The organism is Yersinia sp. FDAARGOS_228 (genome assembly GCF_002073315.2).
In the GTDB taxonomy this organism is placed as follows: domain Bacteria; phylum Pseudomonadota; class Gammaproteobacteria; order Enterobacterales; family Enterobacteriaceae; genus Yersinia; species Yersinia intermedia.
The window spans coordinates 57,672-115,342 of record NZ_CP020409.2 but is presented as its reverse complement, the minus strand read 5'-3'; the positions used below and the strand labels follow the sequence as shown (position 1 = coordinate 115,342).

The following is a 57,671-nucleotide window of genomic DNA, read 5'->3' as shown; positions in this document are numbered from 1 at the left end:
TTATCCAGCGTGATGCGGTGGTCCATGCGAATCGAATTCGTTCCTATCTGATGGCGGCATTTAACTACGGTCTGAAAGCTGATAACGATCCGATGAATACCAGCGTGGGCATTACATTCGGTCTTGAGGTTAACCCAGTATCGGCCATACCGAAGCAGTCTTCGGCGGAAAAAGTGGGTGATACATGGTTAACGCTGGAAGAGCTTCGTTTTGTCATGGAACATTTCTCCGAGGCGACTGGAGTGGGTCCCTTGATGCAACACTTAATCCGTTTCTGTACTTACGTCGGCGGACAGCGTCCGTTTGAAATGATTGCCAGTCAGTGGAGTGCAATTGACTGGCAGCAAAAGACGCTTCTGGTCATTGCCGATGTATCGAAAAACAAGCGTGAGCACCTGATCCCGCTGACTGAATCGGCGCTACAGGAATTAGCTGCAGTGAAAGACCTGACTAAGGAAAGTAACAGTACCTATATTTTCCCGCTTTCGACCAACGGTGAACGACCGGTACGCACTGATAGCCTGGCGCGTTCCATTATGTATTTTCGGGCCTTTAATCCTGAGCTTAAAGTTTTCACGGCGCGAGATTTACGTCGCACCTGTAAAACGCTGATGGGAGAAGCGGGGATCAGCAAAGAGATCCGCGACCGTATCCAGAATCACGCGTTGAATGACGTCAGCTCGAAACACTATGATCGTTATGATTACCTGACTGAAAAGCGTAGGGCGCTTGAGATCTGGGAAGATCGGATCAACAACTATCAGCGACAGCAGGAAAACAACGTTGTGAACTTGTTTGGGCGGAGGTAAGGGCTTGTCAAAATATGAGCTTCATTCAGCGGAAGAGCGGTATCAGCCTGGCTCTGGTGATTTGGTGCTGTCTAATAAACTGGGGATCATTGATGAACAGGAAATGGAGGCGTTGGAGTCTGGCTTGCTGCTGATGCTGTATGAGCAGCTATTTATCGAAGGCCAGCCGCCCGCTGTATTGGTATTTGAGCATATCAGTGGGTGGCATCGTCAATGGCTGGGGAATGTGTATGACTGGGCAGGGAGACTGCGTAACGCTAACCTCACTAAGGATGGCTTCCAGTTTGCTGCTGCCGACAGGATCCCGCTGCTTCTTGATGGTTTCGAGAGGCTGTTTCTCTCCCGCTCTGGTGAACTGAAATTCCTGGCTCGCCCGGACCTGGTTAGTTATCTGGCTGAATGCCACGTTGAGTTTATTTTGATCCATCCATTCAGAGAAGGTAACGGGCGTCTGTCGCGGCTACTTTGCGATGTGTTGTCGGTTCTGGCGAGGAAGGGCTTACTGGACTACAGCCTGTGGGATGAGCATAAGGCATTTTACTTCAAGGCAATACAAGCAGGTGTATCAGGGAACTACAGTCCCATGATGCAACTGGTGGGTGACATCTTGCCAGATTAACGGGCGAGGCCAACGGCTTTCGCCTGTGCCTGATTTTGTTTGAGTTGCTGCTCAATCTTTTGTACAGAAACACCGGTTTCTATCGCGGTGGAGCTGGCGACGGCGCGATAGATTTGAGTTTTAGTGATCTGTGCGTGTACTGTTTTTTTTGTCATGTGGAAAGCCTCGTTTTGCTGCATTGATTCTAGTTCGGATAGGGGTGGCTAGCAAGGCTGATATCTGTTCTCCAAATGCATAATTCAGCCGTTGGTTATCTGAGGCGGTCGGAGAGGTGAATTTGGAGTTGTACTAATTTTTGACCAAGATCACATCCTCTTCATTATCATCAGTGATATTAAAGATGATTTAATTTATTATTCAATAAGTTAATGCATTCTTAATGGTGGGTTTGATGAACTCTAATTTTGTTTCTTTATCAAAAGTTTCAGATGAGACGGTTGTCGAGAAAATTCTTGATGAGTGGTTCGCTAAGAAAATAGATTTGTTTTTGTATTTTGGCGGTAATGGTAAAAAATGCCGGTTATCAAGATGCATTTCGCCATCCTTACACATAATGGGCGAGAAACTCATCAGCGATGGAGACGAGTTCTATATATCAGCAGACAGTCCAGCCCATTCATTTTTGAAATTTATCCCCGATTTACCATTAAGTCCTCACTTAACCGTTAGTGAAGGTTTCAAACTTTCAAGGTCTATTCAGGGTAAATATTTTAATTATGAATATTCTGGGATGGCATTGGGATATTGGAAAATTGTTCCTACTCAGCTATCCAGATTCAATAATGGAAAATATATCCTTAAAGATAAAGGATCATTCAATATTCAGGATGACAGTGTAGGAGTTGTATATGTTTATAGTTTATACGATGAAGACTATCTAGTCTTTAATGAGGACGTTTTTGCTGGAAATGATGATTTATATATAGAAATAAGTGTGCTTGAATTGTTCGAAGATTCTGTAAGTGCTAAGAGTCTAGATTTGACTTCAGATGATGAAGAGCCATTGAAAAGAAAGTACTCTACAGAGAAATATAATTTTGCACTCTGTTTAGCCATGCGAAAGGTTGTTGTAGAAAGTGATGGCATTCCAATTGTCAGTAAGCTTAAACCAGATTACGACGATATGTGGAAAGCGAATATTTCAGAAAGTACACTATGCGAATGGTTTGTAAAACCTGAACCATATACAGATAAAAGGCAAAGATTTACCTTAGAAAAAAGGAAGGGGATGTATTTATTTCTTTCACTCTTTTGTAGGGAAAATAAGATTAAAAATTCCAAAGGAAAGGCATCTGCCATCGCTACCGAACTCAACAAAATGGCTGCTCAGGAGCCTTTCTGTTTCGACGTTGAGTTCACTGCAGGTGATATTAAACCATGGCTGGAAGAGCCTAAGCTAACGTCTTAGTAAGAGCTTATCCAAAAGCGTGTTCCTTCCCAATTCATCCGCTCTGACACATGATTGTCTCCATCGAAACAACAGGAGGCAATCATGAACAAATCATATACTCAACCTACCGCTGAACAGCGTTTGCAGGCTCTGCAGAACTATGGCGAACCTTCAGAACGCTTGGTTCGGGAGCAAGAGCGTCAGTACATTACATCAGTATCCCGTTCTACAGCATGGAAACTTGAACAAGTAGGGCAGTTCCCTATACGCAAATCTATTGGACCAAAATCTTGCGCATGGTTGCTTAGCGATCTTCTTTGCTGGATTAATGCTCGTTAATGTAACCGAGTTTTCATTGCGTTACTAGTTAATTGCTAATGGAAGAATTTACGTATTAAATTTCCTTTTTTAATTGGCGCTATTTTTGCTATTCCTGCTATTTGGTAGCAGGGAATAGCAAAGTAGCAGGGAAATTTATTATTTTTCTACCAAGAGAGGACGCTATTTTGGAAGAGTGGAATGACAATGTTTTTTTTGAGCAACTGCCCGATGTAGCTAAAGAGGCTGCTAGAGAAGTGCAGTATATGACACAGGCTCCAATGCCTATGATCTGTGCTGCGATATTATCTTCGATTTCGCTTAGCTGCCAGGAGTCTGTTGATGTTTTTCGGAGTAAATATCTTCATGGTCCGGTGAATATCTTTAGCATCGTAATAGCCGATTCAGGAGAAAGAAAAAGTGCAGTTGATAAACTAATTATGAAGCCGATTTATCAGTTTGAGGAGAGTAAATTTGAGGAGTACCTTGTTAAAAAAGCTAAATATGATCATGAATTAATGATCATCGGTGAAGAGGAGAAAGCCCTTTTATCAAAATTGAGGAGAGCTGTAAAAAACCAAGAGGATACGGAAGGAATTAAAATTTGCTTAGCAAATTTAAAGTTGGCTTATCCTGTTTCGCCACCCAGATATAAGTATATTTTTAGTGATGCCACATCCGCAGCAATAAAGGAGTATCTATGTGGGACATGGCGGTCCATTGGCATTATGTCAGATGAAGGTGGTGTCGTTTTTGATGGATATGCGTTAAATGAACTGCCGTTTATCAACAAGCTTTGGGATGGTTCTGTTATATCAGTAGAAAGAAAAAATGGAACTGAGGTGCCAATAAAAGATGCCAGGCTTACTTTATCGTTAATGGTACAACTTACTATTCTCCAAAGGTTTATTGAGAGGAAGGGAAAAATGGCACATGACGTAGGTTTTTTCCCTCGATGTTTAATATGCAAACCTGAGTCAACTCAGGGCTACAGGGAGATTACTGGATCTAGTATGTCGACAGTTAATTTAACAAGGTTCCACAACCGATTGACGGAAATGCTAAATGAAAGTATTGAGAGAAATATTAGAGGAGAGCGCCTTTGTTTGAAGTTTTCTTCAGAAGCAGAGAAGAAATGGATTGAGTTTTACAATATAACAGAAAAGGAAATGCAGTCTTTTGGGATTCTATTTGAATTTAAAGGTTATGCTTCAAAAATGGCTGAAAACATGGCTCGGGTTGCTGCCCTTCTACACTGTTTTAGTAGTAAAGGAGATGAAATATCTATCGAATCTGTAAAATCTGCCCATAACATTTGCGTTTGGTACATGACTCAGTATAAGCAGATTTTCTCAAATGAATCTTCGCTTAGCTCTACAGTAAATGATGAGAACGAACTTTGGTCATGGATATATAATCAATCTATTAAGGAAAGTACTGAGAGTGGAGTTCCTTATATCATGAAAAATTTCATTCGCCAATTTGGCCCCGGTAAGTTCAGAGATAAAAATATACTTAACGATGTACTAACAGCACTTGCTCTTCAGGGGCGAGTTATTGTTAGGAAAGTTGGAAGAACTATTTTTGTTGAACCACTCCAGACCTTAGGAGGAGGTGGGATTTAAATATCCAAACCTTGTTGGAGTAATGGTTTTATAACCAACTTAATTCAGTAAGCTAATTGCAGAGTGATTTTTAAACAGTCATCACAGGCTGGGGCTAACTTCATCTCAAATTTAGATGCAGGAAATGGTATTATAATGGCTATATACCCTTACTACCAAGTATTGGATAACTAAGAGTACTATTACCAATCAGTTCACAATAGGATGTCCGTACTAAGATCTGATGCCAGTATATACCCCCAACCTTGGGTAAGTATAGCCCTGCCTGTGTGGTGATAACTAATACGGTCCCCTATAGACCGTAGGATCAATTACACAGGTATATATATTATGAAAACGTACAGAGGAACACACGGATTACACAACGAAGATAATCTGGATAAAATGATTGGGGTAATTGACAACGCGAATAACGAATTTAACAGCATCATGGCTTTACGTGTTGATTTTCATTACCCCCCTATCCTTGAGGATACAGTTTGTTGCTTCCCCAATCTCGAACCAGGAGCAATATCCCGGCTCATTAACTCGTTGAATGAGATACTGGAGGCCAGCGAGCGACGCAGGGAGCGTAACGGAGTTAGGGTTCATCCCAATACCTTACGTAGTATGTGGGCCAAAGAATTCAGTAAGTCCGGGAAATGCCATTTTCATATCTGTCTGGTATTCAACAAGCAGGCTTATTACTACTTAGGAGACGACAAAAGTGAAGACTCGTTGAAAGGGATGATCACCAAAGCCTGGTACAGCGCGCTTGATCTGGAACTGGATGATTGCCCAGCACTGGTTCATTTTCCTGAGAACTGCAAATATGTTCTGGACAAACATTCACCTGATTATCTCTATAACTATGGCATGCTGTTTGTGCGCCTAGATTACCTGACCAAACTTGAAAGTAAAATTTACGAAGAGGGTGAAAGGAACTTCGGTTGTAGCCGGAAATAGCAGTCTGAAAGGTTCTGTCGCATTAAGATGGCGTCAGGTAACATGCTGTTTTTTTTAACGATGTTGCCTGCTCATGCCTCTGATACGAAAAGCTTTCAAACGCCTGCACTATCCCATCGATGTTATTGCTCAATGCGTTCGCTGGTATCTGGCTTATGCCCTTAGCCTACGCAATCTCGAAGAAATGATGGCGGAGCGCGGCGTTATTGTTGACCATTCGACGCTTCACCGCTGGGTTATCCGCCTGGTGCCGTTGCTGGATAAGGCGTTTCGTCGACATAAGCGCACCGTGGGTCGGCGGTGGCGGATGGACGAAACCTACATCAAAATCAAAGGGCAGTGGAAATATCTGTACCGCGCGGTCGATACTGCAGGTCAAACCGTCGACTTCCTGCTGACCGCTAGGCGAGATGCCGCAGCTGCGCTGCGTTTCTTTCGCAAGGCCATTCGTCATCATGGTGAACCGGAGGTGGTCACTATCGATAAAAGTGGCGCCAACACGGGGGCCCTGACCATACTCAACGCCAACAAACCAGAAGAAGAAAGGATGACCATCAGGCAGAGCAAGTACCTGAACAATCTGGTTGAGCAAGTCAACCGGAATATCAAACGTCGAATACGGCCGATGTTGGGCTTCAGCTCATTTCGACGGGCACAGACACTGTTAGCAGGCATCGAGTTGGTACAGATGATACGTAAAGGGCAATATCAGCATTACGCCGGACCGCATTTATCCCCGGCGGAACAATTTTATTTGTTGGCTGCTTAAATAACCGGCAGCGCAACGTTTACTGACTTGCCCATGCTAATGCGACAGAACCCGGCGGGAAGTGGGAGCATTTGAGGCTTAAAAGCAAAGATCCCGGCCAACTGGCCGGGATCTTTCAGTTCATTTGTTTATATATATGCTTCAACCATTCCTCAGATGAAGACCATTCATTAGGGTAATAATAACTGCAATCAATTTTGTTAAGCAGGATATCCTGTAATTCATCATCTGGCAGAGAAAGTGCCAACAGATAATCTATTTCAGCTTTCATCTGCAACCGCTCTTCCACAGTCTCAGTTGCTTTATAAGCTGCCAATGTTTCATCTGCATTACCAAACAGCACCTCAAAATCCTGGTTAAAATAACACCTTAGCAGATATGACAAAGATGGATATTTTTCGTTAATACTCATGGCGTTGGGTATCCAGTAATTATTTTATACCCTGTTGGCATTGAAGGATCTCTCGCAATGATAATTCTAGCATTCGTCACTGAAGAGACATTTGTAGAACCACGAGAGACACTAATACCAATCGGTACATTGGATTGATAATCAATCTCTAAATATCCTTTCTGGCTACCAGAAAGATAACTATCGATTTTAGCCTGATTACTATCAATAGCCTTGCTTGTGACTGCTTCAGCAGTAGCCCTATCTGTGAATGAGGATGCTGATTTAACATTACCCGTTGACACTCTATTTAATAGCTCCGTTTCTGTTTTTCCAACATGCCTATCGATTAGGTGTCCACCTGCCGTTTCATGAGCAGCTAATCCCCCACCAGGAACTATTGAGCTACTCGGTCCGCTTGGTAACTTAGCAGCCTCAATATCAGGTAGTTTCTTGCCTGGCAGGAACAGCCCCGCCAGCATTCCGCCAGTGGCTTCAAGAGCAAGCTGGTTACCTTGAGCCGCTTCTTTCACCTGTCCTGCAACCGCTGACCAGGTTTCACTCTTCATCAGGGCTTTCAGCGTATCTGCCGCAGCCTGATTTTTACCCGCCAGATCGTTTAATGCCTGAGTGCAGTAACTGTCTACCATAGCACAAGAGGTGAGCGCCATCGCTGCATCAGCGCCGTAATCTGCTCCGCCTAATATCGCATCACCTGTGTCAGCCGTCGCATTAATTATACTGTTAACGATAGCGGAGAGTGTGCCTTCACCCAGTTTGTCTCTTACCTGATCTTTCAGATTGCTCGTAACCTGCTTAACAGACTCACGGGCTTGATCTCCACTCAGCGAGTTATTCTCCACCACCGTTTTACCGGTCTGCGCGCCTGCTACTGTATCTGCTGTACTATCGCCAATCAATCCACCCGCCAATCCTGCCGCCAACGTTGCCAGTGCGGAGACCTTTTGTTTTTCTGTTTCGCTCAGTTCGCTAACGGGCTTACCATAGGCATTTAAGGCGATCATGCCTATCAGTTCACCGGTGACCGCACCACCCGCACCCACCAGAGCGTTATTACCCTGCGCTGCGGCTAGCGCGGCATTGACTACCGCATGTGCCAGTGTGCGTGACACCGGATCGTCAGGTAAAGTATCGGCGATCAGTTTAGTGAGATACGGTGCCGCACCATTCGCCAGGGCTGCCGCCATATTCCCACCCGACAAGCCTTGTACCGCCGCCGTCGCTGCCTGCATCGCACGCTGTACTGCGCCGCCGGTGCCTAGCCCTGACTCATTAAATGCCTGATTGTAAGCCGTCTGGTAAATCTGGTTATTGATATCCTCAGCCGTGGGCACTTTGTCCGGGTTGGCCTTTTTCCATTGTTTTTCTGCTGCCGCAATATCTTCAGGAGTGACATTCTTCATCCTCTCGTTCGCCGCTTTGGTGGCGATAATATCCCCTTGCGTGCGCGCGATATCCATCGCCTGACCACCAATCTCGCCAATAAGCTGCGCTTCTCGCAGCCGGTTCTGCTCTTTCTCCTTATCAAAGATAGGGCCGATGCTGCCGTTGGCGTTGTCGGTATCACGGCTCAGGTCATCGACATTCTGCTGCTGTTTACCGGTATCGCGGATAGTGATAGTGCCATCGCTGACCGCCGATTGCGTAGTACCATCGGCATGACCATCATTGCCCAGCCCTGAAAGCACTACACTCCCCAGATTACTCAGCAGGTCAGACCCCACCGGACCACCGGTACTCAGGCTGCCGCCCTGATGCTCGGCTTTGAAATCAGCTTTGTTTTCGATGTTACTGAAGCCCAGCGTACCGGTATCCAGACTGTTTTTGCTCTTGTCTGCGGTGCTGGCAATCACTGCGCCATCGAGCTGGGTATGCTCGCCGACCTTAACATCAAAGCCGCCTTTGCCGGCAAAGATACCCGTCTGCTCCTGCACACTGTCATAATTGCTGTGCAGCTTGTCTTTACTCATGCTCAGGTTGGCAGACCCCCCCCCACCAATCACCGCGACACTGATACCGCCGCTGATACTGGTTTGCTTCGAATCATAGTTATCGCTGTCTTGCTGGCTTTGCAGCAACAGGTCACGCCCCACATCGGCCTTGACACTTTCACCGCTCGCCTGAGCGCCTATCAATGACGTATCACGACCACTGTGCAGTGATAACGTACCGCCTGTGTCAACCTGAGTTTCACTCCAGAAGGTGCCGTCGCCGTGTTCTTTCCCCTGGCTCTTATTGGCGTTGGCAAAGATACTCAGGCCGCCACCAGAGCTCCCCACGCCCAAACTGACACCAATATTGCCGCCACTGCTGTTGTTACTGCCGTCGGTTTTTTGCGTGTTGGCGGCACCGAGCAGCAGCAAATCACGCGCCGCATCCAGCGTGGTATCGCCACCCGCTTTAAGCTGGCTGCCTGCAATCAGGATATCGCCGCTGTTCGCCGAGCTGCCTTTTCCGGTCGCATTGATGGTCAGATTATTGCCCGCCGTCAGGGTCGAACCACTCACACGGGTCTGTTCCTGATGTTGTTGCGAGGACGATTTCTGTGACCCTAATGAAATACTGATACCCACCATGCTGGCGGCATCACCGCCTTGTGCCTGCGCCAGTTGACCGGCCTGCACCGCCTGAATACCCGATAGCGCCGCTTTGGTGCCCTGCAAGGCAGCCAGTCTCCCGTTGGTCTCTTTTTTGGCGTCCTGTGCGGTGGTGACCGCGGTATTGACCGCACTGCCGACCGCGCCAGACAGGGCAACGGTGATGCCACTCTGTTTACTCTCGGTGGTATGTTGTTGGGACAGGTTGTTTTCCGCAGCAGTTATCGCGACATCTGACCCTTGCAGGCTGATGTCTTTATTGGCGATCACTTCGCTGCCATGAATAGTTAACTGATTTCCCGCATCAAGAGTGACATTGCCCCCCAGACTGCCCACCGTGCTGCCCACGTTGGAGAGAGATTTGCCCGTGTCAGTCGTTTTCTGGCTATTACTCCCCACCGTGACACCTATCCCACCGGTGGTCATCAGGCCCGATTTTTTCTGCTCGAACAGGTGAGACTCGTTCTCGCTCTGTTGCGCGGTGCTGACGGTGAGGTTCTCTTTAGCCCGCAGGGTAATATCCTTGTCTGCCACCACATTACTGCCGGTGACCGCGATATTGTTGCCGCTGACATCGATAGAACCCGCTGACAGCATCGAGCCGATCGCCAGTGTCTGGCTAATACTGTCTTCGGTACGTGTGGTGGTCGTCGATGCCAGCCCTTTGCTGATGCCAGTATGATTGCGCTGCGCGTCATGCTGTTCAGTCTGGGTGGTGAGCGTGACATCCCCGCCCGCCGCCAGCTTCAGCACACCGTCGGTTTCCACTGTACTGGCACTGATATTGATGTCTTTTGCTGCCTGCAAATTGATGTCGCCAGTGGCATTCAACTGGCTACCACGCAGCGTTTCATCGTAGAGATCCACGGAACTGGTATGGCGCTTGCTCGAGGATTCACCGGTGACGTGCAGGCTGTCGGTCGCCGCACTCAGGTTAATGTTTTGTGCCTGCACATCCACCGTGCCGGCGTTAATGTTAGCCCCCACTGCAGTGAGGTTGTCTACTTTAGCGGTTAGCGCACCGCCGACATTCACCTCGCTGCCCAGGTGGCGGATATGCTCACTGGTCGAACTGCCATAACCATAATTCGCACTTATCTGGTCGCTGCTTTGTACGGTATTGAGGATCCAGTCGCCGCCGGTATTGACCTGAAGATCCTTGCCAACCGTCAGGCCAGCACCTTGCAGGATAAAATCACGACCGGTATTGATAGCGGCGTTATTACTGACATTGATGCTCGCCAGCGGCCCCAAAATCGTTTGATTACGCAGCACAGCGCCATTACCGCTACTGAGTTGCTCACTGCTGGTGCGCAGGATCACATCGCGCCCGCTATCCAGTTGCAGGTTAGTGGCATTTAACCGCGCGCCGGTCAGGTCAATATCGCTGTTGAGCGTACTGAGCTGCATGTTGCCACCGGCCTGAAGTAAGCCGCCATTGCTGGTCAGGGTGATATCTTTTGCCATGTTAATGCGCAGGTCATTGCTGGCTTTAATCGCCCCCTGATTGGTGAAACCCTTCACCTCGGTGAGTTCGATATTCTCGGCAGCAATCAAGGCCCCGTTGGCCTGTAGGTCACCCGGTTTGACGCCAGCCAGATAGACCACCGGTACCAGCACGGTTTGCCCGGCAACGTCACGGCTTTCCATCAGCACGATATTGTGGGTCAATGCCGCCATCTGTTCCGCACTGAGGTGGGTGCCAAGGGCAAGATTGAACGTCTTGCTGTACTCGAGCCCCGCCGCAAAGAGCTGTTCGAACTGCTCCTGAGCGCTACGGTAATCACTGGCGACTGCCTGACCGGTCAGCGCCAACACCTGATCCCGCACCAGACGTTGTTCGTAGGCGTTATCCCCCAAACGTTTGAATATCACATCCGGGTCGTTATTCAACTGCTGAAGCACGTAATCTGACCCGCGCCAGTTGTTGAGATTGGCAAACGCCGGGTTAGTTTCCACCAGATAGCCGCCACTTACTGCACGATCTGGGGCGGCGAGGTCAGTGCGATCCACGTTGGCGGAGGGGGTATTGATACTGTCGAACGAAAGTTTGCCTTCCGGATCCGGCGCGTAGTGACCTTTATCTGTGTTGAGCTGATATAGCCCGCCATTGGGGAGTGTCAACGAAATACCGTTAAACTCGACGGCGAGATCTTTACCGGTATGGTCGCGACCACTCGGCGGCGCAATAGCACCGGGGTTGGCCCCATTGTTGATCGTTGTGCCGCTGCCACTCAGGGTTTTCGCCGTAAGACTGGAGGCATATTGGTTGGTGGTGTGCTCTCTGACCTCCGGCCCCCACGCCGTGCCCCACAAATTGCCTTTGTAGGTACGGTAGCGCCACTCACCGCTGGATGTCGTCCGTTCAATCAGGCGTTGTGCATTCCCCCAACCATCCTGGTTCAGGGTGACACCCGAAAGATCAATCTCTCCCTGCGCACTCACTTTACTCCAGAAATTTTCCAGCGTGCCCACCTGCGGGGTCAGGTTCCCCCCCGCTAACAGGTGTGCCTCAGGGCTAATGTGATCAATGCCGTTATAGGCGTAAGTCGACGTATAATTAGTGCCAATATAATCACTGTTCATCGAGCCGCCATGAGGTGGTTCAGCATAGCGACCACCCGGTACATCAGGATTGGTTGGCGACCAGTAAGCTGATCCGCTAACGGTATTGCCCGTCACAAATTGTGTATTGGCGGTGAGAATATGGCGGCGATTGGTCAGTGTCGTGGCGTAAATCAACATATCTTTGCCGGATTCGATCAGACCGGAAATGTTGAGGATCTGAGCCGCCGTCAGGTAATTTCCGCCCTTATCTTGCCCGCCCGCCAGAATGACCTTGCCCATCCCTAAAAGGGTGGTGGTCGGGGCAGTGTCAGTGCTCGTGACGAGATCACTGTTCTCAATCACCGGTGCCAGCAGGGCTAGCGTGCCGTTTTCATCGGTGGCACCCATCAGGGCGTTAGGGCCAGAGTTGGTGATACGCTCCCGCGCTTTCAGCGTGGCTTCTGCACTGATCAGGGAGCCGGTGTTGAACAGGGTGTTGGAGTCGGTATCGAGCCGACCACGGGTTAAGATCTCGCCACGGTTAGTCAATGCGCCCGTCGCGGTGAGGCTGGCTTGGGTCGCACTGATATTGCCGTTATTCAATAAACTGACCGAGTGGGTGCTGAGTTTGCCGCCCGCTAATAACTGCCCGTCATTGGTTAACGTGCCGTCAGTGCTCAAGGTTAAATCACGCCCGGCCTGAAGTGTCGAACCGGCCAGATTATTGAAATCACTCAGTAAACCAATAGTCAGATCCTGACTGGCACTGACTTTACCTGCGCTGCCATCAAACTGACCAAGATTCAACGAGATATTATTCGCCGCCAGCGCACCGCCCTGGTTATGGAGGGTTTGCCCGGCATTTGCCCCCGCATTAATGGTCAGCGTTCCAAGGGAGAGAATATTGGCGCGCTGCGTGCTGATGTCACCACTGTTGGCGGTGATGTTTATCTCGCGGGCTTGGGTCTTACTGCCGGTCAAATCAACCCGGCTACCGGTTAACGTTATGGCACCGGCAGCGATGTTTTGCCCTTGCGCATTCAAATCCTGACCGGTCGCCACCACCAAGTCACCGGTATCCGTCAGGCGGCCATTACTCTGCACACCTGCGCCCAAGAGACTGTCGCCGTCACTGTCAAGGCGCTCCGTCTGTACCGTCACGTTACCTTTGGAGAGCAGCGTGCCCGCGCGGTTATCCAGATAGCCAGCCAAATTGAGGGTGAAATCCATGATACCGGTTTGCGCTATCACCCCGCCGAGATTGGAGAGCGATTGGGCGCTAAGTGTGACCCTCTCCGCCATCAGGTTGGCCTTATCGGTGCGCAGCAGGGCGGTGGTGCTGGCCGACAGTTGCGTGGCCGCTTTTACCACGGCCTCCGTTAAGGTGATATCGCCAGATTTAGCCACAAAGTTGATGGTGTTGGCCTGAGTCTGGCTGCCAGTGAGATCAAGTTGGCTCCCCGATAGCGCCAATGCACCGGCGGCCATGTTTTGCCCTTGCGCTATCAAGGCGTGTTCAGTGCTGACCGTCAAATCACCGCTGCTGGCGCGGTTGCCGTCAGATTGCAATCCCGCCCCTATCAGGGATTGATGGGCGCTAAATAAGTCATTAGCGCGCAGTTGGAGATCCCTAAGTGCGGCGATTGAACCACTGTTGCCTACGCGCCCATCAGCCTGCCACTGCAGTGCGCCCTGAGTATAAATCGAGCCGCTGTTAACCGCGTCGCCGTGCGTAATGAGTTCGCTGTTGCCTGCGCTATACAGGCTGCCGCTGTTATCCAGATAACCTTCTGCCCGCAGGTGGACGTTACCATTGGCGGCGTACAGCTTGCCCTGATTGGTTAGATTACCGGTGGTTAACACCTGCATCTGGTCACCGCCACTGTACAGCGTGCCACTGTTATTGAGGTCGCCCTGCGTCGATAACCGCATATCACCGCGCGTTTGCATCACACCGCGGTTAGCCAGATTGCCGGTGGTGGTGAACGTCAGTTGCTGTTCGGTATAAATCTCACCGCGGTTCTCAACATTGCCGTTAACCGTAAATTGCCCGACACCGGTGGCATAGATAGCCCCCCGGTTAAACAGACTGTCGGTGCTCAAGGCCATGTCACGCCCCGCCAGCAGGGCGCTACTGTCATCAGCATTGGTGTTGCTGATACTGAGCGCGGTGAGCTGCATATCCCGCCCGGCTTCCAGTTTGTATTGGTTAATCAGGGAACCGGTAGAACTGAACACCAGATCACGCCCCGCCGTTAAACGTGCGCCAGCCTGATGAGTGAAATCACTTTGCAGGCGTATCCACAGGTCGGTCGCTGCCGCAATTTCCCCTTTGCTGTTATCCAATTTGGCCAGATTGAGCTGGATATTATCGGCATGCAATTTACCGCCACTGTTATTCAGGGTTTGTTTCGGATTTGCTGCGGCGGTGATCGCAAGGGTTCCGGGAGTGAGCACCGTCGCGTCTTGCGTAGAAACATCGCCGTCGCGGGCCGTTATAGTGATATTGCCAGCCTGAGTTTGGCTACCGGTGAGATCAACACGGCTGCCGGTTAGCGTCATGTCTTGTGCTGCGACGTTCTGCCCCTGAGCAATCAATGCTTGCCGCGTAGCGACATTCAGCGAGCCGCTTTGGGCCAGTTTGCCATCGCTTTGTACACCTGCACCCAACAGGCTGTTGCCGTTGCTGTTCAGGTTTTCAGCTTGCAGTGCGAGTTTCCCGCCAGAGAGCAAGGTGCCGCCCCGGTTATCGACATCACCCGGCAGAGTCAGGTTGAAGTCCGTAGTACCGGTTTGCGCTATCACCCCGCCGACATTGGCGAGCGATTGGGCGTTCAGCGTGACTTGATCTGCAATCAGGCGGGCGCTGTCGGTACGTAATTGCGCGGCGGTCGAAGCAGACAGATGTTGGCTGGCGGACAGGTTCGCGCCAGTGAGATCGATAGCGCCGCCTTGGGTGGTCAATGTGATATCACGGCTTTGAGTTTGGCTGCCACTGAGATTGATACTGTGCGCGTTGAGATTCTGCGCCGTACCACTGATATTTTTCCCTTGGGCGATTAACTGCCCGCTGGCATCAATGCTAAGAGTGCCGCTGGTAACACTGCTGTTGTCGGATTTGACGCCCGCACCCAAGAGAGAATTACGGCTACTGTTCACTTCTACCGCGCGCAGCGAAGTATCACCTGCCGCCGCGACAGTGCCGGTGTTATTCAACGTGCCTGCGGTGGTGAGCTGGGTATTGCCCTGCGCATAAAGCACTCCTGCGTTTGCTATACCGGCGGTGGTCTTCACCGCCAGATGCTGAGCACTGTTGATCTGGCCGCTGTTTACCAGCATGCCATCCGCCGTGATAGTGATATCGCCCGCTGATGCGCCTATTTCACCCGCATTACGCACCCCAACACCGCTTTCAGTGCCAATCAGGCGAATTTTACCGGCGTACATGCCACCCAAACTCGCCACATCCACCGCCACGGTAGGGCGGGCGCTGCCATCGGCGGCTTTGGCGGTAATATTCTGGTGCGCGGCGTCAACCTGATTGCGCCCGGCAGTGACTTTTAGATCATTGGCCCAGATACCGGCATTCACTTTAACCGAACGGGCAATCAGATCGGTATGGTCCTGACGGCTGCTGTCCAGACCTTTGCCCTGAATAACAATCTCACCCCGATCCACATCGTAGCCAGTGAGCTGGCCGTTATTGAGTTGTGCCTGACCGGTAGTTAAGGTCGCGCGGTTGGCATTAATAAAACCACAGCCTTCGCAGGTAATGCCCGCCGGGTTGGCGATAACCACCTGTGCTTTGCGGCCAGCGACCTCGATATAACCGTTGAGTCTGCTGGGATCGTGGCTGTTGACTTCATTGAGGATAATACTGGCTTCACCGCGCGCCAGCGACGGGTTTCCGCTGACAAAACCGCCAAGTTGGGTCTGGTTGACACCCTGACCGTTATTGAGGATCACCCCGCGATTATCGACATCAAACTGGCTGTAAACGTTACGGGAAACACCGCCACTGCTGGGCGTCTGGATATTGACCTGTGGCGTACCGTTGGCGCTGTTGATAATGGTCGGTTGCTGGTTCCCCGGCGCACTGGCATCGGCGACAATAGTGGCCTGCGCGGATAACGAGACGCAGCCCAAGGCCAGTAACAGACTAAAACTCAATGGCGATAAGGTACTGAAACGGCGGCGCTGAGTATGCCCAACACCGGACGACGGTGACGAGGTGGCCCGACCGGAGGCGGCGATATCGGCCACCACCATTAATAAGCCACGCGCTTTGTTGAAAACGATACGGTACAGGTTCTTATTCATAACTCATCCCAGAGTAAAGCGTTAAGCGGGTGCATCAGTATTGCCAGTTCAGGTTAAAGCCTACGGTCACCGAGTCGGCCTGGAAGCCATCGGGTTGAGACAGCGGTTTGCCGGCAAACAGGTCATAGCGGGTATTGAGCACCGTGCCGCGCACGCCGATGACACTGCCCGCCAGATGGTGGCCCAGCAGATAAGGCCCGCTGCGACCGCTCACTTCACCGTAGTCCACGCCGACATACAGCTCATGGCCTGGTAGCGGGGTATACCAGCCGAGATCATTGCGCACCGTCCAGCCGCGATCGGCATTCAGCGTGCGCTCGCCATCAAAACCGCGCACCGACCAGCGGCCGCCGATGGCGAACTGATCCTGTGGCGTCAGGGGGGTGTTGGTGCTTTGCCGCTGGTATTGCAAGTTGTAATGGAAATTTTGCGCCGCAACCGCAAAAGGAATATCCAGTTGCGCATTCAAACGCAGAATTTTGCTCAGGGCGGTGGCTTCACCGGCGTACTCTTCCTGTGCCGGCACCGCACCCAACCAGCGGGTGCCGCGCTGGTAGCTGACACCGGCATCCAGCGTGGCCTGCGAGATAAAGTGGCGGTGTTGCAGGCCAACGCGCCAGGCTGAGGTGCGGCGGCGCTGCACTTCAATTTCGGTGTCATTGATATAGTTTTTTGACGAACGGGTCAGCACATCGTAAGTAAAGGTGGTTTTCTGGCTGGCATTGCGGTGCAGCAGGCGGCTGAGTTGCAGCGTCACATTCTCACTGTCACCCCGGTATCGGATATCACCATTCAGGCCCGCCACCGTCTGGTGATAGTCATAGCTGCTGGCGGTGATGCCCGCTGTCCAGTAACCGAACGGCAGCGAGTAATGGCCGGTGAGGTTATTGGTGCCTTTCTCGCCGCGATTTTTTATTGAACCGCCAGCCGAGACATAAAACAGGTCACTCAGCGAAAGCGGGTTATCGAGAAACAGGGTCGCGCCACCTTGATAACGGCCGGTACTGCGGGTGCCGGAGTCATCCAGTGAGGCCGCCAGCCGCCACATTTTGCGCTGCTGCCAGCTCAGGGCGATATCGGTCTCACCGGGGGCTTCACCGGGGACCAACTCCATACTGGCTTGCACCGTGGGGACGCGCTGTAGATTCTCCAACCCTTGCTCGATATCACGCAAATCCAACAGGTTACCGGGGCGGGCGGGGAAGGCGCTGAACAGCGTGACATGGCGGTCACTGTCGGGCGTCAGCTCTACGCTGCGTATTTTGCCGGGCACTACGTGTAACGCCAGCGTGCCGCTGTTTAAGTCCTGCTGCGGGGCCAGCACCCGGGTAGTGACATAACCGTGGTCGATCAGGCGGTTTTGCAATTGGCTCATCAGCAGATTAATGCCCTGCCCGCCCAAACACTGGCCTTGCGCCTGATTGGCGAGGCGTTGCAGGGGTAACCAGCGGGGTAGAGGCTCGGTGCCGCTGAGGGTAACGCGGTCAATAACAAAGCAGGGTTTCTCAGCCGGAAAGACAATCCGGCCCCAAGAGGCCGCCGGTGCCGATAAGCGTACATCCGGTGTTGCGGGGGCCAGGCGCTCTTCCAATGCCCGTTGCCGTTCCTGTTGGTGAATACTCTGTTGAACAGGGGCTAATTCCGCACCAACACTGGATAACGGAATAATCAATGCGGGCAATAATATGCCAGCTATTAATATGAAATAACAAGGACGTGACACGAGGAGGCCCTTCCCCAATATTTTGGGTAGATAAATATAAAATAGATTGTGCGCATTATGCCTGTAAAAACGTTATTTTCAATGTGTTTCTTGTTGGTAAAATAAGCCAGTAAGAACATACTCGTTCAATAATAGGAAATAGCCTACAAGATAGTGGTTGGTGTGGGAAATATCTTATTTAATAACATTATTTTTAATGTGGCGTGAAAGAAAGTAAAGAGTAAATAGCACCGAAAATAGTCAGCCCCTCAACGGAGGGGCTGACTAACTTAGAACCACAGACGGAAACCAATATTAGCCGTTATCGGTGTTTCAATTTTTGAACCATTGAGATAATTCACTTCAGCAAAAATAGAAGTGTTACTGGCAACGGTGGTATCAACACCCACACCATATTTGCCGACATTACCGGAGAAATTATTATCGAAGCCAATACCGTTAATGGCGACTGTATTCGTTTTGATAAACTCACGGGCAATAGCCAGTTTAACGTAAGGGTTGACTGTCATTTGATTGACGGTATAAGAAGCCGCCAATATCGTGCCTAACTCACCTTGCACGCTGTCTGCTTTCGCCACGTCCGCAGCCATTCCGTTACTGAGGGTATAATCTGCACGACCAATACGTGAATAACTCACCTTGCCATAAGGTTCCAGCACCAAGTTGGTATAAACAGGTAACTGATAACCACTTTCTAGCGAGGCGCTCAATGCATTCTGGCTGTATTCTGCGCGCGCGCTTTGGGTACTCAGTTCATTATTAAAACGGTTAGCTTTCAACACCGTATCAACATAAAGTCCGCTTTTATCCAGATAGGTCAGGTAGAGGCCACCACTGTAACTGCGAATATCACCCTTTGCATCCGCGCGGTGAGTGGATTTGACATCGGATGAACTGTAGCCGGTAAATGCCCCAATTAGCACATTACCCTGGCTCAATCCCAATAGCTTATCGGCCCCGATCTCCATACCGTTCAAGGTATTCTTGAAAGCGACGTTTTTATTGTCGGACAAGCGGCTATTATCGGTGAGATAACGCGCCCAAACGCCGACCGTGCCATCAGCATCTGTTTTCAACTCGCCCTGGCGCTGGCGCAAGGTACTCAATTCCGCATTCAGGATATGCCGTGGTGCGGCCGCCATATTCAACACACCTTGTGCCGCAGCGCTGAGCACGGGAATTGCCGTGTTTGGCCTGTTCGGCGTTATGCCGGGGAGATCGGCTGCCTTGGTAGCCAAATACCAGTCAGTACTGCCATTGTTTTCCTGACTGTATAGTCCGTATTGGTAAACGCCTAAATCCACCACGCCGCCCGCATTAAGCAAACGGAACTGAGCATCGCCACGATTAATATGCACCAATGCTAGGCTGTTGGCAGATTGCGGTTCTTTACCGCTGTCCTGAACGGTAATACCAAAGTTACCGGTCGCCTGCTGCGAGACCGTAATAAAATCACCGGCATTGCTGGCAAGCTGGGTAGTCATCGCAAAATTACCCTGACCCGCCAGGTTTTCTATCTCCAGCCGGTTAAATTGCCCGCCAGCGGAATAGGGCAGCAGGTTGATATCCCCCCCTTGCATCGTCACATTGTTAATGCGGGTAACCAGCACCGGCCCCAGGACTTCAGGAGGAGAAACCGGCACCACACTCGCTCCTACCCAGGAAGGACCAAGGTCGACTAAGCCAGCCACATTGAGGTTCTCAATGGTAACATTGGCAGGCTGGGCGGGATTATTGGTGGTCACATCGCTGGTATAGGTATCATTATTGGTAATAAAAAGTTCCGTACCCGCCGCGATATTAAGATAACCTTTCGACTGGCTATTGAGTCCCAGACTCATATAACCGCCATCATTAATCTGGCTATCTGTCGCAATCCCTGCGGTTTTAACCTCAAGCAACCCACCCTGATTCACAACGGTACCGGTCACCACAGCATTGGTAACCTGTAACCAACCACCATCATCCACGGTGGTATTATTAGCTGTACCGGCACTGCTCCCGTTGGTGACAATAATCATGGATTTTGAAACCACACCATTATTAATGACGCCGCCGTTACGTACAATTTGTCCGCCATTATCGACGACTTCATTGTTGACGGTTATACCCTCTACAATCGGTGTAAAAGCCAATACCTGAACAGGTAATGTAACCAAAGATAGACTGATAGCACTGGCCAATAATGTTTTTTTCATAAAACCTCAATAAGGGTGAACGTAATGAGATGATGTCATATCACCCATTGTAAAAAGAGATGCACGGCCCTTGGGGCCGGTTGAACGTCATGTTTATTAACGGCGACATACATTGAGGGAAATACACTGCCACTCAATCGCACTGAGTCTCAAGGATTATTCTCTCCAGATAAAAAATGTGGCTGTATATTTTTAGCGTGATGAAAGTAGCACAGTTCAGCCTGGAGTTATAATAGGGTTGAGGTTGTTTTTTTAGCTAGGCGTGGAAAAGAATGAAATATACTCAACTCATGAAATAATAACTTTAATTTATATTGAGACTATTCTTGATGTATCATCGAATCTATTTTATCGCAATGACCGGGGTAATACAGCGATGTGATATTTAATACTGCCATCATCCGCTTTCGGTGAGCGGAGCTAACGGGTTTCCGCCGTGTACAGGTGTTGTTGGCATTGAGGGCACGTCTTTGGCCTACGGCATTCATGTTGGCAGAGCACACAGAAATAAGTCTTTTGTGGCAGAGTAGCCCTTGGTCGTGGTACCACCATGCTGGTGCTCCCTTCGATGTTTAAGGTGCGGGTTGTTGGTGAAGATATTGGTGCTGTTCTTATCGGGTATCGGTATTGGCAATCCCTCTCCAGCTGGAAATCGGGATGTTCCTGGTCATGAATGAATAGACGCCCTGCAAAATGCGAATGCCGCAATTGCAGCGGGTTATAGCAAGAAGGGCAATAATAGTGCTCAGTTATGGAACTTGGAGATAGATGTGTGCTATTAACCTGATGGCCCTGTACCGTTAGGGCTGTTCTGATGTGTTGATACATGATGACATCCTTAAGTACCCCAAGTTTTATACGTGGCTAAATCAACCTCCGGTCAGTGCGGTGGTTTATGGAATTGGTTTGGGGTGATGAGAGAGAAAAGCTTATAAGGTGGGAAGCTCGAGGCTTAAAAGCCATTTTTAGATGTTTTGATGCTGTGAATACCGGTCTGGCAGGGTTTACAGTATTTCTCCCCATGGTAGTTAGCCGTGCATTTCATACAGTGCCAATCTGTTTTCTGAACCTACGGTCTAGCCTCAGGGACTAACCTGCGCAGTGTCATGACCCTGTCGATTTCGTCCTGTTCCGGATTGAGGTAAGGGCAGTCATTACGACGGCGCGTTTCTATAGGCTGCGCAATGTGTCCAAACTAGGGGGACCTGTCTGTTCCAGCGTAATGAAACTCCACCGGGCAGCCACACAAATAGCACACGTATTTATGATTGAATGCTGACAGGGCTGATGTTAATCGTCCATGGGTGTTGATTGTGATGAATGATTTTGCGTACATGGTATTCTCCTTTCTGCCGGATTTCAGGCAAGTGTCATCCGCCTCTTGAGGGTAGATACCGATGCAAGTGCAGGTGTGAAATCTCGGGGGGCGAAAATCGTGAAGAAGGTGGGGTGTTGGTTAATCCGGTAAACAACGGATCACAAGGGGCTCAGGGCGGGACTAGGCGATACGTTCATTTAACCCTGCTTCCAGTTCGCTTTTAAGCCAGCGAGAGCTTCTTCCGAGCTTGATGGGCATGGGGAATAGTCCATGACTGATAAGCTTGTAAAACCATTTATCCGATAGCCTCGTGAATTTTTTAATGGAAGCCATCGTGACCATTTGGTCATCAAGTAGTGTAGGCATCCGAATTCTCTCTCGTTAAGTGAAATGAGCGAGAGCGTTGTATGATGTTATCAATACTCAATGTTCGTATCTGAATGTCATCACGTGCTGCTTCTCATTTCATTCGTCAAAGAGATAAAAAATCACGGAGTCCCCTGTGGCCCTGCGGTCACCTCAGTCTATAGGCGTTATTCTCTGTCGGGTCTTCGCCGATAAGCGTTCCGGTAGTCAGCATCCGTCAACAGGGGGCGATATCCTTATTTTAAATATCGTCATTGTACATCACCGATGTACTTGCTTTTTTATTTGAATGGTCTTGGGATATTACGACGGCCTGTGTCACGCAATTAATTGAATTTTATAATTAATAACTGGATTTTGTAGAGTATCCAGCGATGCCGTAAGACGTGGGGTTTTATTGAGCCGTTGACCAGGTTATCTCGTCGGTGCTGCGGTGCGTAATACACCCGATAGCGTTCCAGGTGGACTGCGTCAATAATGACCCTGGTGAGGCGCTGACGCAGTACCTGAACTCACTGTGCTAACCGAGGACACAGCAGAGTATGATTACTTAGAAGGCATACCGCACGCCCAGCATCACATCATTCGACGTCACCGAAACCTTCGCTGTTTTACCATTTCCCTTAGGGGTCGTGTAATTCGCTTCAACATCTCCGGCATCGAGGTAACGGTAACTCAGGTCCATACTCACGTTATCCATGATGGCCCAGTTAACTCCCACCCCCACCGCCCAGGCAAAGTTAGTTGCGCTGCCAGAATGGTTACCGCTTTTTACCGAACCATCAACGATGCCCGTGCTGATTTGGGTATCGGTATCGACCGTGTGGTGGTCCAACGACAGGTGGCTGAAGCCTACCCCGGCAGAAATCCACGGAGTGAAGGGGGTGCTGTTACGCATATCCCAATACGCATTCATCAGTACGGTCTGGAGTTGAACCTCCAGGTTGTTCTCTGTTTTGCCTTCAAAATCGGGATAGCCCCAGGGCGCTTCATTGTAGGTCATGCTGTTATTGGAATTGGCTTTTCCGTAACCGGTATATTCCAGTTCCAGACGCAGCGGCGCATTGAACTGCGGGTGAAAATCGTAACCCGCCGCCAGAGAGCCGGCAAAATTATTGTCACGCTGGCTGCCAAAACCATCCGAGGTCCCGTCTGATGTATAGCTCAGGGACTGGTTACCCAGATTCATTATCCCCACCCCGACCTTACCCGAGAGATAGAGCCCGTTTTCAGGCGCGGCAACCGCAGAGGCCGACACCAGTACCAGTAAACCCGACAGCAACGTTTTATTGAATATTATCATTACATTTCCTTGTGAGTAGAGTAACGGGTGCGATAACACCTTACGGGTCCAGGGCCCCTTGTCACAACGGCAGGGTAAGTGCTTAAAAAAGCCACAGCCCGCTTTACCTGTAGTCTCATCGCTACACTCTTATTGATAGAATATAACGATCGATAATATACTATCGATCGACATTATCGATCAATAAAGAAGTGTAAATATCAACAAAAGCATGCCAGTTTAGGAGAGTTATGCGCGGTTTCAGGGCCATAAATCTGATTCAGCCAGCGTGTCGATGAGGTCAGGATGTGGGGGTTGGGTGTTCCCAGCCGTCTATAACTCACGTTTATAACGATGGCGTATAGGCTTTGAACCCAGGAAGCGCTGAACCTGTTTGTGGGCTGATGATGCACTGACGGAGGCAGTCTCAGCCATTTGTCGGAATGAACGATTCGAATGCCAAACCATGATCGATTTAGATGTCATTTTGCATTCAACGAGAGGGTGTTAAAATTTACCGTGTTTAGGCATGAGAATAATGGACACGATTAAAAAATGGTGGACATCATTGTCGCTAAATAAGACAGATTATACGAGACGGTCTGGGCTTGTCGCTTACCCGTCAGATGAAGCAATGGCTGTTTTGGCGATGATGAAGCCGTTGAGTGGCAATCGGGATTTCATCTTTCCCCGCCGTATCAAGCCTAATCAGCCAATAAATAGTCAAACCGTTAACGCCTCTTTAAAACGCGCCGGGTTCGGTGGCGTTCTCGTTTCATATAGATTGCGATCTATTACCAGTACAGCACTCAATGAACAAGGCTTTCCGCCTGATGTCATTGAAGCCGCACTTGCTCATGTGGATAAAAATGAGATACGTCGCGCTTATAACCGTAGTGATTATCATGAGCAACGCCGTCCTATGATGCAGTGATGAGCTGATTTCGTAAACAAGGGAGCATTGTTGAAAACAGAAAAAGGGAGTTAAAACTTGTGGTCTGAGTTTCATAGCAACGTCCCCCCTTATTTAAGGATAGCGTTGCGTCGACCAGTTGAACTCACAGCGATAAGCCGACGCTTCAAAAAATGATATGTGTTGCAGTCTTTACTGGCATTCGTGCAGGGACCGCTTGATCTGACAGATAAAATGAATACTTATAAAATTCTAACGCAATGTATTGAAGGTAAGAAAGTAAGTGGTTAGCATCTGCTCTTTCGGATAAAGAAAATGATTGTCTACGATTCACTTCTCGCCTTCTCCCTTGCCGCAATGTTACTTACCCTTACTCCCGGCCTTGATACGGCACTTATTCTTCGCACCGCTTGTGCTGAAGGTGGCAAAAAGGCTTTTTAGGCTGCTCTTGGTATTGATATTGGATGTTTTATTTGGGGAGCGCTGGTCGCATTAGGTCTCGGCGCTCTGCTGGCAGTTTCAGAGCTGGCTTACACAGTGCTGAAGGTTTGTGGTGCTGCCTATCTAGCCACTGCCTCATACAGTACCCTAGTTTATAATTTTATTGTCAGCCTAAAAACGTCCGCTATTTGGCAGCCAAGCTGCCTGCCAGAACTGTACCGGTCGGCTATGAGCGAAGAACGGAAGTTGAACAGATTTTTTACACAGTTAGTTTTCGAGTCGATTTTAATTCTTTCACAGATGAGTGAGCCTGGCACCTACCATAAACGACGGAAGAGTAACTGCGACCCGTGTCATCAATTATCTGACAATGGCACTTAAAAGGCTCACCTGATGTTGAGCATTCATTCAAATGTTCGTGTTCAGCATTAACGTTAAAGTCGATCGTAATGCTAGCTTCACTTATCCAAAAATCAGGGATTTGTTGCTTTCTTAACAAACGCGCGAGCATGGCTGCATAGTGGAGTACAACATAATGTCTCAGATTACAGTGGGGGGCACTCTTAGGAGGAGTAAGGAAAAACCCCATAGTGCTGAGGTTGTTATTAATAGCTAATAACTTTAACTGGCCAATAGTCCAGAATCCTTTGAAATCGTTGTTACGGCTTACAAAGTTCTCATTAAGAGCATTGGCTATGCCCCTCAGCTCAACTCGACGTGCCATTGTTTTCCTCGATTGCTTGGCAGAAATCATGATAGCAACAGTAAGCTCTAGTGATACCCCGCGCCAATCTTTAATGTGCTTTTCGTGATTCTGAATAGTTACTAAGTAATCAATATGCTTAGCTTTTTACGATGTCTGCTCTTGGCACTAAACCGCCTAAAGAACATCTGGCATCTTTGAGCGAAAAGCGGAAGTTAGCCTCACACGGACATAATCAGTTTGTAGGAAGAGCTCTAAAAGTGAATGGTTCGGATTACAGGAATACTTACAATAACGCCTCACTGTGCGAACCGCATGAAAAAGCCCACTCATGGTGGGCTTAAAACCAAACTATTGTCGTTCAGCCTGCGGTAGCGGTATGCAGTTAATTAACTAAAACCCCTACTGGTTGAGTTTTTACTAGAGGTCTAACACACCTGGCTCCAGGAGATATTCACTCAGCTCTGACGAGATCACGATTAGCCATCAACCACCCGGCCATCATGAAAGCCAACGGCGACACGACCAAAGAAAAACAGAAGGCTACCGGCCAAGCAATAATAAACGAACTGGCCCATGCATCCACAATGGTGGAGGTCATACCGAGATGAAGAATGGAGAAGAATCCAGTCATAAGGAAGGCCATCATCCCGGAGATGAAGACTTGGGCGGTGATCAAGATTTTCTTGCTGTGCATGCAAATATTCCTTTTACGGCGGTGCGAGCATGGGCAGCATATAGCTACCCACGGCATCACACCCAAATTTATTAGGGTGATGCCGTGGGTTCTTAAAACAGACTAATTCTCGTAGGATACGAGGGTCGGAATAACCGAACCGACCGATCATTTTTCGGCGAAAAGATTCTAGGCGTCAATCGGCAGCAAGTCAAACTTCTCAAAAAACGAACTTGGCGTACAGTTTCGTACAGTTGGGCTTCAAACCCCATTTACAACGTCCCACTGTGTGCACCGCGCGAAAGACGTCATATAAACAGGTTAACTAGACAGGCTCAGCCTCTAAAGTACCGCCAGAAATCCGCATGTTGTTCAGCTGTTCAATGCTGTAAGGCTTTGAGACCCAATGCCTATCAAACTCTTCAACACCGAAACTTTCATGATTGATGCCATTAATTGTGATGACGAGGCCATCAGGAAGCTCGACCTGATAGTTAGGCCTAACGCCTGTCCCGGACATCCCAATGCGGATGAAAATGTCTTTATCCTTTATTTTTCCATCGGTAGTTTTTTTTGTGATTTCAGCCAGATGCCTCGCCGTTGACTTCATTTTATCAAAGTGATCCGCAGGAATATCGCGAAAATTTCCGTCCCAAGCCTTGTCCATACAGCCTCCGCTGATTCTTATTACGCTAATAAGTTAAAAAGCAAAATGAGTGACTACGCACGAATAATAATTTCTATACTTTCCTCAGAAACATCATACTTTCTAGATAAAAGTATCTTTGCTTGTGAAATAGAGATCCCATCCGGGTAGGGTTCTTCTTCCTGTACAGTCTCTGGTGACTTAATCTCAACATAAGGCATCTTTTTGAAATTTAATTCATTTTCGTTAATACCCATGTCACTTAATGATGAATAAGCAACGGGATTCCTCGCGCCATCCCACATGCCAGGGTATGCGATTTTGGCATACTCACTCACTCTAATTAACCACCTCGTAGGGCGTGAGCCATCCCATTCAGGGCTGGTTACTACATCGGAAATTTTACCGATAAAAAAGGCATTTTTATGAGGGTCTGAAACGCTACCCCAGTCGTTATTATGATTATCGGCAGGGTCTCTATTCTGCACACAAACAACGTATTTACAGCGCGATGCGCGCTTTTCACTTAGGACCCATGAGCCTGAGCCACCATCACTCAACAAACGGTTAAAACCACGTGCGGTAAACACCACTACAGCCGAATCGTTCATATGCATCTCCTTTTAAAAAGTATGATGCAAATATATAGATTAATAATAAAAAGTAAATAAAAGTATTTTAAGGTATTTTTGAGTTGTAGCCCGTTCTTTTTTCAGTCGGTATATTCTCCGGCATTTACCATAACGCCTTATTTCACGTACCGCTGAAACACGCTCAGTCGCATTCTGCCGCGGGCGCCGTGATCCCTGGTTGGAACCACGAAAAACGCACATGATCAGTTTTGAACAGGTGCATGACTATACATGAAAGCGAGTAGCGTGGATTTCACTGCATTCTGGCAGCGAAACCGCCGAAAGGTCACAACAAGTTGTCACGCTGAGGTGGGGGATGTCTCTTTCGCCTGACGAAAGGGAAGATATATCCAGAGGGCTGGTAGCAAAAATCAGCATCAGGGAGATCGCCAGAAAATTATCAAGAGCGCCCTCGACTATCAGCCGCGAGATCCACAGACACGGAGGTTTAAAACAATATCGTGCAGCACATGCTGACAAAACAACATGGGATAATGCCCTGCGGCCTAAAACCTGTAAGTTAATTGAATGCCCCGCATTATGTATAGTCATTGCAGAGAAAATGCATCAGGGTTGGTTGCCAGAACAAATCGCCGGTTGGTTGAAACGCTGTTATCCCGATAACCAGGAAATGCATGTGTCACACGAAACGATTTATAAAACGCTTTTTATACAAACCTGGGGAGCTTTAAAAAAAGAGCTGCAGCAGTGCCTCAGAAGCGGAAGTGCAGTACGTAAATCCAGAACGACATCGCTTAAAGGGAAGGGATTAGGCTCAATCCCGGATGCGATACCCATCAGCGAAAGGCCATCTGATGTTGCAGACAGAGCCATACTAGGTCACTGGGAGGGAGACCTGATACAAGGTTCTAAAAACTCTATATTGTCACGATGGTAGAATGCCATTCCCGCTTTGTTAGATCTGTTTGGCGCGCAGCGCCAGCAGGAAGACAATGCAGTGCTAGCGATGTTGCAGGACGGGAGGTCGCAGGCCGATGCGCGTTTGAAGGTGCTGCTGGGATCTGATCCAGAACCTGCCTAACAACATCAAAGACGCCGAGGGGATATACGCAAAGAATTGGTGTTTGAAACATACACTGCAAAAGATTTCAATTTGTACCAAGTTGAATTTTTTTTCGAAAATATGGCGGAATATTATATATGGAATTACATGGTCATTTGCTTTATGTAGATATCACCCAGATCTGTGGCATCGGCTGTGCATTTTGCATGTATGCGGACAAGCACGCAACGGGTAAGAGTATGGTGCTGTCAACGCAGGCACGTGACAACCTGTCGGCGCTCATTAATGATCCGGCCGTAAAACGTATTTCCGTGAGTGGTGAAGGCGAACCGCTCAATAATATTAATACCTTTTACGAATTACTGGCATTGTCCCGCGGGGGCAACAGCTTTGAGTTTATTACCAGCGGTTTTTTTCGCCATGAGAAGATGGAAAAGATCTTTGATGAGATCAATCGTCTTGTCTCCGCTAATGGCGATACCTGTAATATTCGCCTCAGTTCCGATAGTCATCATATTGAAAAAGTAAAATGGCGCACGCATGGGTTTAGCCTGGATTATGCTCAGCGCAAAAAACCGTCATCGCTCAGTTTTTCATTTCGCTCGATCGATACCGATCGTGACTTCACGCGTGAATATCTGGTGAATGAACTGGCTTCTTGGGGAATTAACGCCTGCATAAAACCTGTCAGCGTACTGGAAGACAAATTATTGATCGGTGCGGACACGTTTAACATCGACTACAAAAATCTGGTACATCCGGCAAGAGATACGCCGGAAGGTTATCTGGATTTGCAGGGATATATTGCCGCGATTGAGTCCAAAGTGAATAAGCCTTTTACCTTTGGCAGCCTGAACCTTGCGCCACAGCTCAATGGCATCGACGTGACGATCAAACCCAACGGCGACGTGTTTCTGTACGGTATTGAGACCGATCGCGTGGCGAATATTCATTCTGATACGATAGACTGGCATCATCTGGCGACCCATGTGCGGGAAAATCCCTTGTCGCACGCGTTATATACCCAGCCATTAACCGAACTGCTGGCGCAGCTGGAAAACACTCCGCAACTTCGCACGATCATCGCCACCGCTAATAATCCTTACTGGCTGGTCAAAGAGATGGCGAAGCATTCCGGGCTGCTTGAACAATGGAAGGCAGCATGATTGATTCGCACTGCCACTCGTTCTACTCGAAACATGCCGTAGGCACTATCGACGAGCTTGTTTGTGCCTCGATTGCGGCGGGTGTGACGGTACTCACCATCACCGATCACGCTCCGTTCCCGGTGGATGCACAAAACCGTTTACTGGAATCGGAACTGGAGCGCTATTTTTCCGATATTGATAAGGCGCAACAGGCCTATAAAGGCGAGATCACACTGCTACGCGGTCTGGAACTGGATTATATGTCGGGTACAGAGCGTTATAACCGGCAATTACTGTCCCGCTATCCGATGGATTTTGTCATCGGTTCAATTCACTACGTTGCTGTTACCGATGAGTTGATGGTGAAAGTCTGGGAACTGCCCCGGTTAGCGGCAACCTCCTTTCTGGATAAGTACTTTGCTCAGCTTGAAGCATTGCTGGAAAGCCAGTTGTTTGATGCAGTTGGACACGCTGACACGCTGCTGCGCGCGATCCCGGAAGACGTGTTTTTGCGTCGCTTTGAACCGCTGATTGCGCCGCTCGTGCGTAGCGGTATCGCTTATGAGTTGAATGCTTCGGGCCTGCGCAAATCCAGCCTTGATCCGACAACGAGTAAAGAGATGACTGGAAGATGGTCTTATCCCTCCCGCGCTTTGCTGGCGAAATTACTGGAGAACGATGTGCCAATGACCATCGGGTCCGATGCTCACGATCCGCGCGATGCCGGAGCGGGGATCGCCGAGCTGGTGGAGGCACTCAGGCCATTAGGGCTTCAATCCATCAGCTATTATCAGCAGCGTCAACGCATTGATGTTCTGCTGGATGATCTTCAATTTCACACTGTGCCAGCGTCTCGCTAAGGATCTTCACCATGAATGGACTAAAAACCCCGCATTCACTTGCGTGGAACACGTTGCACAGCGAACCGCTCGCAACCCAGTTGGCAATGTTTCGCCAAGCCAGTGCACAGATCAATGCGCAGGATGTTAAATCCGGTTTTCGCGCGTTCGCGACCGATTTGCTGGCGCGCGGTCTGATCGACATGTCCGAATACGTCGCGATTTTTGGCGGTACGGCGCTGCATTATCTGACGCCGCATGCGACTGGATCATTTTGTGATATGCACACTGGCGCTGACGCGACAACATTGGCGGGCATTTATAGCCGGGCGAAATATGGCGGAGTGAGCGAGATACGCTATCTGGCGCGGTGCGTTATCGACTACCTGGCCGCAGAACTGGATGACACCACCTCCTCATGGTCAGGGTTGTTTTGCCAGGCCAAAGAGGAGGGGGAGAATGTTGTGATGATGACCACTGGCTGGCGTAATGTGCCTTCCATGGCCAATGTGCTCTACGATATCGTGGTTGAGGAAATTAATCTCACGTTGGCGCATAAGGGATTGCCCACCATTATCAACGTCAAACTGCCCAGGATTGCGCCGCCGTGTGAGAATTACGCCAGCCTCAGCCAGGCCGAGCGCGATCGGGTCAATCTCGTGCAGGATCATGTGATCCCGGCGGAGAATTTTTACCGCTGGAGCGGCGTGCATGTCATTTTTGGTGATGACGTGCTGGTGACCGGGGCAACTGCGGACAAAGTGTTGTATGAATCGCTGTGTAACGGTGCCCGGTCGTTTCGTGCCATTTACCCTGTGGCGCTTGATCCCCAGGTGGCATTAACTGATGCGTCGGTTGAGGATCGCCTGAACAGCGTGAGCGTGAAGCAGCATCTGGATGAAACCGTCGCGCAACTGCTCTCTGCGCCGGGCTATCAGCCCATTCTGCGTGCGTTGCGTCTGTTATTTGGCGAAGACAACCGGGATAGTTTACCGGCTTTCCTGCCAAATGTGCCGGTGCTGACCTGGCTTAATCTGTATAAATCAGCGTTAAATAATGAGTTTTTGGCTCAGTCTGCATGCGCGCCATCGCTGGTGATGCTCAGAGCACATCTGACGCAAAATGGGCTGCTGAGTACGAAAGGTAAGGTGCTGGTGAAATGACCTCCAACGCTATCCATTACGTCAGTTACTGGGAAAACGCGCCGGGTCAGACCATGCCGGCCTATGTTGCTCTGGCACTGGTTTCTATGCGCAGAGCGCTAGGCGATCGTTTTCTGCTGCTTACGCCGCGAACGGTAAACGAGCACATCGATGCTGATATCGTGAATAAAGCCTGGGCCTTTGAACCGCTGGCCTTTACGCTGGCAAACGGCATTGAAGCAATTGTGGCGAAAAGCGATTTCATTCGCATGGCGTTTGTACATCGCTGGGGCGGGGCATGGTTGGATGCGGATACGTTGCTGTTCAGGGATCCGACGGCGGAGTTATTCCCGACAGGGCTGAGCCGTAAATTGCACTGGCATAGCGAGTGTATTTTCGCGTCCCTGCCGGGAAACCCCATACTTGCGCAAGCCTTAGCGATAGGGCTTGTAAGCGAGAATCACGCTTGGGGTAATCCTGGGCGCATCAAAAATATCATTGCCCAGACTGCTGATGCGGCCATCCCGATTAACGGAGAGGTCATCGATCCTGGACACCGTCCGCTTTACAACTTTGCTGGTTGCGAGGTGATGCGTCGCACTGATATTGCCGTCGGGGCATTTTTGATCAACGACGTGGCCATTCTAAAACTTTACAACACCTATTTCCGGCGTACCGAAGCCCGGAGAGAAACCGTGGCTGAATTCTTGGCGGGCGGCTCGTTGCTGGCAAAACTGTTTTTGCATATTGAGGTGGATGCGGATTACTGGATTGATGAAAGTGACAAATTGATAACCTCCGTAGCCTGAGTGCCGTGTTCGCCCAGTACGATAGCCTCAGCGGGTAAGTGGAGTCGACAGTGCGTGGCGCCGTTGAGGTTAATGCGCGGCGCGATCGCTTCGTGAATGGTCGGCGTTCGGCGGTGTGGCGAGCCGTGGGCAACATATAACCACGCGGGGATGCATTCAGGTAAATGGCTGAATTCAAGTTCAATGCGCAGTAGATCGAATATCTCGGTGGTGCGTCCGCTGGGTGTCCAGGCCAGCGGGGCGGTACGGTGATCGGGCCGCACGACTGCGACAGGAACGCTGAATTCAAGGTTGATCGTCCCGGCATAACAGCCTGCAACCTCAGGAAATTCTTCACTGATTAACGGCAGTTGTCGCGCTAGCGTGCCCGTAGCCACGCCCAGTCCAGGGATGATTCTGGCGTTAAGCAACATGCTGTTTTTCGCTTCTGCTGGCAGAGTTAAGAGATCCTGCAATGAGTTCATTAATGACGTTAGCGAAAAAGCATTCATCTCTTTTTTGCCTGTACGACGGAGTGTGTCCGGCTGTTGCACGCTGTAGATCACCCGCGTAAAAGGTGAGCGAGGTGGCAGCCATGGATTGTGTTGACCTGCAATCAACGGGTAGATCGCCACCAGCTTCGCCTCAAGGCCGACAGCCATATGCACAATGGCTGTATCCACACTCACAACCGCTTGGGCACGGTAAATATATCCTGCAACCTTTTCGGGCGTTAGCCCATCGCGCAAGACCGCCACATTATCGCGCGCAACTGCGCTTTCCAGATGCTGTGCGCTGTGTAGCGTTGCAGGGCTGCAAAGAATGCCCACGGAATGGCCGGGAAACTCGTCGGCGATAGCTTGTAGAGCTTCTGTTGCACGGGAAGGGGATAGCCCCTTGTCTTTTCGGCTGGCATAAGGATTAAATAGGATTTGAGGGGAAAGCGCCGCAGGCGGGAGTTCCGCAGGCAACGGCACAATGTACTGAGTGTCGATCACTTTCGCGCCCAGGTCCTGCAGAATATACTGGTACTGCTCCACGATGTTGAGCGTGTTCGCAGCGAAACCCATTTTACGATTCACACATCGCAGCGAATCATCAAGGGAATAGAGACTCGCCGGGCGGAGTAACCGCATAAAAATGATTTCGGCAGGTTCCAGTCGTCCGACTAGATGGACAACGACATCGACATTACTTAGCAGGTTCACCAGTCTGTGTAATTCACCGAGCCCTGGATGCGGATGCGTAATGATGACTTCATCCACACCGAAGGTGCTGGTATGCATTTCCGCTAACTCGTTAACCGTAAGTACAGTCAATCGGGCATTGAGCTTACGCGATTCGCGAAAAAAGAAAGAAGATACGATGGCGTCGCCTAATTTTGCATCCCAGCGAAGCAGGAGAATATGTAGTTTTTCGCCCGGGGGCTTCGCGGGCAGAGGTTTGTCCGCCAGCAGGCGAAATATCAGCCTGGAAACCGCTTTGCGTAAAATCTGTAAACTCAACAATGTGCTCACCAGTCATTTGTTCAGAGGGCTGATTCCCACCACACGGTTTTTTCAGCGTGACGTGGCGTATTCTAATCGTGAATGAACAGCACATGACATCACTATTATCTCTCGGTCGATTTTTTCCTGTTTTACATGGTGTTCATCGCATCACAGGGTAATCCTCAAAAAGTGCATAGAACTAAAGTGGGTATGCCTACAGAAACACTACGACCGTTATGATTACCTGACTGAAAAGCGTAGGGCGCTTGAAATCTGGGAAGATCGGATCAACAACTATCAGCGACAGCAGGAAAACAACGTTGTGAACTTGTTTGGGCGGAGGTAAGGGCTTGTCAAAATATGAGCTTCATTCAGCGGAAGAGCGGTATCAGCCTGGCTCTGGTGATTTGGTGCTGTCTAATAAACTGGGGATCATTGATGAACAGGAAATGGAGGCGTTGGAGTCTGGCTTGCTGCTGATGCTGTATGAGCAGCTATTTATCGAAGGCCAGCCGCCTGCTGTATTGGTATTTGAGAATATCAGTGGGTGGCATCGTCAATGGCTGGGGAATGTGTATGATTGGGCTGGGAGGTTGCGTAACGCTAACCTGGCGAAGGACGGCTTCCAGTTTGCTGCTGCCGACAGGATCCCGCTGCTGATCGCTGGTTTTGATAAGCAGTTTCTCTCCCGATCTGGTGAACTGAAATTCCTGGCTCGCCCGGAGCTGGTTAGTTATCTGGCTCAATGCCACGTGGAGTTTATTTTGATCCATCCATTCAGAGAAGGTAACGGGCGTCTTTCGAGATTGCTTTGCGATGTGTTGTCGGTTCTGGCGGGGAAGGGCTTACTGGACTACAGCCTGTGGGATGAGCACAAGGCATTTTACTTCAAGGCAATACAAGCAGGTGTATCAGGGAACTACAGTCCCATGATGCAACTGGTGAGTGATATCTTGCCAGATTAGCGGGCGAGGCCGACGGCTTTCACCTGTGCCTGATTTTGCTTGAGTTGCTGCTCAATTTTTTGCACAGAAACACCCGTCTCGATCGCGGTGGAGCTGGCGACGGCACGGTAGATTTGAGTCTTGGTGATCTGGGTGTGTACTGTTTTTTTTGTCATGTAGAAAGCCTCGTTGTTTCAGTCATGATTCTAGTTCGGATACAGAAAGCTTGGTGTAGCGCTGTGGGCCTTGATTATCCATACTACGCAACCTTAGTGAATTTCCCAAAGAATCAGTCATTTAAGTTTGACAGGTGCGATGCTCTAACTCGCGCCCCTGTTTATGAGGACTTCCTTTTGCGTCTGGCTTATCTGGCTAAAGAAAATACAAAAGATGTCCACCACGGCTACCGTAACTTTGGCACGAGCCTGTTAAAGTAGGCTACGGTTACGACGGTGTAGGTTGTTCCGTGCAACTCGACGGCGGCCTTCTCTGTGTGGGAAGGCCTTTTTTTACGATGCCCTTCTAAGAGTCAAGTGGTTATTCGAGTACTGTTTATTAGCCGATTTTGATTGCGGAGCAAGGTATAAACTTCACGTACTATATATAGTTTCAGACAATATGAAAGTTGCGAATGTCACTGCCCTACCTTTTTGTTTGGCGATAACCTTTAACGCTGTTGGTACTCTCCCCGACGAGACGTCAACACACCGCCAAAGACATTCACCAACAAACCGGCAATAATCACCAGAGCGCCGATAATCTGTTGAGATGAAAGTTTTTCACCCAGTATTAAAACAGCACTCAAAATACCGACAACGGGTACAAGTAACGACAGGGGTGCAATTCGCCAAGTTTCATAGCGGCTTAACAAAGCCCCCCAGATGGCGTAACTGATGATGGTGGCAATGAATGCCAGATAAATCAAAGCAAGGAAGGTCTTCACTTGAATATGCACCAGGCTATCGATCATCGCGGCTTTGCCCTCGAACAGCCAGGAGCAGGCGATAAATGGCACTATTGGCACCCACGCGCTCCAAACGACCAATGACATTATCGGCACTGGGTTATTACGCATGATCACTTTATTCGTAATATTGCCAAACCCCCATGAAAGCGCCGCAGCCAAGGTTAACACCATGGTGGTGAGCGTGACACCTCCAGAGTGCGGCCCTTCCAAGCCAGCGACAGCCAACATAAACATACCGATCGTCGCAATTAAAATTCCGGCGATATGGTTCCATTTCAATTTTTCGCCAAGAATCAAAGCCCCTAACAAAATGGTAAAAAAGGCCTGCGCTTGTATCACCAGTGATGCCAACCCGGCCGGCATACCCATTTTTATAGCCAAAAACAAAAAGGCGAACTGGCCAAAGCTGATGGTCATGCCATACGCTACTAACCAACGAATAGGTATCTTTGGCGGTTTAACAAAGAATACGGCCGGAAAGGCCACCAATGCGAAACGCAAGCCAGCCAGTAAAAACGGCGGCATCGTCTGAAGCCCCATTTTTATCACGACAAAGTTAACCCCCCAGGCCAAAATCACACACAGAGCTAACAATATATCTCTAACTGACATGGTGCCTTCCTTCCATCACTCGTTCACCATTACCGGAACGGCAATTTCACCGATGCACTGCCGGCCTACCACACGGAAATAATCGTCAACACTCAATGAGATCGATTTATCCAGTTCCCCGGCATTGAAATACAACTTGCCGACGCGACACAGACGTTCGTCCACACGCAGTGCCAGCGCTTCGTTGAAGCTAAACGGGGGAACAGCCCCCATCTGACACTGCGTAAGTTCCTGTGCCATCTCAGGTGGAGCAAAACTGGACTTTTTCCCCCCCATTAAGCGGGCAACGCCTTTGAAATTGACCTTGCTGTCGCCTGGGACAATACACAGAACGTATTGTAGCTGCCCAGAACCATTAAGTACCTGTAAAACCATGGCTTTTGCGGCTTGCTGAAGATCATTGCCACGTATTTTGCTAATAGCATCGGAACGTCCTTCTGCCGGATGTTCAATAATGTCAAACACCACCTGATGCATCTTCAGTAGGTCAGTGATTTTCTCAAACGTCGTCATGAAATACCTCTTTTGGCCGAAAGTAGTTGTCAGCTCCAGGCGATTGCCTGCTTCATATTTCTATCTGTAATTCCGAAGAAAAAGCCCATGGTGATACGTGTATCACCGACGACACGATCTATTTCATGGTAATAAGCCGGATTGAAGATATAGATATCGCCACTGAGCGGATAGAACTCGCAACTTTCACACCCCTCTTTTATGCCATCGCGGTAACCCAGTTCACCTGGCGTTTTAAAACGCTCATCTTCCGGCTGCCATTTTTTGTTGTAGATGCGCAAGGCGCCGCCATCGTTGCACTCCTGTAGGCAGACAACGCAGCTAAGCTGGTGCAGGATTGCCGTGACGATCAAGCCGCTACCGGCAGCATCACGCACGATGTGATCGTTATGCAACGGATTCGCCACACCATTAGCATGAAAGCGCACGATTGAGCCGGAATAAGAGCCGTATTGAGCTTCATTGGCCGTATCCAGCACGTCTAACTTCAGCACCTTTTTAACCCATTGATAAACATTTCTCTGCAATGAGATGAGTGATTGTGGCAATAAGGGTTGGATATCTCGCAGTTCTGTAAAATAATTTTCCGGTGCGGAGGTATATTTGGCCAAATACGGCCCCAGGGTAGTCAGCGTTCCATTTGGGTAATGAGAAACCCGAATGTTTTCTCGGCATTGCTGCAGCTCGCCAACCACGGCATTCCTGACTTCCGATTGCAGAAAATTGCGCAAAACCAGAATTGGCACGCGTGCAGTAATAATGTCATCTAGCCAGTCAGGCTCCATAAGCATCGTCGGTTCAATCACTCGGATTTGATGTAAAGTGGTCATAGATTTACTCCATCAAGGATATTTCATACAGTTCATGATTGTGCATTTGGCGCCAATGAGACGCCTCTCCCAGAGCCAAAATTGGCTCCGATGCAATGTATTGAGTGTTGCCATGCCGATACATATGCATCGTGAAATAACGCGGAAACGGTGTGTCTTCGGTATGCCATTGCCAAGCCCAGGCTTTATTATTCGTAATGAAAAAAGCGTTGCCCGAGCTACCACCAGGCGCCAGTTGTGCCATTTTCCCTATAAGGTAAGGACGTGTTAAATCCGCCGGCGTTATATGATCGACGATATATTTCAGGTATTCTTCCGAATCAAAGCGCGAGGCATGCAAGCCGAGGTGCGGATAAACGGTTGGTAAAAAACCGTTATGCATCAGATACCATGGCGTACTATTACATTGCCGAAATAACGGATGAGAAAATTGGACGCCTATATTTTTGCTCAACGTGGCGTGGCGTACATGAACCGCCAGAAAACGAGTGCGAATATTGGCGATATCAATCCCCGGTAGTGCATCGGCAAAAGCCTCTGTACCACGCAATGTGCACACCTTGCCCTTCTCCAACCATAGACACCCCCAACCATTAGGGTGTTCCGTTATGGGGCCATCATGCTGCGCTGTTTCACCGCAGCACATGGCTCGCGCGGCATCCATGACCTGCTGCACCGAAAACTCGCCACGCGCCAGGATCATTCTGCACATTGCATCCCCCCACGCGCAGATACCTGCGTCTTTGCCATGAGGCTATGGAAGACCGTCAGGATCTCCTGCCGGTCACTCGCAGTCAGACGCAGCGTACCCAGGATACCGGCATGGCGGGTCAAGTCTGCATAGAGAGTGGATTCGCTTGTGACATTAAGTTGCGGAAAGTGAACGGGGGGCAACACGCGGCCACGCTGATTTTGGTGTACCCATAACTCGGCAGCGGAAAGACAGGCTACTTGACGCAAGCGTAGCTGCCCTACAGCATGCGAGTGCTGTAAATCGGCAATGCCCTCGAACGATTTTCCTTGCTCGATATTGAAGGCGATCTCTGCCCAGTTCAGACCGGTAGTCTCTCTAACCAGATTAACTACCCCCATACCCGATAAGCGAAAACCCATTTCGAGAAAATATGGCACACCCTGAACTACGATGAAATCGATATGAAACGCTCCCTGCCGATAATCAAAGGTTTCACAACATTGCCGCATCAAGTTGACAAATGAACCAGGTAATTGACTGGCACCGATGGCCACATGTCCTGACTCATAAAAACTGATGTTACCGTCGTTATGCTCCGTTATTTCGATAACTTTTTGGCAACACGTCAGTGCCCATGGCTGTCCATTACAGACCACGCCTTGTAACGAATACTCTTCGCCTTGCAGATAACTTTCAACGATGAACCCGGAAAACGAGCGGCCACCATAGTTCATGGTGGTCGCCAGCTTATTGATGGCGGCATCCAAATCTTCCGGCGATGTAACCAGCCAAATGCCCAGACCTCCGCCACCATCGACTGGCTTAATGACGCAAGGGTAAGCCAAAACGTCGCGTGCACTTTTAATACTGGGTACTGAGGAAAAAAAACGAAAGTCTGGTTGCAAGCATGCCGCGCTGGCCTTTTTTAAAGCCATACGCTGGGCATACTTATCCAGTGGGATAAAGCTGTGATGATCAGGCGAATGGCTGACCATTGCCCGTACACGGCCTGCACTCTGGTTATAGGCCTCAAAACCGGCTAGCACTACCCGGGGCTGCTGCAAGAACCCCGCGCTCATGTAAGCTTGCAATACTTCTACGGGATTCTCGGGGTGGTTAACGGGCAAAATCATATCGAAGGGTAACGACACGCATAGCGATTGATAGTCTATAAAGTCTCCCATTTCGATCAGCACGGTAAAATACCCCTGACGTTGAGCCACTGCGCAGTAAGGGTTCTGCCCGTCACGCGTCGCCCCAATTTGAAGAAAGATGTTTTTCATCACTTGGCCTCTTTGATTAACGCCCAGAAATGACTTCGCTGGCAACGCGCTTTGTCACGCCATTGCTAACCTGAATGACGGCTTTATGCGGATCAAAACGGAGTATGCGTGCCAGTGGATCGGTAGATTTCCCTTCCAATAATGAACTCACCAGCTGACTGCGATAACACTGACGCAGTTGAGGTAAGGTAAGCCCGGAAAGTTGCTGCAAATCTTGGCTCAGGGGGATGTTGCTCAGCTCATCGCTACCCTCAAGGAGTGCATGAATCGCGTTTGCCGAAAAACGAAGATTTTCCTGCGCCAGATAAGACGCCAAATTTTTCCCCCGCTCAGTAAACGGTGAATAGATCATGCATATAAGCTGTTGGGTCGTGAGGTTGAAAGCATCCAACGCGAACTGTTCTGCACGTTGCCGCTGGCTGACAATGGCATCATCGTCCTGGTAGCGCAGAGCCATTTCCGCGATTAAGTGAGGCGGGAAATCTTTCTGCTGCATGAGCCCCAGCGCAAAGCGAACATATTCGCGAATACCCTCGGCATAGCTGCGTTTCAGCAATGTCTCCGCTCGCAAACCGCGAATATGCGCCATCAACGTTGGATTGCCACAATCCGATTCGGAAAAACTAAACATCATTGGGTCAAAACTGAACTTCATGAAATCCTTTAACAAGCCCCAGTGTGCCCCCGCTTCATAGGCAGTGTCCTGATAGATATTGAAGAACAGAGGGTCACGCGCCAGCTTGTAGGTAATGCGATGAGCAGAAGTGACGTTTTCAGCACCGTAGATGTTGCCAAAATACGCTTTCGCCACGCCGTCCAGCGTTTCGAGAAAAGCGGAGAATCCGTGAGAATACTGACCTTTTGGCGCGTCAAACAGACGGGAAAGGTGACGCGCCCAAGCGACATAAGCCGTTTGCTCCTGCGGGGAGTCACCAGTGATGATGATATCAGCTCCTCCATCGTAATGGGCGGCGAGCCCGAACGAGTTCACCATGCTCAGGTTACAGGCGTTGCAAAAAGTTGAACGGGCATCAGCCTGAAACCGGTGGCCATTCATTAAGACATCCATACGATTTTGCCAGCGTACGGCATCCGGCATGCTCAAGTGACGTTCGAAAGGGCGAATCAACAAGCCGTCAGTTACTAAGCATTCCACTAATTCATCACCGTGAATATTTAGCGCTCGATATACCCGATCAATATTTTCCATCACACTGTCATTCATTCCCGCATGACGATTAGTGCTAATCCGCAGGCGGAAAGTATCGCCCTGCTCGGTCCATACCAGCCCCTGTATATACCGAACATAAGCAACCATATAGCTACTATCCTTTCCTCCACCATAAGCGAGCAATACTCTCTTTTGGTTATTCCCTTGCCCATCATTTAAGGCAAACATCAATCTTTTCGCACATTGTTTAGCGGAGGAGATAATAGATGGCGAGAGATATTTTTCGATGTTTATCATCATCTCTGAGAGATTACTCATATTTTATCCTTTATAAATAATGAGTTATTTAACTACAAAGAGAGTCTTGGCCAATTTTTAACCAAAACTAAAATAAAAAGACTCCTGTGGGGGAATATTCTGATTCCATTATTTCTAAGTCTTGATAGTTAAACTACTATCAAAGTAATCACTTTTATACGCACAGATCGGATCGAAATGGAGTGGAACAGATGTCTGTTGAAAACGCGGAGCAAGGAAGGTCAGGCAGCCGATATCGCCAGATTACCGAACAGATAAAGCAGGCCATTCATGCGGGTTTGTTACTGCCCAATACGCGTTTGCCTTCGGTGAGAACCTTAGCCACTCAGTACCAAATCAGCCTGACAACCGCATTAAAAACCTTGCGCACACTGGAAGATGAACATTACGCAGTGGCAAAACCCAAATCCGGTTTTTTTGTCGCGTCACAGCAACACATTCAGCAAAAGAAGCCTGCTGTTGTCGAACAGCCACGCGAGATTGCGCCACTCGATGAACAAACGGAGTTGCACATGGCAATGGTCGGTGAAAATTGCCGTGTTCGTTTGGATCTGGCCAACGGTGACAGCGCCTTGTATCCCATCAAAAAGCTGAGTTTGATCATGCGACAGCTAGGCTACAGTAAGCCATTTTTACTCGGGGATACGGTAAAAGGTACCGGTTATGCGCCGTTAAAAGCGGAAATAGTCCGACGAGCGATAGACTACGGGTGCAATATCAACCCAGATAACATTTTAGTGACCAATGGCTGTATTGAAGCTCTTTCGCTCTCGCTGCGTGCAACAGTAAAACCGTGGGATGCGGTCGCCGTTGAATCACCGTGCTATTTTGTTTTATTGCAAATGTTACGTAATCTCAACTTACGGGTGATCGAAGTCGACGCCTGTAATGAAGGCTATGTTGACTGCGAAAAGCTGGTTGCACTTTTCCAGAGAAAAGCCGTTAAAGTATTTGTTACTCTCGCCAATATTAATAACCCTCTGGGAAAAGTAATACCCAATGAGAAAAAAGCCTACATCACCCGACAAGCGGATGAAAATGATGTGATCATTATTGAAGATGATATTTTTGGTGATACGGCCTTTGGCGAGCAACGACCTTTTCCAATGCGAGCCTTTAGTCCGCACGTCATTTTGTGCAGTGGTTTTTCTAAAACGGTAGCGCCTGGCGTACGCATAGGCTGGGTGCATAGCAACAGCTACATGCGCAAAATCACCTCGTTGAAGTATACATCGACTATGGGTTCGCCAATATTACCGCAGGCAACCATTAGCGAATTACTAAGAAATGGGGGATATGATGCTCATTTACGTAAGCTAAGACGCGAGCTCGCCTGTCAGATTGACAAGCTCCGTCAGGCAATACTACAAAAATTCCCCTTGGGGACGAAAGTTTCTAAACCGGAGGGTGGGTATGTGCTGTGGGTAGAAATGCCGAAGAAAGCCTTGAATGTACGATCCCTGTTTATCAAGGCTCGCAGTGCCGGGATCGGAATTGCCCCAGGGCATATTTTTGCCACTGATGATCGCTATGATCACTGCTTCCGGTTGAACGCGGGGTTTGGTTACAACGCTGAAGTTGAACAAGCGATAGCGCAACTTGCACAATGGTGTATTCAATCACTGAAAGAATAATAGTGTGTCACCTTCGGACGTTGGGCAGCTAAGAGAGAAGACGAACCGCCGCCACTCTGCGGAACAGCAGGAAGCCGCCGCTGCAACCAATGTGGTTCAGTTGAAGCGGCGGGATTTGAGAGGATTTACCCCGGCCAAGGCCGAGGTTAGTGACCACTAAACCAGCTTTAATAGCTTCATATCGTAAAGAAGATCACTGCATTCTTCTTCAGCGATGTCTTTTATCAACTCATCAAGGGGATGGGCTGATAAAATTTTTTTAATTTCATTTCGATGCAGTATCTCAGATTGCTCAGGACAACGACCCGCCCATAAAATTAATGTAACCACTTCCAGCATTAATTTTTCGATAGGCAACTCATAAGCATTTTCAAACTGATAGTAGGCATAACCTATCTCGTGTTCACCTTCTGTCCATCCTAAGCCACCCCTGTTAATGTCTTTTAACTTATGGCGACAACAGCGATAACAGCTTTCTAAGAACGACGACTTAATTTCTTGATAATCAATTCGTTCGTAACTCATTTTTTAGCTCCAGGTCTAAGCAAGACACCATTGTTATCCAATACGTTAACTTGGATGCTAGGATATTTTTTCTGGAACTGGTCAACCACCCCCAGGCAACTGCCACATGCTGGACGTTCAGTGAAGATAGTTACCGTTCCTTTTACTGACGTGTTGCTACCTAACTGATCCGCTAGCCACCACCGTCACCGATGAAGTCACCTGTAACGAACTGTGCGAAACCAGTCAGCCCTGCCACGGCTTTGGCACAGATTGGTTGACCGATTCCGGCATCACCGGTGTTGAACAACTAAAAGTCGCCGCTGCAACTGAATGCCTCCGGTGCAGCAGCGAGAGTTGGAGGGATTTAGGGCTTAAGAATAACTGTTACTGTTGTTAAGGCTGATAATCTTCATACTCCCAAGCAAAGACGCGGGAGAGTTTTTGGGCGATTTCCATCCAGTCCTTACCTTCACACCGGTCAATATAATCTGTGATGGTCTTGGTGATCTCATCAAGATCATACTTACGAACCAATAGAGTATGACGCATCAACTCAGGTAGATATCAGTGCCAATATCCTTCAAACACCCACGCTTAAATCTGCCCACCCACTCCTTTAAATTTCTCAATGAACGCGCCGATTTTCTGGAAAACGGACTGCTTTTTAGTTTTGTATTGCGGGTTTAACGGGCTGAGTTTTGGTAACGTCTCGTTTAGCTCAGTACCATTTTCGGTGGCATACTCTCGTTTCAGGGACGTACGAATATAACGTTTGGCAGCCTCTTCATTCAGGTTTTCTTCTTTTATCAATGCGTCTGCCTCACGCTGCTGTTCGCGCTGAGCAAAAGCGAAGAACGCATCAATAATCCCGGCCTTATCTGGCAGTTCATCAAGGTTCGTCTGCTGAATAAAATCAATGACCAGCCCTTCTTTGGCACGGTTGCCCAGGCTTGAGCGGATAAGACGTCTGACTTCTTCGGTCAGCCCGTCTTTACTCTTATTCTGTTTGTTATGCTCGAATATCAGACCGAGGATATAATCCAGGTTAATCTCCTGAGACTTCAACAAATCTACCTCAAACACCACATCATCCCAATCGGTGGTTGAGTCATCCTTATCATTCGCTGCCTTTTCGCGCCGCTGCCAGTCGCGGATGTCATTGTAGGCTGAACGGTAGTCCTGAAGCTTGCGTTCGGCAGGAAGGCGAATGGTCTGTAAATCAGCGAGCTTCTCATCATCGAGATAATGCTCGGCCTTGAAGGCTTCGAGCGCCCCCGGGTTGCTGGTATCGACCTTCTGGAGCGCTTTTAGCGTGGCAAATTCGTCATAGTTTTGCAGAATGTTTTCGGCTCTCAGATACTCACCAAACAGCTTCACGAAGGATTTTCTCTCTTTCTCGCTGTCAATATTCGCCGGGTCTGGGAACCGGTGCTCAAGTTCTGAGACCACCGCCATAAAGCCACGCTTCGCTTCACCGGTGACGATATCGTTAAAGCCTTCCATGTACTCTTTGTAGCTCTTTTCCAGCACCACATTTTTGGTATTCTTATCACCAAACAGCGTAATAGCGTCAATCGTCGCGTGTTCCAGATTACGGAAGGTCACGATATTGCCGAAGGTTTTGGTGGCATCATAAATGCGGTTGGTGCGTGAGAATGCCTGCATCAAGCCGTGATAACGCAGATTCTTATCCACAAACAGGGTATTCAGCGTTGGAGCATCGAAGCCGGTTAAAAACATGCCCACGACAATTAACAGGTCGATATCCTGATTCTTCACGCGCTGCGCTAAATCGCGATAATAGTTCTGAAATCCATTGCTGTCGGTACTGAAATTGGTTTTGAAATGACGGTTATAGTCTTCAATGGCCGCATCAAGAAATTCTTTGGCGCTGCTGTTCATGGCACTGACATCGAAACTTTCATCGATAATGTCACCGACCGCATTCTGTTCTTCGTTCGCAGCGAATGAATAGATGGTCGCTACCCTAAGTGGCTTACGGGTGTCAGTATGATTGTCGGGCCCCTGCTGTAACTGCTTAAAGGCTTCATAATAGGCTTTGGCTGCATCCACACTGCTAACCGCAAACATGGCGTTGAATCCTTTTGCCCCCGGAAAAGTACGATGGGTTTTCTGACGGTAATTAGCAAGAATATAGCGGGTAATTTCCTCAATACGGCGCGGATGTAGAAAAGCCTGATTGTTTTCAGCTGCCGTGAGTTTCTTGTCGTCGGTTTCGTTTTCAAGCGACTTAAACTGTGGGCGGACATCGTTATAATCCACCTTGAATTTCAGCACTTTCTCATCACGAATCGCATCGGTAATCACGTAAGAATGCAGTTCGCGGCCAAACACGCTGGCGGTGGTTTCAGCGCCCAATGCGTTTTGCGGGAAAATGGGGGTACCGGTGAAGCCAAACTGATAAAAGCGTTTGAATTTCTTTTTCAGGTTCTTCTGGGCCTCACCAAACTGGCTGCGGTGGCACTCATCGAAAATGAAGACGACCTGTTGCTGATAGACCGGTAAGTCGGCTTCCGCTTTCATCAAGTTATTCAGCTTCTGAATTGTGGTGACGATAATTTTGTTATCGTCTTTATCCAGATTCCTTTTAAGGCCAGCAGTATTGTCAGAACCATTGACGCTGTCCGGGGAGAAGCGCTGATATTCTTTCATGGTCTGGAAATCGAGGTCTTTACGGTCGACCACAAAGAAGACTTTATCAATGAAGTCCAGTTCGGTCGCCAGACGTGCGGCCTTGAAGCTGGTCAGGGTTTTACCTGAACCTGTGGTGTGCCAGATAAAACCGCCGCTTTCCGGGGTTGACCAGTTTTTGGCTTTATAGGAGCTGTTAATTTTCCATAAAATCCGCTCGGTGGCGGCAATCTGATACGGGCGCATCACCAGCAGCGTTTGGCTGCTGTCAAACACGCTGTAGTCAAACAGCACATTGAGCAGGGTATGCTTCTGGAAAAAAGTGGCAGTAAAGTCCTTCAGGTCTTTAATCAGCGTGTTATCAGACTTCGCCCAGTTCATGGTGAAGTCGAAACTGTTCTTATTCCGCTTTGTGGTATTGGCAAAGTAGCGGGTATCGGTTCCGTTGGAAATGACAAACAGTTGCAGGTATTTAAACAGGGAGTTGTCACCGTTAAAGCTTTCCTTGCTGTAACGGTGTATCTGGTTAAAGGCTTCACGTATTGCTACGCCGCGTTTTTTCAGCTCGATTTGAACCAGCGGCAGTCCATTGACCAGAATAGTGACATCGTAGCGATTGGCGTGCGTACCGGCTTGCTCGAACTGCTTGATCACCTGCACTTTATTGCGAAGCGTGTTTTTTCTATCTAGCAGGTAGATGTTCTGAATACGGCCATCGTCGAAGACGAAATCATGAACATAGTCGTCATGAATCTTACGGGCCTTTTCGACAACGCCATCGCTGGGCCTATCCATCCAGGTTTCCACAAAGCGACGCCATTCAGCTTCCAGAAACTCTACATTATTAAGGGATTGCAACTGTTCCCTGACATTATCCAGCATAGCCCTGGCGTTGTTCAGGGTTGGCAGATATTCATAGCCTTGGTTAACCAAATCCTGAATCAGCTCACGCTCCAGATCACCTTCACTCTGGTAGCTCTCGGTAATCTTCCATTCTTGGCTGTATGTATCCAAAATGATGAAGTTATTGGATTCAGTAATTGTCTTGGTGCAATCAACCATTTTTTTGTTCCTGCTGCCAGAAGCCACAGTTGTTCTTTAAGTGATCGAGCAACAGCTTGACAGTCGCTTTCTCCGCTGGCGTTGGCTCTGCAACGGCTTCATTCGATAGCGTGCTGTGGCTTGTAAAATTGATGATTCTGCTCAGATAAAGCTGCTTGTCGTCAGGCAAGAGTTCAGACCACTTAGGGTAGCCCAGAAAGCTGGCCGTTTTCTCATAAAGATTGCGCAGTAACGTGAAGTGATATCTTTCAACGTTGTTGTCAGCAATTGCCTGTTCGATGGTTTGTTTTAGGTGGAGATGGTAGGAAAAACTCTTGTTAGAGTCGCCTTGTTTTTCTGTAAGGGCAAATGTGCCATCCTCAAAATTCTCCAACATGTAGCAAGCTTTACCCTTCAACTCATTGAAAAGTACATTATAAAATATTGGACTATGTGTTGTGATAATGAACTTCAAATCGGATTCGCTGGATTTGATCAGCCCCGCAAGATTAACCGCCAGCTCAATCAAATGGTTATCATCAAGGGAGCTGACGGGATCATCAATGAATACATATTCGAGTTGATCAAATTCGTGGTTCTCGCGCGCATCCTGGTCGGCGATATTGAGAATTGTTACCACTTGATCCAGTAGGGTGTAAAACACACTCCAGATGAAGTTGCTTTCTTCACCTTTGGATAACTTGATATGGGCGGAACGCTCATCGTTGCCGCGCTCCATGGAAAAAGTGACTTCGGTAAAGTCTATATTGAAGTGTGGCGTTAGCTTGTCATTCGAATAGCGCTGGAAATAACGGATGATATTGCCATCTTGTCCCAAATCTTTGAGCAATGTCAGCAACCAGTTTGTATAGGAATTAGGTTGCACCTTTAGCTTCGGCTCGGCATCTTCTTGCAGATCGTTATCCCAGTAAAACAAGTCCTCTGTGAATGCATTGTAATAGAGGATTTTTTTGCGCGACAACTCGGACTGTTCAGCTTCGCCATCACCTTCTCCGCCATTGACTTTGGGCGCAATCAGTTGCTTGAAATCCCGAGAAAGACGTGTCTTCCCCGTGCCATTGAAAGCGTAGATCAACTGTACCTTTGGTACAGACTTGAGCTCTTCTACTTCCTTGGTGACAGTTTTTTTGGTTTTCCTAGGCGTACTCAACTGTTGGGCTATCTCTGAGAGTGTCTTACTCATCTCATACCTCTGTCACTTCCGGCTTCGGGAAACTAAATAGCATGTCCCGATAATATTCGTACTGCTTTTGGCGCAGCTCGATTTCGCGGGGAAGGCCTTCAGTGATTGAGTTGGTCAGAGTGTCGAATTTATCCATAGTGGATATGATTCTCTTTTGTTCATCCATGGATAGTACAGGGACTCGAAATTGCCTTAGAGTCGTCAGATTGAGCATCCCATAGTTGCGCATTTCAGACTTAAGCTTGTCGTACAAATTAGTTAAAAAATAGAATATGAACTTATCATTAATAAGATCTTGCCTCTTGGATTTTATACTGGCTATATTTTGATTTGTTGATGCTTCGAATTCAAGAAATGCAGTTTTAAATATGGTTGCACCAACAAGTGCTATTAAAGTAGTCTTCTTTGGAAGAAGTTTGGCACTGGATTTTTTCAGTCCTAACTCGCTGATAAAGTTGTTTGCTAAGTAAACAGGTTCATTATTACATGATTCTGATTTTAGCCATGGGATTGTTCCATTATCCCAGTACTCTGGTTTAGATTTTGATGGTGTACCTCCAGAACCGATGTGAAATAAATCTTCATCTCCTAATGTTTTCCACTCAATTTCACTATCATCAAAACTTAGCAACTGATCGCGATAGTAATTGTACTGTTTTTTGCGAGCGGTAAGCTCAGTGGTAAGCTCAGCGCTAAGAGCGGTAAACTTATCCAGAATCCGGACGATTTCAGACTGGATGGCAAGGGATTTTTCCGGATTGTCCGGGCAGGGGATAGGAAATTCAAGTTTTTCAAGTACCGACTTTGAGAGGCGTGGAATACTGGCGCGACGTACTTGCCCTGAAATTTTATTTTTTTGTGTCAACAAAAAATGAAACAAAAACCTGCCATTAATATTTTCTGGCGTGATTGCAAAATGAACATCATCAGCCGCCCAAAATTCATCTTCGCTATAACCAATTTCACCGGCTGCACCCGCACAGATAATGAACGAAGATTTTGCTGCGACATTACATTCATGATAGTAACCTAGTGGTGTCATGCTGTTCTGATAAACCGCATATTTGCCACTGGTTTCTAATTGAGATTTTACAAGCCGTCTACCGCGCTGAAGATCTACAACATCTCCCAATGATTTCCATTCTACCTCAGCTCCATTTAGCAGTTTTTCCAGATAACTTAATTCGCTCATGCTTGCGCCTCACAGCCTTCAATTTCAGCCACAATCGCATCGATGTCTTTACGTAACTGATCGATTTTGCTGACGGTGGTTTTCAGCTCAGCATTCAGTTCAGTGATATCCACGATTTCACGGGTGTCTTTCGCTTCGATATAGCTGCTGACTGACAGGTTATAGTCATTGGCGGCAACAGCCTCAAACGGCACAGACTTTGCCAGATGGTCAGTATCTGCCTTGGTGTCAAAAGCCTGCATAATCTGTTTAATATGCGCATCGGTCAGGATGTTGTTGTTAGCTTCTTTTTTGAACAGACTGCTGGCATCAATAAACTGTACGCTGGTATCAGTTTTGTGCTTTGACAGCACCAAAATGTTAACGGCAATGCTAGTTCCGAAGAACAGATTTGGTGCAAGTGAAATCACCGTCTCAACATAGTTGTTATCGACCAGATACTGGCGGATTTTTTGCTCGGCACCGCCACGGTAGAAAATACCAGGGAAGCATACGATCGCCGCACGTCCTTTGGCTGACAGATAGTTCAAAGCATGCAGCACAAACGCAAAGTCGGCTTTTGATTTCGGGGCCAGTACACCTGCTGGGGCAAAACGTTCATCGTTAATCAGCGTTGGGTCGTCACTGCCAATCCATTTCACCGAGTAAGGTGGGTTAGAGACAATCGCATCAAACGGTTTTTCATCACGGAAATGTGGCTCTTTAAGGGTATCACCCAGCTTGACATCAAATTTGTCGTAGTTGATGTTGTGGAGAAACATGTTCATACGCGCCAGGTTAAACGTCGTATGGTTAATCTCCTGACCGTAAAAGCCATCTTCAATGATGTGGTTATCAAAATGCTTTTTCGCCTGGAGCAGCAGGGAGCCAGAGCCTGCTGCCGGGTCGTAGATTTTATTGACGTGGGTCTGACCGTGCATTGCCAGTTGGGCAATTAGCTTAGATACGTGCTGTGGCGTGAAGAATTCGCCTCCTGACTTCCCGGCATTTGCTGCATAGTTGGAAATCAGGAATTCATACGCATCCCCGAAAAGATCAATCTGATGGTTGTTAAAGTCACCCAGCTTTAAGCCTTCGACACCTTTCAGCACAGCGGCAAGGCGGGTGTTTTTATCTTTGACGGTGTTACCCAGGCGGTTGCTGGTGGTATCGAAATCGGCAAACAGGCCTTTGATGTCTGCTTCAGACGGATAACCGTAGGCTGAGCTTTCAATGGCGACAAAGATGCTGTTTAAATCAGCATTCAGCCTGTCGTTGGTATTCGCTTTAGCGGCAACATTGCAGAAAAGCTGGCTTGGGTAAATGAAATAGCCTTTGGTTTTGATGGCATCGTCTTTAATGTCATCGGTAATGATACTGTCATCCAGCGCAGCATAGTGGACGCTATCATCACCGGCCTCAATGTAGCTGGAAAAATTTTCACTGATAAAGCGATAGAAGAGCGCACCAAGGACGTATTGTTTGAAATCCCAACCATCGACCGACCCACGGACATCGTTGGCAATTGCCCAGATTTGACGGTGTAGCTCTGCACGTTGTTGAAGACTAGTCATTTTTATCCTGATATTGATTTTTGGTTACGGCTATTGATGCGATTCTATCGCACTTTGTTCTTATCGACTGTATCTATAATCAAGTTAAATAATGCCTTATCCGGTAAACGCCGTCGCGGACTCTGAAAGGTTCTACCAATTCCCCACACCTGTGTGCATTAAAAAAATCTTCGGATATATATCATTCTTCTGAACATACCCGATTAACGGCAGAACCTCACGGTTCTGCCGTTTTTGTTTTATTTTCCATAGGAGTAGTGATGAACAATTCTGAAGGTCTGCAGCCGCTGCAGAACTCACTTTCTGGCTTGCCGCAATGGGTGTCTGAACGCATTCTGCAGCAGATAAATCAGTTAACCCACTACGAGCCAGTGATCGGCATTATGGGAAAAACCGGTGCTGGTAAATCGTCTCTCTGTAATGCTTTGTTCCATAGCGAAGTCACGCCCGTAAGTGATGTCCAAGCCTGCACCCGTGATGTACTGCGATTGCGACTGAACAGCGGTGACCATAGCCTGATACTGGTGGATCTGCCCGGCGTGGGTGAGAGCGAGCAACGGGATAGCGAATATGAATCTCTGTATCGCCGTATCCTCCCTGAGCTGGATCTCATCCTGTGGGTTATCAAAGCAGATGATCGTGCTTTCTCCATCGATGAACGTTTCTACCGGCGTGTGATGACTGACTACCAACAACGGGTGCTGTTTGTCGTTAACCAGGCTGACAAAATCGAGCCATGCCATGAATGGTATGTCAGCGGCAATGCGCCATCACCGCACCAGTTGGTGAATATTGAAGCAAGGCTAGAATCCATTCGCCAGCTATTTTCACCGCATCATCCGGTATGTGTCGTCTCTGCCAGGACTGAATGGAATCTGCCGTCAATGGTCGAAATCATGATGCGTTGCCTGCCGGACCGAGCCACCAGCCCGCTGGCGAGGCAACTGCACGGGAGGTTGTGTAGTGAACCGGTAAAAAAGCAGGCGCGTGAGGGTTTTGGTCATGCGGTTGGCGAAGTGTTTGATTCTGCGGAAGCGGCATCATTTATTCCCGCACCACTAAAAGCCGTCATCCGTATTGTTCGCGATACTGTGGTATCCGTTGCTCGTGCCGTTTGGGACTGGATTTTCTTCTGAGTTGGCGCACCTGCCGTTATCTTCGGGACATACCCTGTCCGTTCTGACGTTTTATAAGCTATCGAATTTGGTATGTTTTCTCTCTAAGCCCCGTCAAAGTTGATTTCGGCAACAGTAAAAAATACGTCTTCTTGTGTCCATTCCCTGTCCCTGCCCCTCGTTAAAATAACTGTTTTATTTTCAGCTGATTATCTCACTGGAGAACCTGTCTCATGACTCAGGCTAAACGCCGTCATGACCGGCTTGCCGTCAGGCTGTCGTTAATTATCAGCCGTCTGGTGGCGGGCGAAACGCTAGATTTGCGAACGTTGGCAACTGAATTTGGCGTGTCGGTTCGTACCCTGCGCCGGGACTTTCGGGAACGGCTGATGTATCTGGATCTAGAGTATCGCAAGGGTCTGTGTCGCTTGCTGTCCGGCGGCCGCCAGAGAGAGCTGGCTGTGATGACATTTGCCCGCCAGTCTGGCGTTGAAGCACTGTTTCCTGGTATGGATAACCATCTGGTCGCTTCACTGTTGAGCGGTCCTGGTGAGTCTCCCTGCCTTATCTGGCAGGGAGTGGCCCAAGCGTCATCCCCAGACTTGGGCGTGTTCACACGACTGGTGAGCGCAGTATCGGAACACCGGAAGGTGACGCTACTGGGAAGCGGTTGTCGCTGCACAGACCTTGCTCCCTATCGCTTGGTTCTGCGTGAGAGAGAATGGTATCTGACGGGTGAGCATCAGGCCAGGATTGCCGTTTTTCCCCTGACCGATATTCGGGCGGTCACGCTCCACAACGGCAGCTTCGCTCCAGATATAGCGATGCGCGACATCCTATCTCACCCGGATTTTCTTCAGGCTTTACCTCACTTTCGCTTTTTCCATTCATTGCTTGTCGCAACTGACGACGGGCTTATACCTCAGAAGGAATAATCACAATGAAATTGCTTACCACTACAGTGCTGGCCGCCAGTTTTTGCCTTGGTGCTGTTTTTCCGGCTGACGCTGGAAATACCGTCGGCACAGTCAAAGCCTGGCAATACATGCAGGCTGACGGTTGGAAATCCGCCGATGGCATGGATGACAATAAGCTGCACAACATGCTCTATCAAGCCAGCGTGATTGATAACTACCCGTGGACGAAACAGTTTCTGCTACGTGTCCGTGGCGGCGGTGCAATTTTCCTGGCTGACAAGAAAGCTCACACCATCCGTCAGCTGAAATTGAATCCACTCAGCGGTAATTACAACGATATTGAAACGGTCTACCAGGGAGAGAATAACGGAAATGGATGTTATTTCGCCATTATTGATAACAAATTCTGGGCAAGAGACGAGGCCGAGCAGAATGTTCTCTATGGCTATCCTCGCGTCGATAATGTGGAAAACGAGCTGGCTAAAATCAGGCAGCAATTCAGCCCACAGGTAGTTATGGTCATGCCGGATAACTGTGTGAATAAACAACAGCAGGCCGTTTTGGCTGCTAAACGTTCGGAAGAAGACCGAAAGCTCCAGCAATGGGTGGCACAGCAAAGTCTCGCTGAATTATGTCGTCGCACAGGAAACTGCTGACCTCTTCTCAATACCACTAAAGGCAAAGATCGATGGAAAAGGATTATCAGAAGGTTATTGCGATACCGACTCTCACGACGGTAAGGGTATGGGCAAAGCCTATTTACCTCAAAATCGCGCCACCCATGAGCCAATTTGTTAAAGCCTTACCTGTCATAGCCGGTTTAATGCTGTGCCACCTGTCATCCGCTTGTGCTGACGAACAACGCTATATCAGCATCCGCAACACCGATACCATGTGGACGCCCGGTAATATCTGCGTGTATCAGTTCCGCCTGGATAATGGTGGTAGCGGAGTGGGTTTCGGCCAACTGGCTGTTTCACTGCGTTTGAAAGACAAAGCAGGCAACACACTGGCGACAGGTGCCATGGACGTAGCCCCCTTTGGCGATAGCGACTCTACCCGTTCTCAGGAGGCTTTTCTGGAGCATGAATGTGTTGAAAACATCAACGCTGTTGAAATCATGAAGGTGACCGAAGAGCGCAATGGCCATCAGGTTAGGCTGCCACTGTCCGTTTTCGACCCACAGTATTACCAGCCATTGCCGATATCGGTTGCCGGGAATAAGGCATCATAACTGGCTTAGCTTTGCATCTGCCAAACATCAAATTAGCACAATCCTTCACTACAAATCAGGTCATGCCTCCTTCGGGAAGCATGGCCTTTTCGTTTTTAATCTCTAAATAAGGAATAGCCATGACCCGATTAGCATCTTGCTTTGGATCGGTGAACCTCGTTCGCCGCGATCGCCCATTAACCCGTGATGAACTGGCGCATTACGTACCGAGTGTCTTTAGTGAAGAAAAGCATGAATCACGTAGCGACCGGTACACCTACATCCCGACCATCACCCTGCTCGATAACCTGAAGCGTGAAGGCTTCCAGCCGTTCTTTGCCTGTCAGACCCGTGTGCGGGATCAGAGCAAGCGTGAACACACCAAACACATGCTGCGCCTGCGCCGCGAAGGCCAAATCACTGGCAAGCAGGTACCGGAAATCATTCTGCTTAACAGCCATGACGGCTCCAGTTCATACCAGATGTTGCCGGGGCTATTTAGATCGGTTTGCCAAAATGGACTGATTTGCGGTGAGAGTTTTGGTGAGGTGCGCATGCCGCATAAAGGCAATGTGGTGGAGAAAGTCATTGAAGGGGCTTACGAAATACTGGGGATATTTGACCGAGTGGAAGAGAAGCGCGATGCCATGCAGTCGCTGCTGTTACCACCACCCGCTCAACAGGCGATGGCAAAAGCAGCATTAACCTATCGCTTTGGTGAAGGGCATCAGCCGGTGACGGAATCGCAGATCCTTTCCCCCCGCCGCTGGCAGGACGAAAACAATGACCTGTGGACCACTTACCAGCGTATTCAGGAAAACCTGATTAAAGGCGGGCTGTCAGGGCGAACGACCGAAGGCAAACGTGCCCACACTCGTGCTGTAAAAGGTATCGACGGTGATGTGAAGCTTAACCGCGCTCTGTGGGTGATGGCCGAGAATATGCTGCAGCTTGCTTCATGAATCTTTTTGCCCTCACTCCCTTCAGGCCCTGTCGATAAACCGGCGGGGCTTAGTGTTTTAAGGAACTGATATGTCTACACTTCATCTATCCCCGGTATTCCCGGCAAACGAGCAGCGCGTTATCCGGCGAGCCCTGCGATTGCTGGAGAAATACCAGCGCCAACCGGGTGAACAGTTTACTGCCACCAGCTTTACTAAAAGCTGGGTGCAATTACAGTTGGCTCGCCAAGAGCGGGAGGTATTTCTCGTGATGTACCTTGATAACCAGCATTGCCTGTTGGGGCACGAAGCGTTGTTTACGGGCTCCATCAGCCATACAGAAGTACATCCCCGTGAGTTGGTAAAAGCGGCTCTGCGCCACAACGCAGCTGCGGTGATTCTGGCGCATAACCATCCATCGGGTACGACAGAAATCAGCCAGCAGGACAAGCACATTACCCAGCGGGTGGTAACCGCATTGGCACTGGTCGAAGTGCGCGTGCTGGATCATCTCGTGGTCGGGGGAAGTGATGTTGTTTCTTTTGCCGAGCAGGGGTTGCTTTAAACGGAGGTATTCATGCCATTAACACAATCCCATGAATGGGGGTTGCAAAGCGATATCACCCCACGATTTGGCGCAAGATTGGTTCAGGAAGGTAACCGGCTGCATTACCTGGCTGACAGGGCCGGTTTGACGGGGAGCTTTACACCAGCGCAGTTACAGAGTTTGGAGCAGGCTTTCCCGCTGTTGATAGTACAACTGGAAAATATGCTGCATTCCGGTGAGCTAAATCCACATCATCAACATCAGGTGGCAGTTCAACTTGCTGAATTCACCAGCATAGCGGATACCCGTGGTAGCTGCGGCTACGTTTACATTTCTATTTATCCAACCGAGTAACACCTTCTCTCTTCTTCTATTATCAGGATTCAACTTATGCACATTTCATCTGTACCGGCCACGGTGCCGGTTTCGTCACGCCTGTCGCCCGTACAGGTCTGGCAGCAACTGTTAACGTATCTTTTAGAACACCATTATGGCCTCACGCTCAACGACACGCCATTCCATAACGACGCGGCCATTGAGGAGCATATCGAAGCGGAAATAAAGCTTGCCGATGCGGTTAATTTCCTGGTGGAACGCTATGAACTGGTGCGCACTGATCGTAAGGGTTTCACCTGGCAGGAGCAGACACCATTTCTGACTGCTACCGATATTCTCAGAGCAAGACGTGCTACCGGGCTGATGAATACGTAAATTTTTCGAGCCTCATTCCTGATTTTTATCTCTGCACTTTCCACTCTTTTTATTCATCGCATAATGCGCCTGCCACTCCCGGCAGGCGTGTTTGCTTTTTATGGGCGATTGACGATGCAAACAGAACCCGACGTGTTAACAGATCACAACGAACTTATCCTTTCGACCAATATTGAACGTGTGGTCACTGGCCGCGATACCGCACTGAAACAAATCGAACAACTAATTCAGCAGCTTGCCGACATCTCGACGCTGACCAGTAGTATCGGTGGCAAAAAGGCCCGTGACTGGGCGATGCGTCAGGACTTTCGTTGTGGCTGCTGGCTCATGGAAAACGTGAAAACTGCAATGAGTACCATTACCTGTAATCTTGATCGCAGCATCTGGCGTGATCTAATGCAAAAATCAGGGATGATCTCGTTGATGGACGCTCAGGCGCGTAAGCAATGGGATAATAATCTCGAGGGTGACGATATTCCTGAGATCAGCGAAGCCAACATTCTTAGCACCTTTGAGCAATTGCATCACAGTAAAGCGGATGTATTTGAGCGGGGGATTATCAACGTGTTTAAGGGATTATCATGGGATTACAAAACGAACTCGCCTTGCCAGTTCGGCAAAAAGATTATTGTAAATAACCTGGTGGATCACAACCGCTGGGGATTTAAGCTCAATTGGGGATGGCGTAGGGATCAACTGGCTGACCTGGAACGCATGTTGTTTCTGCTGGATGGAAAACCCATTCCGGAAAATCGTAACGATGTGACGGTCAGACTGAGTGAGCACATTAACCATAAAAGCGCATCGGAGATCTTCGACGATGAGTATTTTTCGATACGCTACTTTCAGAAAGGCACAGCACACATCATTTTTAAACGGCTCGACCTGACAGAAAAGATGAATGATATCGTGGCGAAGCACTATCCGGGGATGCTGGCAGCGAGATGATGAAGAGGGCAGGGAAGCAATTCCTTACCTGACCCATTACCTGACCCGATTCCAATAAAACGAAAAAGGAGTCAGACGATTTCTCATCTAACTCCTTGTTTTATTTGGTGGCCCCTACTGGACTTGAACCAGTGACCAAGCGATTATGAGTCGCGTGCTCTAACCAACTGAGCTAAGGGGCCAGACTTGGGCGCTGATTATACGGTAGTTTTTATCCTGCGGTCTAGAGCTGATAAATCAGATGGCTGTTTTATGCACAAATTTAAGGTTTTTTACGTACATAGCAGGTGATTGTATGCAGATTTTAGCTTGGGGATAGGGTTTTTTCGGCTAAAAAGAAAAACCCCGGCATGCCGGGGTTTTTGTGTGTTTGCTGCTGTCGCTAACGATTAATCGTCCAGGAAGCTGCGCAACACTTCAGAGCGGCTTGGATGGCGCAGTTTACGCAATGCCTTAGCTTCGATCTGACGAATACGCTCACGGG

At 48.9% G+C, this 57,671-nt stretch carries 50 protein-coding genes, 1 tRNA gene and 6 pseudogenes (2 of these 57 cut by a window edge); 28 read left to right on the top strand and 29 right to left on the bottom strand.

Annotated elements, in window-relative coordinates; translation table 11 throughout:
* A protein-coding gene (locus A6J67_RS00540; protein ID WP_080608016.1) for a tyrosine-type recombinase/integrase crosses the window boundary here: on the top strand, window positions 1–809 show its 3' portion. Its footprint begins 508 nt before the window's first position; only the last 809 of its 1,317 coding nucleotides appear in the window; the start codon falls outside the window, past its left edge; the stop codon is at window positions 807–809.
* Between the two features lie 4 nt (window positions 810–813).
* A complete protein-coding gene (locus A6J67_RS00535) occupies window positions 814–1,428 on the top strand; it encodes a Fic/DOC family protein (protein WP_192945358.1) in 615 nt (204 codons plus the stop codon).
* On the opposite strand, the gene A6J67_RS00530 is transcribed toward A6J67_RS00535, so the two are convergent.
* Complete coding sequence (locus A6J67_RS00530) at window positions 1,425–1,583, bottom strand: hypothetical protein (RefSeq protein ID WP_033848754.1); 159 nt, start codon at window positions 1,581–1,583, stop codon at window positions 1,425–1,427. The two genes, A6J67_RS00535 and A6J67_RS00530, sit on opposite strands and share 4 nt — an antisense overlap.
* Window positions 1,584–1,819: 236 nt before the next feature.
* Between A6J67_RS00530 and A6J67_RS00525 the strand changes: the two genes are divergently transcribed.
* The 5 genes from A6J67_RS00525 to A6J67_RS00505 all read left to right on the top strand — a co-directional run bounded on the left by A6J67_RS00525 (window position 1,820) and on the right by A6J67_RS00505 (window position 6,475).
* On the top strand, window positions 1,820–2,836 hold the full coding sequence (locus A6J67_RS00525) for a hypothetical protein (RefSeq protein WP_080608015.1): 1,017 nt from the start codon (window positions 1,820–1,822) through the stop codon (window positions 2,834–2,836).
* 84 nt (window positions 2,837–2,920) lie between these two features.
* Window positions 2,921–3,157, top strand: a complete 237-nt coding sequence (locus tag A6J67_RS00520; RefSeq protein WP_080608014.1) for a helix-turn-helix transcriptional regulator — start codon at window positions 2,921–2,923, stop codon at window positions 3,155–3,157.
* A gap of 167 nt (window positions 3,158–3,324) precedes the next feature.
* The gene (locus A6J67_RS00515; protein WP_105165800.1) at window positions 3,325–4,761 is read left to right on the top strand and encodes a YfjI family protein; all 1,437 of its coding nucleotides are present in this window, start codon (window positions 3,325–3,327) and stop codon (window positions 4,759–4,761) included.
* 330 nt (window positions 4,762–5,091) lie between these two features.
* Complete coding sequence (locus A6J67_RS00510; protein ID WP_080608013.1) at window positions 5,092–5,706, top strand: inovirus Gp2 family protein; 615 nt, start codon at window positions 5,092–5,094, stop codon at window positions 5,704–5,706.
* Between the two features lie 73 nt (window positions 5,707–5,779).
* On the top strand, window positions 5,780–6,475 hold the full coding sequence (locus A6J67_RS00505) for an IS6 family transposase (protein ID WP_080608012.1): 696 nt from the start codon (window positions 5,780–5,782) through the stop codon (window positions 6,473–6,475).
* A gap of 115 nt (window positions 6,476–6,590) precedes the next feature.
* Here A6J67_RS00505 and A6J67_RS00500 read toward each other — a convergent pair whose 3' ends face one another.
* From A6J67_RS00500 to A6J67_RS00475, 8 genes are all read right to left on the bottom strand, one after another.
* Window positions 6,591–6,887, bottom strand: a complete 297-nt coding sequence (locus A6J67_RS00500; RefSeq protein ID WP_226718427.1) for a contact-dependent growth inhibition system immunity protein — start codon at window positions 6,885–6,887, stop codon at window positions 6,591–6,593.
* Window positions 6,884–16,351 carry a hemagglutinin repeat-containing protein gene (locus A6J67_RS00495; RefSeq protein ID WP_192945357.1) on the bottom strand — a complete coding sequence of 3,156 codons (9,468 nt, stop codon included), beginning with the start codon at window positions 16,349–16,351 and terminating at the stop codon, window positions 6,884–6,886. The genes A6J67_RS00500 and A6J67_RS00495 overlap by 4 nt, the downstream gene beginning before the upstream one ends.
* Window positions 16,352–16,385: 34 nt before the next feature.
* A complete protein-coding gene (locus tag A6J67_RS00490; RefSeq protein WP_080608011.1) occupies window positions 16,386–18,074 on the bottom strand; it encodes a ShlB/FhaC/HecB family hemolysin secretion/activation protein in 1,689 nt (562 codons plus the stop codon).
* 269 nt (window positions 18,075–18,343) lie between these two features.
* Window positions 18,344–20,272, bottom strand: a complete 1,929-nt coding sequence (locus A6J67_RS00485) for an autotransporter outer membrane beta-barrel domain-containing protein (protein WP_080608010.1) — start codon at window positions 20,270–20,272, stop codon at window positions 18,344–18,346.
* Window positions 20,273–20,692: 420 nt separating this feature from the next.
* Window positions 20,693–21,100 (bottom strand): putative zinc ribbon protein, encoded by a 408-nt coding sequence (locus A6J67_RS23915; protein WP_105877051.1) that lies wholly within the window; start codon window positions 21,098–21,100, stop codon window positions 20,693–20,695.
* A gap of 124 nt (window positions 21,101–21,224) precedes the next feature.
* Window positions 21,225–21,317, bottom strand: coding sequence for a hypothetical protein (locus A6J67_RS23910; protein WP_192945356.1), 93 nt, complete (start codon window positions 21,315–21,317; stop codon window positions 21,225–21,227).
* 453 nt (window positions 21,318–21,770) lie between these two features.
* Window positions 21,771–21,956 (bottom strand): helix-turn-helix transcriptional regulator, encoded by a 186-nt coding sequence (locus tag A6J67_RS23600; RefSeq protein ID WP_080608009.1) that lies wholly within the window; start codon window positions 21,954–21,956, stop codon window positions 21,771–21,773.
* A 550-nt stretch (window positions 21,957–22,506) separates the two neighbouring features.
* Window positions 22,507–23,259, bottom strand: coding sequence for an outer membrane protein (locus A6J67_RS00475; RefSeq protein WP_080608008.1), 753 nt, complete (start codon window positions 23,257–23,259; stop codon window positions 22,507–22,509).
* Between the two features lie 601 nt (window positions 23,260–23,860).
* Between A6J67_RS00475 and A6J67_RS00470 the strand changes: the two are divergent.
* Window positions 23,861–24,169 (top strand): annotated as a pseudogene (locus A6J67_RS00470) (tyrosine-type recombinase/integrase); the annotation flags it as partial.
* Between the two features lie 297 nt (window positions 24,170–24,466).
* Window positions 24,467–24,718, top strand: a pseudogene (locus tag A6J67_RS23375) (LysE family transporter); the annotation flags it as partial.
* A 1,031-nt stretch (window positions 24,719–25,749) separates the two neighbouring features.
* Here the strand turns inward: A6J67_RS23375 and A6J67_RS00460 are convergent.
* The 3 genes from A6J67_RS00460 to A6J67_RS00450 all read right to left on the bottom strand — a co-directional run bounded on the left by A6J67_RS00460 (window position 25,750) and on the right by A6J67_RS00450 (window position 27,228).
* Window positions 25,750–25,992 (bottom strand): DUF2798 domain-containing protein, encoded by a 243-nt coding sequence (locus A6J67_RS00460; RefSeq protein WP_080608007.1) that lies wholly within the window; start codon window positions 25,990–25,992, stop codon window positions 25,750–25,752.
* Window positions 25,993–26,296: 304 nt separating this feature from the next.
* Window positions 26,297–26,638, bottom strand: coding sequence for a hypothetical protein (locus tag A6J67_RS00455; RefSeq protein WP_080608006.1), 342 nt, complete (start codon window positions 26,636–26,638; stop codon window positions 26,297–26,299).
* 53 nt (window positions 26,639–26,691) lie between these two features.
* Entirely contained in the window at window positions 26,692–27,228 is a 537-nt protein-coding gene (locus A6J67_RS00450) for a hypothetical protein (protein WP_226967874.1), read from the bottom strand.
* A gap of 343 nt (window positions 27,229–27,571) precedes the next feature.
* Here A6J67_RS00450 and A6J67_RS00445 point away from each other — a divergent pair.
* The 5 genes and pseudogenes from A6J67_RS00445 to A6J67_RS00425 form a co-directional block, all read left to right on the top strand.
* A pseudogene (locus A6J67_RS00445) lies at window positions 27,572–28,167 on the top strand (IS30 family transposase); the annotation flags it as partial.
* Between the two features lie 243 nt (window positions 28,168–28,410).
* Window positions 28,411–29,439: a radical SAM protein gene (locus A6J67_RS00440; protein WP_080608004.1), complete on the top strand. Its 1,029-nt coding sequence runs from the start codon at window positions 28,411–28,413 to the stop codon at window positions 29,437–29,439.
* Window positions 29,436–30,281: a histidinol-phosphatase gene (locus A6J67_RS00435; RefSeq protein WP_080608003.1), complete on the top strand. Its 846-nt coding sequence runs from the start codon at window positions 29,436–29,438 to the stop codon at window positions 30,279–30,281. Before A6J67_RS00440 ends, A6J67_RS00435 begins: the two co-directional genes overlap by 4 nt.
* Window positions 30,282–30,292: 11 nt before the next feature.
* A complete protein-coding gene (locus A6J67_RS00430; RefSeq protein WP_080608002.1) occupies window positions 30,293–31,423 on the top strand; it encodes a hypothetical protein in 1,131 nt (376 codons plus the stop codon).
* Window positions 31,420–32,211 carry a hypothetical protein gene (locus tag A6J67_RS00425; protein WP_080608001.1) on the top strand — a complete coding sequence of 264 codons (792 nt, stop codon included), beginning with the start codon at window positions 31,420–31,422 and terminating at the stop codon, window positions 32,209–32,211. Before A6J67_RS00430 ends, A6J67_RS00425 begins: the two co-directional genes overlap by 4 nt.
* Here A6J67_RS00425 and A6J67_RS00420 read toward each other — a convergent pair.
* Entirely contained in the window at window positions 32,166–33,698 is a 1,533-nt protein-coding gene (locus tag A6J67_RS00420) for a glycosyltransferase family 9 protein (protein WP_192945355.1), read from the bottom strand. The genes A6J67_RS00425 and A6J67_RS00420 overlap by 46 nt on opposite strands.
* A 202-nt stretch (window positions 33,699–33,900) precedes the next feature.
* Here A6J67_RS00420 and A6J67_RS23905 point away from each other — a divergent pair.
* A pseudogene (locus A6J67_RS23905) lies at window positions 33,901–34,026 on the top strand (integrase); the annotation flags it as partial.
* 4 nt (window positions 34,027–34,030) lie between these two features.
* Complete coding sequence (locus tag A6J67_RS00410) at window positions 34,031–34,645, top strand: Fic/DOC family protein (RefSeq protein WP_192945354.1); 615 nt, start codon at window positions 34,031–34,033, stop codon at window positions 34,643–34,645.
* Here the strand turns inward: A6J67_RS00410 and A6J67_RS00405 are convergent.
* The gene (locus A6J67_RS00405) at window positions 34,642–34,800 is read right to left on the bottom strand and encodes a hypothetical protein (protein ID WP_105165799.1); all 159 of its coding nucleotides are present in this window, start codon (window positions 34,798–34,800) and stop codon (window positions 34,642–34,644) included. The genes A6J67_RS00410 and A6J67_RS00405 overlap by 4 nt on opposite strands.
* 36 nt (window positions 34,801–34,836) lie before the next feature.
* Between A6J67_RS00405 and A6J67_RS00400 the strand changes: the two are divergent.
* Window positions 34,837–35,061: pseudogene (locus A6J67_RS00400) on the top strand (inovirus-type Gp2 protein); the annotation flags it as partial.
* A gap of 230 nt (window positions 35,062–35,291) precedes the next feature.
* Here A6J67_RS00400 and A6J67_RS00395 read toward each other — a convergent pair.
* From A6J67_RS00395 to A6J67_RS00370, 6 genes are read right to left on the bottom strand one after another with little or no spacing between them, the layout of a single operon-like run.
* Complete coding sequence (locus A6J67_RS00395) at window positions 35,292–36,203, bottom strand: EamA family transporter (RefSeq protein WP_080607999.1); 912 nt, start codon at window positions 36,201–36,203, stop codon at window positions 35,292–35,294.
* Between the two features lie 15 nt (window positions 36,204–36,218).
* On the bottom strand, window positions 36,219–36,716 hold the full coding sequence (locus tag A6J67_RS00390; RefSeq protein WP_080607998.1) for a YbaK/EbsC family protein: 498 nt from the start codon (window positions 36,714–36,716) through the stop codon (window positions 36,219–36,221).
* Between the two features lie 29 nt (window positions 36,717–36,745).
* Window positions 36,746–37,546, bottom strand: a complete 801-nt coding sequence (locus tag A6J67_RS00385) for a hypothetical protein (protein ID WP_080607997.1) — start codon at window positions 37,544–37,546, stop codon at window positions 36,746–36,748.
* A gap of 4 nt (window positions 37,547–37,550) precedes the next feature.
* Window positions 37,551–38,258 carry a class II glutamine amidotransferase gene (locus tag A6J67_RS00380; RefSeq protein WP_080607996.1) on the bottom strand — a complete coding sequence of 236 codons (708 nt, stop codon included), beginning with the start codon at window positions 38,256–38,258 and terminating at the stop codon, window positions 37,551–37,553.
* A complete protein-coding gene (locus A6J67_RS00375) occupies window positions 38,246–39,523 on the bottom strand; it encodes an ATP-grasp domain-containing protein (protein WP_080607995.1) in 1,278 nt (425 codons plus the stop codon). The genes A6J67_RS00380 and A6J67_RS00375 overlap by 13 nt, the downstream gene beginning before the upstream one ends.
* Before the next feature lie 16 nt (window positions 39,524–39,539).
* The gene (locus tag A6J67_RS00370) at window positions 39,540–41,012 is read right to left on the bottom strand and encodes a hypothetical protein (RefSeq protein ID WP_080607994.1); all 1,473 of its coding nucleotides are present in this window, start codon (window positions 41,010–41,012) and stop codon (window positions 39,540–39,542) included.
* Window positions 41,013–41,203: 191 nt separating this feature from the next.
* Between A6J67_RS00370 and A6J67_RS00365 the strand changes: the two genes are divergently transcribed.
* On the top strand, window positions 41,204–42,646 hold the full coding sequence (locus tag A6J67_RS00365; protein WP_080607993.1) for a PLP-dependent aminotransferase family protein: 1,443 nt from the start codon (window positions 41,204–41,206) through the stop codon (window positions 42,644–42,646).
* A gap of 4 nt (window positions 42,647–42,650) precedes the next feature.
* Window positions 42,651–42,806, top strand: coding sequence for a hypothetical protein (locus tag A6J67_RS23370; RefSeq protein ID WP_192945353.1), 156 nt, complete (start codon window positions 42,651–42,653; stop codon window positions 42,804–42,806).
* Here A6J67_RS23370 and A6J67_RS00360 read toward each other — a convergent pair.
* The 7 genes and pseudogenes from A6J67_RS00360 to A6J67_RS00330 form a co-directional block, all read right to left on the bottom strand.
* Window positions 42,803–43,171: a hypothetical protein gene (locus A6J67_RS00360; RefSeq protein ID WP_080607992.1), complete on the bottom strand. Its 369-nt coding sequence runs from the start codon at window positions 43,169–43,171 to the stop codon at window positions 42,803–42,805. The genes A6J67_RS23370 and A6J67_RS00360 overlap by 4 nt on opposite strands.
* Window positions 43,168–43,299: a deaminase domain-containing protein gene (locus tag A6J67_RS23900; RefSeq protein WP_226967898.1), complete on the bottom strand. Its 132-nt coding sequence runs from the start codon at window positions 43,297–43,299 to the stop codon at window positions 43,168–43,170. The genes A6J67_RS00360 and A6J67_RS23900 overlap by 4 nt, the downstream gene beginning before the upstream one ends.
* A gap of 247 nt (window positions 43,300–43,546) precedes the next feature.
* Window positions 43,547–43,717 (bottom strand): annotated as a pseudogene (locus A6J67_RS00350) (Imm8 family immunity protein); the annotation flags it as partial.
* Between the two features lie 30 nt (window positions 43,718–43,747).
* Entirely contained in the window at window positions 43,748–46,867 is a 3,120-nt protein-coding gene (locus A6J67_RS00345) for an HsdR family type I site-specific deoxyribonuclease (protein WP_080607989.1), read from the bottom strand.
* A complete protein-coding gene (locus tag A6J67_RS00340) occupies window positions 46,860–48,050 on the bottom strand; it encodes an anticodon nuclease (RefSeq protein WP_080607988.1) in 1,191 nt (396 codons plus the stop codon). Before A6J67_RS00340 ends, A6J67_RS00345 begins: the two co-directional genes overlap by 8 nt.
* A gap of 1 nt (window position 48,051) precedes the next feature.
* Window positions 48,052–49,242, bottom strand: a complete 1,191-nt coding sequence (locus A6J67_RS00335; RefSeq protein ID WP_080607987.1) for a restriction endonuclease subunit S — start codon at window positions 49,240–49,242, stop codon at window positions 48,052–48,054.
* Window positions 49,239–50,795 carry a type I restriction-modification system subunit M gene (locus A6J67_RS00330; RefSeq protein ID WP_080607986.1) on the bottom strand — a complete coding sequence of 519 codons (1,557 nt, stop codon included), beginning with the start codon at window positions 50,793–50,795 and terminating at the stop codon, window positions 49,239–49,241. Before A6J67_RS00330 ends, A6J67_RS00335 begins: the two co-directional genes overlap by 4 nt.
* A gap of 260 nt (window positions 50,796–51,055) precedes the next feature.
* Here A6J67_RS00330 and A6J67_RS00325 point away from each other — a divergent pair, with 260 nt between their 5' ends.
* The 9 genes from A6J67_RS00325 to A6J67_RS00285 all read left to right on the top strand — a co-directional run bounded on the left by A6J67_RS00325 (window position 51,056) and on the right by A6J67_RS00285 (window position 57,187).
* Window positions 51,056–51,931, top strand: a complete 876-nt coding sequence (locus A6J67_RS00325) for a GTPase family protein (RefSeq protein ID WP_080607985.1) — start codon at window positions 51,056–51,058, stop codon at window positions 51,929–51,931.
* Window positions 51,932–52,143: 212 nt separating this feature from the next.
* On the top strand, window positions 52,144–52,845 hold the full coding sequence (locus tag A6J67_RS00320) for a WYL domain-containing protein (protein ID WP_080607984.1): 702 nt from the start codon (window positions 52,144–52,146) through the stop codon (window positions 52,843–52,845).
* 5 nt (window positions 52,846–52,850) lie between these two features.
* A complete protein-coding gene (locus tag A6J67_RS00315; RefSeq protein WP_080607983.1) occupies window positions 52,851–53,483 on the top strand; it encodes a hypothetical protein in 633 nt (210 codons plus the stop codon).
* A gap of 125 nt (window positions 53,484–53,608) precedes the next feature.
* Window positions 53,609–54,061 carry an IrmA family protein gene (locus tag A6J67_RS00310; protein WP_080608450.1) on the top strand — a complete coding sequence of 151 codons (453 nt, stop codon included), beginning with the start codon at window positions 53,609–53,611 and terminating at the stop codon, window positions 54,059–54,061.
* Window positions 54,062–54,180: 119 nt separating this feature from the next.
* Window positions 54,181–55,002 (top strand): DUF932 domain-containing protein, encoded by an 822-nt coding sequence (locus A6J67_RS00305; protein ID WP_080607982.1) that lies wholly within the window; start codon window positions 54,181–54,183, stop codon window positions 55,000–55,002.
* Between the two features lie 70 nt (window positions 55,003–55,072).
* Window positions 55,073–55,546, top strand: coding sequence for a RadC family protein (gene radC, locus A6J67_RS00300; protein WP_080607981.1), 474 nt, complete (start codon window positions 55,073–55,075; stop codon window positions 55,544–55,546).
* Window positions 55,547–55,558: 12 nt separating this feature from the next.
* The gene (locus A6J67_RS00295) at window positions 55,559–55,882 is read left to right on the top strand and encodes a type IV toxin-antitoxin system YeeU family antitoxin (protein ID WP_080607980.1); all 324 of its coding nucleotides are present in this window, start codon (window positions 55,559–55,561) and stop codon (window positions 55,880–55,882) included.
* A 36-nt stretch (window positions 55,883–55,918) separates the two neighbouring features.
* A complete protein-coding gene (locus A6J67_RS00290) occupies window positions 55,919–56,239 on the top strand; it encodes a TA system toxin CbtA family protein (protein ID WP_080607979.1) in 321 nt (106 codons plus the stop codon).
* Between the two features lie 114 nt (window positions 56,240–56,353).
* Window positions 56,354–57,187: a DUF4942 domain-containing protein gene (locus A6J67_RS00285; protein WP_080607978.1), complete on the top strand. Its 834-nt coding sequence runs from the start codon at window positions 56,354–56,356 to the stop codon at window positions 57,185–57,187.
* Between the two features lie 105 nt (window positions 57,188–57,292).
* Here the strand turns inward: A6J67_RS00285 and A6J67_RS00280 are convergent.
* Both A6J67_RS00280 and rpoD read right to left on the bottom strand, forming a co-directional pair.
* Window positions 57,293–57,369: transfer RNA gene (locus A6J67_RS00280), tRNA-Ile, on the bottom strand.
* Between the two features lie 207 nt (window positions 57,370–57,576).
* On the bottom strand, window positions 57,577–57,671 hold the final stretch of the coding sequence (gene rpoD / locus A6J67_RS00275; RefSeq protein ID WP_005190373.1) for an RNA polymerase sigma factor RpoD. It continues 1,744 nt past the right edge of the window; 95 of the gene's 1,839 nt are visible here — the last part of the coding sequence; the start codon falls outside the window, past its right edge — the gene reads right to left on this strand; the stop codon is at window positions 57,577–57,579.

Excerpts from the sequence above, each read along its gene's own strand:
- A6J67_RS00530 (WP_033848754.1), bottom strand. The coding sequence starts at position 1,583 with ATGACAAAAAAAACAGTACACGCACAGATCACTAAAACTCAAATCTAT.
- A6J67_RS00525 (WP_080608015.1), top strand. The coding sequence starts at position 1,820 with ATGAACTCTAATTTTGTTTCTTTATCAAAAGTTTCAGATGAGACGGTT.
- A6J67_RS00520 (WP_080608014.1), top strand. The coding sequence starts at position 2,921 with ATGAACAAATCATATACTCAACCTACCGCTGAACAGCGTTTGCAGGCT.
- A6J67_RS00510 (WP_080608013.1), top strand. The coding sequence starts at position 5,092 with ATGAAAACGTACAGAGGAACACACGGATTACACAACGAAGATAATCTG.
- A6J67_RS00505 (WP_080608012.1), top strand. The coding sequence starts at position 5,780 with ATGCCTCTGATACGAAAAGCTTTCAAACGCCTGCACTATCCCATCGAT.
- A6J67_RS00500 (WP_226718427.1), bottom strand. The coding sequence starts at position 6,887 with ATGAGTATTAACGAAAAATATCCATCTTTGTCATATCTGCTAAGGTGT.
- A6J67_RS00495 (WP_192945357.1), bottom strand. The coding sequence starts at position 16,351 with ATGAATAAGAACCTGTACCGTATCGTTTTCAACAAAGCGCGTGGCTTA.
- A6J67_RS00485 (WP_080608010.1), bottom strand. The coding sequence starts at position 20,272 with ATGAAAAAAACATTATTGGCCAGTGCTATCAGTCTATCTTTGGTTACA.
- A6J67_RS23915 (WP_105877051.1), bottom strand. The coding sequence starts at position 21,100 with ATGTATCAACACATCAGAACAGCCCTAACGGTACAGGGCCATCAGGTT.
- A6J67_RS23910 (WP_192945356.1), bottom strand. The coding sequence starts at position 21,317 with ATGAAATGCACGGCTAACTACCATGGGGAGAAATACTGTAAACCCTGC.
- A6J67_RS23600 (WP_080608009.1), bottom strand. The coding sequence starts at position 21,956 with ATGCCTACACTACTTGATGACCAAATGGTCACGATGGCTTCCATTAAA.
- A6J67_RS00475 (WP_080608008.1), bottom strand. The coding sequence starts at position 23,259 with ATGATAATATTCAATAAAACGTTGCTGTCGGGTTTACTGGTACTGGTG.
- A6J67_RS00460 (WP_080608007.1), bottom strand. The coding sequence starts at position 25,992 with ATGCACAGCAAGAAAATCTTGATCACCGCCCAAGTCTTCATCTCCGGG.
- A6J67_RS00455 (WP_080608006.1), bottom strand. The coding sequence starts at position 26,638 with ATGGACAAGGCTTGGGACGGAAATTTTCGCGATATTCCTGCGGATCAC.
- A6J67_RS00450 (WP_226967874.1), bottom strand. The coding sequence starts at position 27,228 with ATGAACGATTCGGCTGTAGTGGTGTTTACCGCACGTGGTTTTAACCGT.
- A6J67_RS00440 (WP_080608004.1), top strand. The coding sequence starts at position 28,411 with ATGGAATTACATGGTCATTTGCTTTATGTAGATATCACCCAGATCTGT.
- A6J67_RS00435 (WP_080608003.1), top strand. The coding sequence starts at position 29,436 with ATGATTGATTCGCACTGCCACTCGTTCTACTCGAAACATGCCGTAGGC.
- A6J67_RS00430 (WP_080608002.1), top strand. The coding sequence starts at position 30,293 with ATGAATGGACTAAAAACCCCGCATTCACTTGCGTGGAACACGTTGCAC.
- A6J67_RS00425 (WP_080608001.1), top strand. The coding sequence starts at position 31,420 with ATGACCTCCAACGCTATCCATTACGTCAGTTACTGGGAAAACGCGCCG.
- A6J67_RS00405 (WP_105165799.1), bottom strand. The coding sequence starts at position 34,800 with ATGACAAAAAAAACAGTACACACCCAGATCACCAAGACTCAAATCTAC.
- A6J67_RS00395 (WP_080607999.1), bottom strand. The coding sequence starts at position 36,203 with ATGTCAGTTAGAGATATATTGTTAGCTCTGTGTGTGATTTTGGCCTGG.
- A6J67_RS00390 (WP_080607998.1), bottom strand. The coding sequence starts at position 36,716 with ATGACGACGTTTGAGAAAATCACTGACCTACTGAAGATGCATCAGGTG.
- A6J67_RS00385 (WP_080607997.1), bottom strand. The coding sequence starts at position 37,546 with ATGACCACTTTACATCAAATCCGAGTGATTGAACCGACGATGCTTATG.
- A6J67_RS00380 (WP_080607996.1), bottom strand. The coding sequence starts at position 38,258 with ATGTGCAGAATGATCCTGGCGCGTGGCGAGTTTTCGGTGCAGCAGGTC.
- A6J67_RS00375 (WP_080607995.1), bottom strand. The coding sequence starts at position 39,523 with ATGAAAAACATCTTTCTTCAAATTGGGGCGACGCGTGACGGGCAGAAC.
- A6J67_RS00370 (WP_080607994.1), bottom strand. The coding sequence starts at position 41,012 with ATGAGTAATCTCTCAGAGATGATGATAAACATCGAAAAATATCTCTCG.
- A6J67_RS00365 (WP_080607993.1), top strand. The coding sequence starts at position 41,204 with ATGTCTGTTGAAAACGCGGAGCAAGGAAGGTCAGGCAGCCGATATCGC.
- A6J67_RS00360 (WP_080607992.1), bottom strand. The coding sequence starts at position 43,171 with ATGAGTTACGAACGAATTGATTATCAAGAAATTAAGTCGTCGTTCTTA.
- A6J67_RS00345 (WP_080607989.1), bottom strand. The coding sequence starts at position 46,867 with ATGGTTGATTGCACCAAGACAATTACTGAATCCAATAACTTCATCATT.
- A6J67_RS00340 (WP_080607988.1), bottom strand. The coding sequence starts at position 48,050 with ATGAGTAAGACACTCTCAGAGATAGCCCAACAGTTGAGTACGCCTAGG.
- A6J67_RS00335 (WP_080607987.1), bottom strand. The coding sequence starts at position 49,242 with ATGAGCGAATTAAGTTATCTGGAAAAACTGCTAAATGGAGCTGAGGTA.
- A6J67_RS00330 (WP_080607986.1), bottom strand. The coding sequence starts at position 50,795 with ATGACTAGTCTTCAACAACGTGCAGAGCTACACCGTCAAATCTGGGCA.
- A6J67_RS00325 (WP_080607985.1), top strand. The coding sequence starts at position 51,056 with ATGAACAATTCTGAAGGTCTGCAGCCGCTGCAGAACTCACTTTCTGGC.
- A6J67_RS00320 (WP_080607984.1), top strand. The coding sequence starts at position 52,144 with ATGACTCAGGCTAAACGCCGTCATGACCGGCTTGCCGTCAGGCTGTCG.
- A6J67_RS00315 (WP_080607983.1), top strand. The coding sequence starts at position 52,851 with ATGAAATTGCTTACCACTACAGTGCTGGCCGCCAGTTTTTGCCTTGGT.
- A6J67_RS00310 (WP_080608450.1), top strand. The coding sequence starts at position 53,609 with ATGAGCCAATTTGTTAAAGCCTTACCTGTCATAGCCGGTTTAATGCTG.
- A6J67_RS00305 (WP_080607982.1), top strand. The coding sequence starts at position 54,181 with ATGACCCGATTAGCATCTTGCTTTGGATCGGTGAACCTCGTTCGCCGC.
- radC (WP_080607981.1), top strand. The coding sequence starts at position 55,073 with ATGTCTACACTTCATCTATCCCCGGTATTCCCGGCAAACGAGCAGCGC.
- A6J67_RS00295 (WP_080607980.1), top strand. The coding sequence starts at position 55,559 with ATGCCATTAACACAATCCCATGAATGGGGGTTGCAAAGCGATATCACC.
- A6J67_RS00290 (WP_080607979.1), top strand. The coding sequence starts at position 55,919 with ATGCACATTTCATCTGTACCGGCCACGGTGCCGGTTTCGTCACGCCTG.
- A6J67_RS00285 (WP_080607978.1), top strand. The coding sequence starts at position 56,354 with ATGCAAACAGAACCCGACGTGTTAACAGATCACAACGAACTTATCCTT.